Raw genomic sequence first — 57,671 nt, 5'->3', positions numbered from 1 at the left:
AGGCCAGGCCAAAGCTCGCCGTCTACTCACATATCGTGTTTGCAACGGTGAAGCCGGTGCAGGATGTTCCGGAAGAGACGCTGCGGCAGCGCACGGAAACGACCTACAAAGGTCCGTTTGTCATCGGCCGCGACCTAACGTCGTTCACGATCGACGACAAGGGCGTCACCGCAGTGCGTGGCGACGGTAGCGCGATCACGCCAAACAATGCTCAATGAGCCCAGCAAAGCACATCGGCGAAACTCAGTAGAGTCCGCCCGTTCCCGGTCGCATGAAACTGCGGTCGGTTTCCGGCGACACCGAGAGCGAACGACCATCCGCATCGGCGACACCGATCACTGAATAATTGTCCGGCGGCGCCGTACCCGGCTTGAAGGCCTCGAGGATGGTGCGGCCGCCATCGCCCGGTCCGGCACGCATGCCCGACTTGGCGTCCACGCGAATCAACTTGATGCCGGCCGGCACGCGGAACGGCACGGCCGGCTTGTCGGCGAGCGCGAGCTTCATAAAGTCCTTGGCGATCGGCGCAGCCAGCGCACCGCCGGTGGCCTTGTGGCCAAGGTTCCTAGGCTTGTCATAACCGACATAGATGCCGACCACTACGTCGGGAGAGAAGCCGATGAACCACGCATCCTTCTCGTCATTGGTCGTTCCGGTCTTGCCGGCAATCGGCTTGCCGACTTCGCGCAGCGCGGTCGCGGTGCCGCCCTGAACAACACCTTCCATCATCGAGGTGATCTGATAGGCCGTCATCGCATCGAGCACCTGCTCGCGGCGATCGACGAGCTGCGGCTCGGCCTGGTTCTTCCAGCCTTCCGGCGCGTCGCAGCCGCGGCACTCGCGCTGGTCATGCTTGAAGATGGTGTGCCCGTAACGGTCCTGAATGCGGTCGATCAGCGTCGACTTCACGCGGCGGCCGCCATTGGCGAACATCGAATAGGCCGTCACCATGCGCATAACGGTCGTTTCACCGGCACCGAGTGCGTAGGACAGATAGTTCGGCAATTCGTCATAGACGCCGAAGCGCTTGGCATATTCGCCGATCAGCGGCATGCCGACATCCTGCGCCAGTCGCACTGTCACGGTGTTCAGCGAGCGCATCAGCGCATTGCGCAGCGTCACCGGGCCGTAATATTTGCCGGTCGAATAGTTTTCCGGACGCCAGACGCCAGCGCCCTGCCCCTGATCGATTTCGATCGGCGCGTCGACCACGACGGTGGACGGCGTGTAGCCATTGTCCATCGCGGCCGAATAGACCAGCGGCTTGAAGGATGAGCCGGGCTGGCGATAGGCCTGCGTGGCGCGATTGAACTGGCTCTGGTCGAACGAGAAACCGCCAACCATGGCGAGCACACGTCCGGTCAAAGGATCCATCGCAACCATGGCGCCGGACACTTCCGGATACTGCCGCAGCCGGAACTGGCCTTCGACGACGGAACCGTCCTTGTTTGTAAGCGGATCGACATAGATCACGTCGCCCGCGGCCAAAACCTGCGACACGGCCGTCGGTGTTTTGCCCTTTGTCGGGCCGGCGGCGGGCTTGGCCCAGCGCACGCCGTCCAGCGTGAGGATACCGGTCTGGCGATCCTTGAGCACGGCACCGCCAAGTTCACGGCCCGGCTGGAAGCCGATCCGCGCCGACTGATCGCTGACATCCAGCACGACCGCAAGCTTCCACGGCGCAATGTCGGACAGCGCCTTCACCTCAGCAAGCTTCACGCCCCAGTCGCCGGAGATATCGATCTTGTTGGTCGCACCGCGCCAACCACGAATCTCGTCGAAATTGATCAGACCATTGGTCATGGTCTTGCGGGCCATCACCTGCAGCTTGGGATCGAGTGTGGTGCGGACCGAGAGACCGCCTTCATAGAGCTTCTTTTCGCCGTAACGCTCAAGAATATCGCGGCGCACTTCCTCGGCAAAATACTCGCCGGCAAAGATGTGACCTGAACTGTTGCGGCCGGTGACGCTCAGCGTCTCCTTGCGCGCCTTGTCCGCATCCGCCTGCTTGATCCAGCCGTTCTCCAGCAGACGATCAACCACGTAGTTGCGGCGTTCAATCGCGCGATCGCGATTCTTGACCGGATGCAGCGACGACGGCGCCTTCGGTAAAGCGGCAAGATATGCTGCCTCGGAGACAGTCAGCTCGTTCACCGATTTGTCGAAATAGACCAGCGACGCAGCGGCGATGCCATAGGCACCGAGGCCGAGATAGATTTCGTTGAGATACAATTCGAGGATCTTGTCCTTCGAATAGGTGCGCTCGATGCGCATCGCCAGCAAGGCTTCCTTGATCTTGCGGGTGAAGGAAACCTCGTTGGTCAGAAGGAAGTTCTTCGCAACCTGCTGCGTGATTGTTGATGCACCCTGCGGCCGGCGGTTGGAGCCGAGGTTCTGTGCATACAGCACCATCGCGCGCGCCATGCCCGAATAATCGAGGCCGCCATGCTCGTAGAAATTCTTGTCTTCGGCCGCGAGGAACGCGTTGATCACGAGCTTTGGCACGGCCTGAATCGGCAGATAGAGCCGGCGCTCCTTGGAGTATTCGCCAAGCAGTGCACCGTCCGCCGCATGGACGCGCGTCATCACCGGCGGCTCATAATCCTGAAGCTGCGAATAGTCCGGCAAATCCTTGGAATAATGCCAGATCAAGCCTGCTGCGGCTGCGACGCCCACCAGGAACACCACGGTTCCTGCAGCGAACAAGAACCCCATAAACCGCACCAGCAGACGCATTATCGACGATCCGTTTCAATCGCTGTGCCGCAATATACCATACGGCGGCCCCCATGGGCGCAAAGTCAGCAACAAGTCGCGCGGCAAAAACCAGCAGAGGCGACGGCCCGAAATGGCCATCAGTCTTGACCGATTCTGACGGCCGCACGGAAATTTTTATAGAGCGCCGGCTGTGGCCAAACTAGGGCTTTGAACTGAAAGCTAAGGCTTTGGTACTGAAAGATTTGTCATTTTCAGTTCCGGCTGTCAGTTTCCCGGGCCGGCGGAGACCATTCGCTTGGAGAAAAACCCGTCAATCGCCTTGGCAACCGCGCCGACCGTCTTGGAGCGCCAGTTCTCCGACATCAGCTGCTGGAGATCGTCCTTGTTGGACACGTAACCGAGCTCGATCAGCACCGAGGGCACGTCCGGCGCCTTGAGGACGCGGAAGCCTGCCGATTTGAGAGGATGCTTGTGCATCCGTGCTGTGGTCTTCATTTCACCGACCACAAGCCGGGCAAAGCGGTTCGAGAAGGTCCGCGTTTCACGCTGCGCCAGGTCGATCAGGATGTCGGCGACGTCGGTTGGCTCTTCCGTCAGATTGACGCCGGCAATAGCGTCCGCCTTGTTTTCCGAGTCTGCCAGCCGCTCCGCCTCGGCGTCAGAGGCCTTGTCTGACAGCGTATAGACGGTTGCGCCCTGCGCATCACCCTCGCCGCGCGGCAGCGCATCGGCGTGAATCGAGACGAACAGCGCGGCTGACTGGTTGCGGGCGACCTTCACCCGATCATCCAGGGGAATGAACGTGTCGTCGGCGCGGGTCATCACGATACGGTATTTGCCGAGCTTCTCCAGACGGTCACGCAGGGCCAGACCGAAACCCAGCACGATCCTCTTCTCGCTCTCGCCGCCCGCTTGTGTGCCATTGTCGATGCCGCCATGACCGGGATCGATCACCACCACCGGACGGGTATCCGGAGCCGCGTCCTGCACGGCACTGGCAACCACTTTGGTCACCACAGGAGATACCGAGGCAGTCGTTCCTACGGCCGGTCGCAGATCCGGGCGATTCTCGACCGCCAACGCCTGCACGAATGTGGTGCGATCGACCGATTCGAGTTCGATCACCATGCGCGCCGGCTGCCCGTTGGCGGGATCAAGCGCATAGGAACTCTTGATTTTGGCCGGCCCGGTCAGGTCAAACACCATGCGCGACCCGCCCGGCATCACCAGACCGTAACGGAACGCCTTGATCAGGCCGCGGGATACCGTCCCGGCGCCGGGATCGAGATGGAAGCTGACCTGGGGAAGATCGATGACCACCCGATAAGGATCGGCCAGCGCGAAAGCCCGCAGCGGAATCTTCCTGTCGAGATCGAGGATGAAACGGGTCTGCTTCTCGTCGCCAGCGATCCGCACGTCAGAGGCGATCGGGAACGCACCTTCCACTTCCGCGCGCGACGTCTCGCCGGCAGCCTGGCTGGAGGTCGGGCACCAAAACAGCCCAAAACCGGCACTGAAGAGCACCGTGGCCAGCCTGACGATGTGGTTTGCGCGGCTCGTCAACGAATCCACTGCCTCCGGAGCAGCCCCTCATTAACCCAATAGGATTGCAGGGTTAACCGGAGCTTAAGTCTGGGATATCGAATAAGCCCGAGTGTTGCAGCCTTGTGACGCTTCCCTTGCATGCGACCCCCATTCCTCGTATGTACGAAGAGCTGACGGTTTAACTCCCGGTTGTGTCGCGTTCAGCCTCCCGGTGCAACGCTCTTTCCCCCGACTATCTCTCGGTGGATCCAGCGTTTTCCGGCCTCCCCTCTACAACCAGCGCAGCGCGCGGTTGCCCAGGGTGGCGGTCCTAGCCCAGGCGGTGTCCGGTCCCAGGTCCTTTCTCGCTCCCGGGGCGGCTTTAGACACTTCATGACCGATTATTCCGGCCTTACGGGCGGAGTATGCGACAGCCGGTGACCGCGTTCTGCGGCGCGCCGGACGTCAGCAAAAGGCGGCGCCTTTGCCGCCAAGATGTTCAGACGGGCCGACGCTTGATGCGCCAGACTGTGATGCCGACCGAGACCCAGGTGGGAACTATGCCGATGCGAAGCAGAAGCTTCGCGCGTCGCCCCGCACTGACCTCGCGATCGGCACGGCGTTCAGGACTGTGTTTCGGCCTTCCCCTCACCCCCGAATCAGGTGGACCGTTGCGTCACCCGGCCGCGCGATACGCGCTTGCCGCCACGCGCGCCGTCCGCCTCCATGAGCCCCCAAATGCCAAACAAAATGTTGATCGATGCGACCCACCCGGAAGAGACCCGGGTTGTCGTGGTTCGCGGCAATCGCGTCGAAGAGTTTGATTTCGAGACTGCGCAGCGCAAGCAGCTCCGCGGCAACATCTACCTCGCCAAGGTCACGCGCGTCGAACCGTCGTTACAGGCCGCCTTCATCGAATACGGCGGCAACCGCCACGGCTTTCTCGCTTTCAGCGAAATCCATCCTGACTACTACCAGATCCCGGTCGCCGACCGTCAGGCGCTGATCGAGGCGGATGAACGCGCCCATCGCGAAGCTGAGGAAGAGACCGACAACCGCTCCAACCGCAAGCGCTCGCGTCATCGCAACTCCCGCCGCCGCGACCGTGGCGAACGGGTGCAGAGCGATGTCGTCGATACGACCGCGATCGATCCGTCGCAGGCCGAACAGCCGCGCGATCCGGCCTTCGAGGTCCACAGCCATCCTCATGATCACGCCCATGATGACGGGCACCACGCTACCGATCACGACCATCATGAACATGACGGTCACGAGCATAGCCATGCGCATGAGCATGCCGAAGGCGATCACGCGCACGATCATGACCGCCACGACCATGCGCCTACGTCCCTCGCGTCCGAGAGCGTCGCTGCGACGGCTCCCGAGGTCGTGGCGTCAGAAGCCGTTGCATCCGAGCCCGTGATCGAACAACCGGTTTCGGCAGGCTTCTCGCCCGCTCCGGTGGAAGCCGTTGTCGAAACGCCGGCGCCGGTCGCCGCCGTCGCGCACGACAATCATGCGCATGACGATCACACCCATGACGAACAGCTCGACGCCGCGCACGCCGAGGAAAATGCGGCGCATGCCGAAGATGTTCACCACGACGAACATCCCGAAAACGAACACACCGCTGCCGCTGACAGCGACGAACACGACGACGAGGACGACGAAGAGGACGGCGAAGAGGACGGCGAGGAAGAAGCCGAAGAGGATCAGGTCGAATCCGTCGGCGGTGACGACGTTCTCGAGGAAGTTCCCGAACGCGCCTTCCGTCCGCGTCGCCAGTACAAGATCCAGGAAGTCATCAAGCGTCGCCAGGTCATGTTGGTGCAGGTCGTCAAGGAAGAGCGCGGCAACAAGGGCGCTGCACTGACCACCTATCTGTCGCTCGCCGGTCGTTACGCCGTGTTGATGCCGAACACTGCCCGTGGCGGCGGCATCTCCCGCAAGATCACCTCGGCCCAGGATCGGTCGCGGCTCAAGGAAGTGGTGTCTGACCTCGACGTGCCGGAAGGCATGGGGATCATCCTGCGCACCGCCGGTGCTTCGCGCACCAAGCCGGAAATCAAGCGCGACTTCGAATACCTGATCCGGATGTGGGAAACCGTCCGCGACATGACGCTGAAGTCGCAGGCCCCGACCCTCGTTTATGAGGAAGGCTCCCTGATCAAGCGCTCGCTGCGCGACCTCTACAACAAGGAAATCGACGAAATCCAGGTCGCTGGCGAAGCCGGCTATCAGGAAGCACGCGACTTCATGCACATGCTGATGCCGAGCAATGTCCGCGCGGTGAAGCTGTATCGCGACGGCCAGCCGCTGTTCTCGCGCATGGGTGTCGAGAGCCAGCTTGACGCGATGTTCTCGCCGACCGTGCAGCTTCGTTCCGGTGGCTACATCGTCATCAACCAGACCGAAGCACTGGTCTCGATCGACGTGAACTCGGGCCGTTCGACCCGCGAGCACCACATCGAAGATACCGCGCTAAAGACCAATCTCGAAGCCGCCGAGGAAGTCGCGCGTCAGCTCCGCCTGCGCGATCTTGCCGGCCTGATCGTCATCGACTTCATCGACATGGACGAGAAGCGCAACAACCGCGCTGTCGAACGCAAGATGAGCGACTGCCTGCGCCAGGATCGCGCACGCATCCAGGTCGGCCGCATCTCGCATTTCGGCCTGCTCGAAATGTCGCGCCAGCGCATCCGCGCCAGCGTGCTGGAAAGCTCCACGGATATCTGCCCGCATTGCGGCGGCAGCGGTCACGTGCGTTCGGTCTCGTCGGTGGCCCTGCAGTTGCTGCGCGGCCTCGAAGAAATCCTGATGAAGGGCGCCACCCATAATCTCATCGTGCGTACCCGCACCGATGTCGCGCTCTATGTGCTCAACCACAAGCGCGGCCATCTGCGCGATCTCGAAAACAGCTTCAAGGTGACCCTCGCCGTCATCGCCGATCCGAATGTCAGCGGTCAGCAGTCCTTCGTGATCGACCGCGGCGAACAGGTCCATACGCTGGAAGCCGCCAAGGCGCTTCTGGCGGCCCAGGTCGCTGCCTTCCCGCCGCCGCTGGAAGAAGAGCCGTTCGACGATGAATATCTGTTCGAGACGGAAGCCGAAATCGAAACCGAGGAGACCGAAGGTCTCACCGATGACGAGACCTCGGGCGAAAGCGCTGCCGGCGAAGGCGATAGCGACGGCCGCAAGCGCAAGCGCCGTCGGCGCCGTCGCGGTCGTGCCGGCGAAGCCCGCGAAGGCGGCGCCCCCGCTCGCGAGAACGGCGAGTTCCAGAATGCCGCTGAAGGCGCGGTCGAGGGTAACGTCGAAACCGTTGGCGACGACAGCGAAGGTGAAGACGACGAGGCCGACGATCAGCCTCGTGAGTCCCGTCCCGATCAGCCGGCCGATGGCGAGCGACGTCCGCGTCGCCGTGGCCGTCGCGGCGGTCGTCGTCGGCGTGGTGGTAACGACGAAGGCCTGGCCGGATCGATCTCCGATGAGCTCGGACCGACGCAGACCTCGGAAGCCAGCGAGGCCGTAGCCGATCTCGAAGGTCAGGACACCCTCCACGACCCGCAGCCGCATCAGCACGCAGCTCCGGACGTAGCGACGTCCTATGCAGCGCCGCAGCCAGAGATCGAACAGAGCCGTCACGATGCCGTGCCGATGTTCGCTCCGGCAGCGCCCGAGCCGACGCCGGTTGCACCTGCCCCGGTCGCGGTTCAGGAAGCCGCCCCCCAGGACGACGACAAGGCTGCAGCCCGTCGCCGTTCGACGGTCCGCGAGAAGGTCAATTTCGGAACGACGTCGGCGGAACCACAACCCGCGGCAGCGCCTGTTGCGGCAGCACCGGAGCCGACGCCCGCTGCGGCTCCGGCCCCTGCTGCACCAGCTCCCGCAGCCGAGGCCCAGCCCCGCAAGGCTGGCTGGTGGTCGCGCGTCCTCGGCAACGACTAAGCACTTTCAACGCACCAACGAAAAAGCCGCCCGGGAAACCGGGCGGCTTTTTTACATCCGTTATGGGTCTGAAGGATCAGCCCGTGGTGATCGCCGTTTCGACATCCGACGGATCGATGGTCTTGTTGAGATTGGCATGCATCGTGTCGTGATCGAGCTCGCCTTCCCACCACGACACGAACACCGCAGCGATGCCGTTGCCGGTGATGTTGGTCAGCGCGCGAACCTCGCTCATGAACTTGTCGATCGAGAACACGATCGCCATGCCGGGCACCAGACGCGGATCAACCACCGACAGCGTGGCCGCCAGCGTGATGAAGCCGGCGCCGGTGACGCCCGAAGCGCCCTTCGAGGTCAGCATTGCCACGATCAGAATCGTGATCTGCTGGCCGAACGACAGATCCACACCGAGCGCCTGCGCAATGAACAGTGTTGCAAGCGTCATGTAGATGTTGGTGCCGTCGAGATTGAACGAGTAACCGGTCGGCACCACGAGACCGACGACCGACTTCGAGCAACCCAGACGCTGCAATTTCTCCATCAACTGCGGAAGCGCGCTTTCCGACGAGCTGGTGCCGAGCACGATCAGAAGCTCATCCTTGATATAGGCGATGAACTTGAAGATGTTGAAGCCGACGACGCGCGCAATGATGCCGAGCACGACCACAATGAACAGCGCCGCGGTCGCATAGAACAGGACGATCAGGCTCAGCAGATTGGTGAGCGCGGCCGGGCCGAACTTGCCGATGGTATAGGCCATCGCGCCGAATGCACCGACCGGGGCCGCCTTCATGACGATGGCAATCACGCCGAACACCGCATGCGAGGTGTCATCGATGATGTCACGCAGCTTGTGGCCGCGCTCGCCGAGCGCCATCACGGCAAAACCGAACAGGATCGCGAACAGCAGCACCTGCAGGATATCGCCCTTGGCGAAGGCGCCAACGACACTGTCGGGGATGATGTTGAGTACGAAGTCGACCGACTTCGTTGCTTCCGCCTGCTTGACGTAATTGGCAACAGCGCCAGCGCTGCCTTCGGTCTTGGTCACCAGACCATGTCCGACCTGGAACAGGTTGCCCATCACAAGGCCGAGGATCAGCGCAAAGGTTGAGACGATCTCGAAATAGACCAACGCCTTGATGCCGACACGGCCAACCTTCTTGGCGTCCTGGATGTGTGCAATGCCCGACACAACGGTGCAGAAGATGATCGGCGCGATCACCATCTTGATCAGCTTGATGAAGCCGTCGCCAAGCGCCTTGATCCATTCATTGGTGGCGAACTGAGGCTCCAGCCATCCGACCAGCACACCGATCACGATGGCGATCAGCACCTGAATATAGAGAACCTTGTACCAGGGCTTTTTGACGGGAGCAGCCGCTCCCGGCCCCGCCGTTATCGTTACTGCAGACATTCCGCTTCAACTCCCTGAGCGTCTTACTGCCGCGGTCATTAGTCACATGGGCGGCCTCTTGCAACCCGCCACACGGAATTACTTATGCGACTAACGAATTAATATCGCGCGTAGCGTTCAGCGATGCCGGCGATCAACCATTCCGCGAAGGACAGGTACAAGGATCGCGCCCAAGGTGTTCTTCACCAGTGCCCCCGCCAGGAACGGCATCACGCCGACCAGCCACGCTTTCTCGCCGCCGAGCTTCATGCCGTAAGCCAGCCACGCAAAGCCCATTGCCATGATCAGGATGTGGCCAATGGCCATTGCCACGAACATGCGGACCATCGAGCGATCCCATCCGCGTTCGCTGAACCAGCCGGTAATGAACGAAGCAATGACGAAGCCGGACAGGAAGCCGGCCGTGGCCCCTGTGAGCGGTTTGAGACCGCCAATGGGCCCGGCGAACACCGGCAATCCCAATGCACCGACGGCTAGATAAGCGATGACCGTCAACGCGCCGAGGCGCCAGCCATAGACGGCGCCGATCATCAGAACGACCAGCGTCTGCAGGGTCATAGGCACATAGGCCAGTGGCAGGTTGAGCTTCGCCGAAACCGCCAACAGCGCGACGCCAAACGCCGCCAGCACTACGGCGCGGCGCGCGACGGCAGAGCCTTTGCGGCGGGGCGGCCACCACACGTCGACGATCGAGACATGATGCGGGGGCTGGACGGATGAATCGGTCGACACGATCCGCTCGCTCACTTTGGGCCCCCCTGCCCGAGCCATTTGCTGATCCGCGCGACCGCCTCATGCATGTCTTCGGTCGAACTCGCATAGGAGAAGCGAATATAGGACTTGCCGTGGATCGGATCGAAGTCGCTGCCGGGCGTTGCGGCGACATGCGCCTGTTCCAGCATCTGCTTGGCGAAATCGAAGCTGTCAGTGGTGAATTTCGACACGTCTGCATAGAGATAGAAGGCGCCGTCGGCCGGCAGGAAGTCCGTGAGGCCGGCTTGCGGCAATCCTGCGGTCAGGATGCGGCGGTTCTCCTGATAGCCATGCTTGATGTCTTCCATCTGCGCATGGCCGTCGAACGCAGCTTCCGCCGCGATCTGCGACAGCGTCGGCACCGAGATCGACAAGTTCTGCTGCAGCCGCTCCATCGACCGCACCAACGGTTGCGGCACCACCATCCAGCCGACGCGCCAGCCGGTCATGCAGAAGTATTTCGAGAACGAATTGATGACGAGCGCGTTCGGCGACAGCTCGGCTGCGGTCACTGCCGGGAATGCGTAATCGAGGCCGTGATAGATCTCATCGGAGATGAAGCGGATGCCCGCGTCATCGGCCGCGTGGATCAGGCTGGTCAGCGCTTCGCGCGACATCATGGTGCCGGTGGGATTGGCCGGGCTCGCGACCAGCACGCCCTTCAGCGGTTTTTCGCGATGCGCGGCGAGCAGATCCTCGGCGGTCAGGGCATGGCGCTTGTCGGCATGGGTCTCGATCAGCACCGGCTCGCAGCCCAGCGCGGTGAGGATGTGCCGATACGGCGGATAGCCCGGCACGGTGACGGCGACGCGGTCGCCGGGCTCGAACACGGCCAGAAAGGACAGGATGAACGCGCCGGAGGAGCCGGTGGTCACCACGATCCGTTCCGGATCGACATCGCAGCCATAGACGTCGCGATAATGCCTCGAGATCCGCGCACGCAGCGACGGGGTGCCGAGCGCGGCGGTATATTCGATCCGCCCGTGCGCCAGTGCGGCCTGCGCTGCCTCAAGGGCCACCTTGGGCGCGGCCGCCGCTGGCTGCCCGACTTCCATGTGAATCACATGCCCGCCGGCCGCCTCGATCCGCGCTGCGGCGGCCATCACGTCCATCACCATGAACGCGGGAACATCGCTGCGTCCGGACGCTGCAAGAAGGCTGTGTGCCCGGGTATTGAGGATCGTATCTGACATGGAAATCTGCTATCTGCGCGGCGTCATGCACGTTACGGCATGGGAGCAACGCCGCGCTCCCGCCGCAATATTTGACTTGTTAGGGCTTATATCGAATCCGAACCTCGGCCAATGATGAAAGACCTGCAGCTGCAGCCTAAAAGGGCTGCATCTCGATTATTCTCGAAGCTAACCACGCTGCTGACCGCGGCGGCGCTGACGCTGACGCCAATGGCGGCTCATGCGCAGCAAGGCGACGCCCCGCGCCTGCTGCGCGACGCCGAGATCGAACAGCTGCTGCGTGACTATACGCGCCCGATCCTGCGTGCCGCTGGCCTCGAAAAGCAGAACATCCAGGTCGTCATCATCAACAACGCCAGCTTCAATGCCTTTGTCGCTGACGGTCGCCGCATCTTCGTCAATCACGGTGCGCTGATGCAGTCGCAGACGCCGAACCAGCTGATCGGCGTGCTCGCCCACGAAACCGGTCATCTCGCCGGCGGCCATCTGTCGAAACTGCGCGAACGCATGGCGCAGGCGCAAACCCAAATGGTTGTGGCCATGCTGCTCGGCCTCGGCGCCATGGCGGCTGGCGCGCGCGGTGGCAACTCCAATGGCGCCGCTGGAAATATCGGTGCCGCAGCGGTCGCCGCTCCGCAGGCGATGATGATGAACACCATGCTGTCCTATCAACGCCAGCAGGAAGAGAATGCCGATCGCGCCGGTGTCAAATTCCTGAACCAGACCGGCCAGTCGTCCAAGGGCATGTACGAGACGTTCCAGCGCTTCGGCGCCGACAGCCTGTTCGCAGCACGCGGAAGCGACCCGTATATGATGTCGCATCCGATGCCGCGGGAGCGCGTTGCCGCCCTCGAGGAGCTTGCGAAATCGAGTCCCTATTGGGACAAGAAGGACGATCCGGCGCTCATTCTGCGTCACGAGCTGATGCGCGCCAAGACCGCCGGCTTCATGGAGCAGCGCGACACGGTGCTACGGCGTTATCCGCCATCCGACACCAGCCTACCCGCGCAATATGCCCGCGCCATCGCCACCTATCGCCATGGCGACCTGCGCGTGGCCGTCGAGCAAATCGATGCGCTGATCAAGGCACAGCCCAACAATCCATATTTCTACGAGCTGCGCGGCCAGGCGCTGCTGGAAGGCGGCAAACCCAACGAGGCGATCGCCCCGCTGCGCCGCGCGGTGCAGCTCTCCAACAACGCACCGCTGATCGAAATGATGCTCGGCCAGGCGCTCGTTGCATCCGACAACAAAGCCTATACCGATGAGGCTATCCGCATCCTGCGCGCTGCGGTGGCACGCGAGAACGAAGCACCCGTCGGCTATATGCAGCTCGCAATGGCCTATGGCCGCAAGGGCGACTATGCGGAAGCCGACCTCGCCTCGGCCCAGGCAGCCTTCCTGCGCGGCGACAACAAGACCGCCCGCGATCTGGCGTCACGTGCGAAGGCACGCTTCGCAGTGGGCACGCCCGGCTGGGTGAAGGCGGACGATATCATTGCGGCGAAGATGCCGGGCAAGAACTAGGGCGGCGCCATCCGCGCTGTTCTGCAACAGATGGCGTCCGATCCGTAATCTTTCGAAATGGTGCTGACAATTTGTCTCCGTACGCAGTGTTCCTGACGATTTGGGGACATCTCTATGCGCGCCAACGCCATCAACTGCCGAGTTGACCGAACAACCGCCTCCCGGGCGGACCGCCAGCAGATCGGTACGGCGGCCTCGCCGAAGCCCTGCCGTCCACGGCCGATATGATCTTCATCATTTTACAACCACCCCAAGCTTCTGGCCGCCAGCAGTCAGGTTCCGTTAACGGAACTGGCTGCAGTTAATGAAAATGGATGCGCTCATCGCGTCCGGCGGGGAGACCAATGCAGTCATCGGATCACGAAACCGCCCCCGGCGTCCCACGCATGCGGAACCCGCGGCAATGAGCACGATGACCATCTTCTGGTTCACGCTCGCCAACTTCCTGTCGTCAGGTCTCGTCTGGGCCTATGTCGCGCGCTGCTATCCGAACTTCGTCCCGGCCCGCTACTGGAGCGCCGCTTCACTGAGCGCGTCGGCCGGCTCTGCCCTCGGCCTGCTGTTTCCCTATCCCGTCGGCCTGCTGTTCGCCGCACAGATGACAGTTCTCGCTTTCTGTCTGTCAGAGGTCGGTATCCGCCGCTTTTACGACAGGCCGACATCCTGGATCGCCACCGCTCTGGTGATTGCCGCGAGCCTGGCCGGCTTCCTGATCTTCAGACTGGTCGTCGACAAATATGCGATGCGCGTTGTCGTCTACTCGCTGAGCCAGGGCATTCCCGTGGCGCTGACGCTGCCACTGCTGCTGTCGCGAGATCATCGATACAGCAATCACGGCACACGCATGGCGGGCTATCTCTCGATTCTCCTGCTTGTTGCTTTCACCTGCCGCGCGATCGCCGCACTGCTTCATCTGGGCGGCGGCGAGCCGACCATGGTGACAGTCGATGCGGTACAGGCCGGCTTCATGCTGGTGGCGGCATTTCTTGCCATGACATGGAATTACGCACTGCTGATGATGGCGATCGACCGCCTGCGCGGCGACGCTGCCGCATTGGCGCTGATCGACGATCTGACCGGCGTCGGCAATCGCCGCCGCCTGTTGCAGCGGATGGATGAGGAATGTGCGATGGCACGGCGAACCGCACGGCCATACGCACTGCTGGCGATCGACCTCGACGGCTTCAAGGCGATCAATGATGGCTTCGGTCACAGCGCCGGCGATGACTGCCTGCGGCAATTCGCCCAAGCGGCGCAGGATCAGTTGCGCCCCGGCGATACGCTGGCCCGATGCGGCGGCGACGAGTTCTGCATCGTGCTACCCGATACCGACCTGCAGCAGGCCGGCGAGATCGCGCGGCGCGTGCTGGGGGCCTGCCCGCGACAATTTGGCAATGCCGGACGCACAGCGAGGACTCTATCCGCCTCCATCGGCGTCGCGCAGTGGTCCCCCGACCTCATCGCCTCCCCCGAACGATTGATGGCGGCTGCCGATCACGCGCTGTATCAGGCCAAGCACAGCGGCAAGAACCGGGTTGTACTCTATGAGCCTGCACCGCCATTGGCACCGGTCTTCGATGACGTCATCGGAGGCGCCTCACTGCCGGTACCGTATGTCCTAGCTGCAATGATCGGACCGGACCACCGTCATTCCGGCTTCTGAGACCTGCGGCACCGTGATGAATTGCACGTGATACCCTTCACAAATAACGCGTATTTCGCCCTCAAGCTGCTAAGCAGCTTCCCGAATTGACCCGTGGCTTTCTGACTCGGCCTTTTCCAAAGGATAATTTGCCCATGCCTTCGTTCCGTTTTCTCGCCTCCGCCGCTGTGGCCCTCGCGCTCTGCGGCGCGCCTGCGATTGCATCGGCGCAGACGTTCAATGACTCCCAGCGCGGCGAGATCCAGAAGATCATCAAGGACTACCTGATCACCCATCCGGAAATCCTCGAAGAGGTCTCTGCCGAACTGACCAAGCGCCAGGCGCAGGCCGAGGCCGAGAAGCATCAGGCTGCCATCGCTGCGAATGCCAACACGATCTTCAATTCGCCGCGCGGTGTCGTCATCGGCAACAAGGACGGCGACGTCACCTTCGTCGAGTTCTTCGATTACAATTGCGGATACTGCAAGCGCGCCATGGACGACATGGTCGGCATCATGAAGAACGATCCGAAGCTCAAGGTCGTGCTGAAGGAATTCCCCGTGCTCGGACCCGGCTCGGTCGAGGCCGCGCAGGTCGCGGTCGCCGTGCGCATGCAGGACCCGACCGGCAAGAAGTATCTCGACTTCCACCAGAAGCTGCTTGGCGGACGCGGTCAGGCCGACAAGGCTCGCGCCATGGCCGCCGCAAAGGAAGCCGGTCTCGATGTCGCCAAGCTGGAAAAGGACATGGCCAGCCCGGAAGTGCGCGCCACTATCGAAGAGAATTTCAAGCTCGCAGAATCCATGGGCATGAATGGCACGCCGAGCTACGTCATCGGCAAGCAGGTGATCATCGGTGCCGTCGGCGCAGACGCGCTGAAGGAGAAGATCAATCAGGCGCGCTGCGGCAAGGCTATCTGTTCGTAAGTCCTGATACAGACCAGGTCGTTTTCACATCTTTGCCTGCTTTAAGGCAACCATCTCGGAATTATGACAAACCGGCTGCATTGCAGCCGGTTTTTTATTTATCCTATCGGTAGCGATCAAAGCGGCTGGACACCATCTGTGACAGAGTAACGTATCCCCAACGGTAAAAGGATGCGGCGGATACCCGCCTAAGTTCCCAATGTTGACCGATACCAAACAGGAGCAGCGGCTCCTGAAAATTTCGATTTACGTCACGCTTCTCATTTCATTTGCAAGCATCGCCTTCGGGCTCGCCATCAGTTCGCGCGCCATCGCCTTCGATGGCTTTTACACGTTGATCGATGCAGCCATGACTGGTGTTGCATTGCTGACTGCGCGACTGATCAGCAGAGGCGAAGACGACCGCTTCCAGTATGGCTACTGGCATCTTGAACCGATCCTCGCGCTGATCAACGGCACGGTGCTCAGCTTCGCCTGCGCCTACGCTTTCATCGACGGCCTTAACGGTCTGATCACAGGCGGGCGCGCCATCGAATTCGGTCCTGGCGCCATCTTCGCCGCGGTAGCGGGCGCCATCAGCTTCGGCATGAGCATCTATATCCGCCGCTCGGCCGGCGAACACGGCTCGCAACTGCTCGACATCGATTCCCGCGCCTGGCTGATGGGCGGCGTCCTCAGTCTGGCGGTCTGCATCAGCTTCTTGCTCGGAGCAGTGATGGCGAAGACTCCAGCGACGGCCTATGCGCCGCTGGTTGATCCGCTGATCCTGCTGGTGGTTGCAATCTGCCTGCTGCCCTTTCCGCTCTCGACAATCTGGAATGCCGGCCGCGACATCCTGCAGGTCGCGCCAAGCGATCTCGACGAGGAGGTTCGCGAGCTCGCGCGATCGATCGCACACAAGCACGGCTTCAGCGACTTCAGCTCGCATGTGATGCGCTCGGGCCGCCAGCAATTCATCGAGATCGGGCTGGTGGCGCCGTCAGGCGGGATCAGCAAGACGTTCGCCGAACTCGACGCCATACGCGCCGAGATTGCCCTGGCCATGGGCGGTCTTAGCCCCGGCTATTGGCTCACGGTGGACTTCACCGCCGACAAGCGCTGGGTGTAAGTCACGCCCGCGCCTTGCGCCACGCCAGGCCTTGATCAGGCGGCCGACATTGGTGATCGCGTAAAGCGAGAGCCGCTACGGTCGTCGCCCAAATGCTCCCATCCAAGCGCAGGTCCTACCGACAAGGCCATGAGCGCCAGAGTCCCGCCAATCCAAGTCTTCATCGAAGCACAGCTCCGCGGTCACGCCCCGCCCTGTCCATGTCGAACGCATAGTAAGGAAGGAGGCCGGCTGCGTGACAGCCGACCTCCTTCACACTGGATCAATATTATAACCAGAGTTACGCGACGTCTTGGACTGTCGCCTCGCCGTGATCTGCTCGCGGATCAAAGCGCGGCAGCTTGTTTGCTGTATTTTCCGGCGCGCCAGCGACAAAATCGGACACCGAACTCATCGCATTTTCCTTATCCGACGGCGCAACGCATATGCTGCCATTTCGTTCCGGCTGCAACCTCTCCATTCCATTTCGACTGAAGTCTACAACGCGAACATCAAGCCCTGACCCGCGTGAAATATGCTCATAACAGAAGCGACGGAACTATACTTTCTCAGGAACAACCCTCCATCATTGTCGTTTGTACGGCGGGCAATGCAATGCGAGGAGAACAAGATGAACAATCGTTTATTGATGAGTGTCGCCGCTGCTGCACTGATAGCAGGCTCGGGTTTCGTTAATGCGCAAAGTCCAGGTGGCGCAGGATCTGCCGGTTCGGGCGCCGGCATGAGCCGGGAGGCGCCGGCGGGTGGTGGTGCTGCGCGTAGCGGCGCAACGAGTGCGCCCGCAGGAGGTGCATCTACCGACCGCGCTGCGCCAATGGAGCGCAACGCCCCCGTCAATAAGGACGAGGCGACTGACACGACCAACAAGTCGGAGCAAAAGCCGGCGGTGAAGTCGACGCAGTCCGACGACAAGATGCAGCGTGACGACAAGCGTGCGACCGACTCGACCCGCGGCAACGAGAGGGCCGGCAAGGACATGAAGGCCGATACCAAGGCCGTCGACTCCAAGTCTGGCGACACGAAGGCGGGTGCCGACAGCAAGTCGACATCGACCGAGACCAAGTCGAGCGCCACCACCGGTCAGGCCGGCGCCGGCGCCAAGCTCACCACCGAGCAACGCACCAAAGTCACGAGCATCATCAAGCAGCAGAACGTCCAGCCGGCGACCAATGTAAACTTCTCGATCTCGGTTGGTACCCGCGTGCCGCGCGAGGTTCGCTTCCATCCGCTCCCGGCTGAGATCGTCACCATCTATCCGGACTGGCGTGGCTACGAGTTCTTCCTGGTTCGCAACGAGATCATCGTGGTGAACCCGCGAACACTCGAGATCGTTGCGGTCCTCGATGCCTAAGGCGCATCTCATGTGACATCCGGGCGGGCTCGAAAAGGGTCCGCCCGTTTGCTATCCGGCACACTCCGTTCCTGTCGCAAACCGGCATTATTGCCGGAAATGGCGCCAGCGGCTTTAACCTTGGTTAATAAGCACTTTCCATAGGTTCCACCGGGCTTTTTATGAATTGGGTGAGGTATTTGGCTGGGGGAACCGGAGGCCTAGAGGCTTCCCCTTAGCGGTTTCGTTACCTATAACCCCCCGCAGAACGGCGCCCGCGCGCGCCCATTGCTGATATGCCCGGGATGTCCGATGGCCAACACCATCTACGTACTCAACGGCCCCAACCTGAATCTGCTCGGAACCCGCGAGCCGGAGACCTATGGCCACGCGACCCTGGCCGATGTCGAAAAGCTTTGCGCAGCCGCCGCCGCGCAATATGGCCTGACCGCAGATTGCCGGCAGTCCAACAGCGAAAGCGAGCTGATCGGCTACATCCATGAGGCCCGCGAGAAACACGTGGTCGGCATCGTGATCAATGGTGGCGCTTACTCGCACACCTCGATCGCCTTGCACGACGCTATCGTCGGCGTGCGCATTCCCACCGTGGAAGTGCATGTCAGCAACGTCTACACCCGCGAGAGCTTCCGCCACCATTCCTTCATCGCCAAGGCAGCCTTTGCCAGCCTGTGCGGTTTCGGCATCGAAGGCTATCGCCTTGCCATCAGCGGCCTCGCCGCAAAAATCGGCGCCAACGCCGTCGCGTGACGCGCCCGCTTCGCTCTTTATTCGTCTTTCACTTCAGACATTGGATTGCCCATGGCCCGCAAGCCTGACGACACACAGACCGCAACGCCAAAAGCCAGCAACGACAGCGGCATGATCCGCGAACTGGCGCTGCTGCTGGATGAAACCAATCTCACCGAGATCGAGGTAGAGCGCGCCGGTCTGCGCGTGCGCGTCGCGCGTAACATCAGCGTGGCTGCCGCCGTCCCTGCCTACGCGCCGGCGCCTGCCGCCGCCCCCGCGCCGGTCGCCGTGGCGGCTGCCGCCGCCGCACCGGCCGCCGACATGGCCAAGCACCCGGGCGCTGTGCCCTCGCCGATGGTCGGCACCGTCTATCGCGCGCCGGAGCCCGGCAAGCCGGCTTTCATCGAAGTCGGCACCAAGGTTGCTGCCGGACAGACACTGGTCATCATCGAAGCGATGAAGACGATGAATCAAATCCCTGCGCCACGTGCTGGCACAGTGACACAGATCCTGATCGAAGACGGTTCGCCGGTCGAATACGGCGAAGCGCTCGTCATCATCGAGTAATTTAGAACTTATCTCTGACTCCGGAACGCCATGTTCGAGAAAATCCTGATCGCCAACCGCGGCGAGATCGCATTGCGCATCCTGCGGGCCTGCAAGGAGCTCGGCATCGCGACCGTGGCCGTGCATTCGACCGCGGACGCCGACGCCATGCATGTGCGCCTCGCCGACGAGAGCGTCTGCATCGGCCCGCCCGCGTCGAAAGACAGCTATCTCAACGTCCCGTCACTGCTCGCTGCCTGCGAGATCACCGGCGCGGATGCGGTGCATCCCGGCTACGGCTTCCTGTCGGAGAATGCGCGCTTCGCGGAAATCCTCGCCGACCATAATCTGAAATTCATCGGCCCCAAGGCCGAGCATATCCGCCTGATGGGCGACAAGATCGAAGCCAAGAAGACCGCCAAGCGCCTCGGAATCCCCGTGGTACCCGGCTCCGACGGCGGTGTCGGCCCTGAAGACGACGCCATTGCGATCGCCAGGGAAATCGGCTTTCCGGTGCTGGTGAAAGCTGCTGCTGGCGGTGGTGGCCGCGGCATGAAGGTCGCGCAGACCGAAGCCGATCTGCTGATGGCCCTGTCCACTGCCTCGAACGAGGCCAAGGCCGCGTTCGGCGATGCCTCCGTCTATCTCGAGAAGTATCTGACCAAGCCGCGCCACATCGAAATCCAGGTGCTGGGCGATGGCCGTGGCGGTGCGCTGCATCTCGGTGAACGCGACTGCTCGCTGCAGCGCCGGCATCAAAAGGTCTGGGAAGAAGGTCCCTCGCCGATCCTGTCACCGGAAGCGCGCGCCAAGATCGGCGGCATCTGCGCCAAGGCGATGCAGGACATGCAGTATCTTGGCGTCGGCACCATCGAATTCCTCTACGAGGATGGCGAGTTCTATTTCATCGAGATGAACACCCGCATCCAGGTCGAACATCCCGTCACCGAGATGATCACCGACATCGATCTGGTGCTGGAGCAGATCCGCATTGCAGCCGGTGGCGACCTGCCGTGCACCCAGGACGAAGTGAACATCATCGGGCACTCCATCGAGTGCCGCATCAATGCCGAGAATCCGGAGACGTTCCGGCCCTCACCCGGCACCATAACCCAGTACCACCCGCCGGGCGGCCTCGGCGTCCGGATCGATTCTGCGGTCTATCAGGGCTACAAAATTCCGCCTTATTACGACTCGTTGGTCGGCAAGCTGATCGTCCACGGTAAGAATCGTCCGGAATGCCTGATGCGCCTGCGCCGGGCACTGGACGAGATCGTGGTGGAAGGCGTCGAGACGACGCTCCCGCTGTTTCGGGCGCTGGCCCGGGAAGGCGATATCATCGAGGGCGATTACCACATTCACTGGCTGGAACAGTATTTGGCCGGCAAGGCGGCCAAGGCCTGACATTACTTCGGTTCGGGCTGGAACCAATTGCCCGAACTGGCGTTTTTTCCGCTGCTGGGGACCGTCCGGCGCGGGGGCCGTGTTGAAATTCAATCTGCAAGCAATGCGAGTGTTACGTGACTGCTGACGCCGCCCGCAGGCGAGCGCTTTGGCAAATCCTGCTGCTCTTGGCGGGGTTGCTCGTCCTTGCCGCAATCAGCGCCGCCTCCGTGATCCTGGTGAACCAGGCACGCGACGATTCCAGATGGGTGGTGCACACCGTCGAAGTCCAGAACCAGATATCAAACCTGCTGCTGGAAATCCGCCGCGCCGAAAGCGCCACGCGGGCCTATCTGCTCTCCACCGGTCCGCTGTTTCTGTCCGAATACGAAACCTCGACGGCGGCCATCCTGCCGGCCGTCGACAGATTGGTGGCCCTCGCCAACGACAATCCGGCCCAGATCGCCAACACGGTCAAACTGCGTGCAGCCGTCGAGCAGCGACTGGCGGAATTCGCCAGGGGTATCGACCGCATCAAGAACAACGACATCCAGTCGAGCATCGACATCCTGCGTCGCGGCGGCGCCAATCAGGCCGTTCAGGACATCGCCAACATCACCAGCGCTATGCGCGCCGAGGAAGGCCGCCTGTTCGTCGAACGCACCCGGACGGCCGACCAGAGCCAGCAATGGGCCTCGTTAGTCACCGTGGCCGGCTCCGGCCTGGTGGTACTCCTGGCGGCGCTGTCGATCTTCCTCGTGCGTCGCTCGTCAAACGCCCGCGATGAGGCCGAGGCCCGGTTGCGCGACAGCAACATCGACCTTGAAGCCGCCGTTGAGGAGCGCACGGCCGACTTGCGCGAGGCCAACGACGAGCTGCAGCGCTTTTCCTATATCGTCAGCCACGACCTGCGCTCGCCGCTGGTCAACATCATGGGCTTCACCAGTGAACTCGAGGAGCTGCGTGGCGACATCTTCCGCCGCATTGCGACCCTGGCCAATGAAGAGCCCGTGGTGCCCGATGTGAACGGCGAATTGCCGGAGCCGGCGCTGCCCGAACAGGACAAGCAACTCTCCGCCGACTTCACCGAGGCGCTCGGCTTCATCAAGTCATCGATAGGCAAGATGGACCGTTTGATCAGCGCCATCCTCAACCTGACTCGCGAGGGCCGGCGCGAGTTCAAGCCGGTCAAGATCGAAACCCGCGAACTGATTGAAAGCATTGCCGCCACCGTGGCGCATCAGGCGGCCGAGACCGAAACGCAAATCCGGATCGAGCCATTGCCAAGCATCGAGAGTGATCGCCTTGCAATGGAACAGATCTTCGGCAACCTGATCGACAATGCGCTGAAATATCTGAAGCCCGGCGTCCCCGGCGACATTCTCGTCAAGGGCCGCACCAAGATGGGCTTTGCGATCTTCGAGATCATCGACAACGGCCGCGGTATCGATCCCAAGGATCATCAGCGCATCTTTGATCTTTTTCGCCGCGCGGGTACACAGGACAAGCCCGGCCAAGGCATCGGACTGGCCCATGTGCGCGCTTTGGTTCGACGGATGGGCGGCACCATGTCGGTGTCATCGGAACTGGGCAACGGCAGCAACTTCACCGTCACGCTGCCGGCCAGATGGACGGGGCATAACCGGGATAAACAAACATGAGTAAGCCAGTCACCATCATTATGATCGAGGACGACGAGGGGCACGCCCGTCTGATCGAGCGCAATATCAGGCGCTCGGGTGTCAATAATGAGATCATCCCGTTCACCAACGGTACAGACGCCGTCAACTATCTGTTCGGCAAGGATAGCAGTGGCCTCGATCACAAGGGTGAAGCCTTGCTGATCCTGCTCGATCTCAACCTGCCCGACATGACCGGGATCGATATTCTGAAGCGTGTCAAAGAGAACGAATTTCTCAAATGCGCGCCCGTCGTGGTCCTCACCACCACCGACGACGCGCAGGAAATCAAACGCTGCTACGAACTGGGCTGTAACGTCTACATCACCAAGCCCGTCAATTACGAGAGCTTCGCCAACGCGATCCGCCAACTCGGTCTGTTTTTCTCCGTCATTCAGGTTCCGCAAGCGTCCACATGACATCTGCCACGACGCCAACGCTGCTGTATATCGACGACGACGCAGGTCTTGCGCGGCTGGTGTCGCGCGGCCTGACGCGGCAGGGCTTTGGCGTTGAGCATTGCGATAACGGCGAAGCCGGCATTGAGCGGATCAAGCAGGGCGGCATCGACGTCATCGCGCTCGATCAATACATGCCGGGTCTCGACGGGCTGGAAACGTTGGAGCAGATTCAGATGCTGCCCTCGCCGCCGCCCGTGGTGTTCGTCACGGCGTCGCAGGACAGCAAGATCGCCGTTACTGCGCTGAAGGCGGGTGCCGCCGACTATCTGGTGAAGGATACCCAGGGCGACTTCCTGCCGCTGCTGCATGTCGCCTGCACGACCGCGATCAAGCAGGCCCTGATATCGAAGGCCCGCGACGACGCAGAAGCCGAAGTCCACGCGTCACGCGACCGCTATGCGGCACTTGCGGCCGAGCGCGAAGTGCTGCTGCGCGAAGTCAATCACCGCGTCGGCAACTCGCTCCAGATCATCGCCTCACTGCTGCATCTGCAGGCCAACTCAACCAACGAAGATCACGTCAAGGTGGCGCTGACCAATGCCATGGGCCGCGTCGCCGCCGTAGCGCAGGTCCATCGCCGGCTGTACACGTCGCATGATCTCAACAGCGTGCTGCTCAATCAGTATCTCGAAGCCCTGCTGGAAGATCTTCGCAGGTCCGCCGAAGGCAACCGGATGTCACGCCTGACGCTGAAAGCCGAGACCGTCGAGATCGATCCTGACCGCGCCGTTGCCATCGGCATCATCGTCAACGAGCTGGTGATGAACGCGGTGAAATACGCCTATCCCGATGGCGCCGGCCCGATCCACGTCGTGCTCACCGCACAAGGCAAAGACCTGGAACTGTCGATCACCGATGACGGCGTGGGTCTCAATGTTAAGGTCGATCCCCGCTCCACCGGTATGGGCCAGCGCATCGTCAACGCCATGGCCAATAAGCTCGACGCCTCCGTCGAGCGCGACCCCGACCATACCGGCACCCGCATCGTGCTACGGTTCAGTGCCGTCGCCAAACCAGCGGCCAAACCGCCTGTCAGCGCCGCGGGCTAGCCGCCTGCGCAGCGGCCGCGCCTTGGACACTCCAACCTGCACGAACGCCCCAGCTACCACGTCTTTCGCCCTGTTGCATTTGTTCGGGAGATAGTTATAGTTAGTTGCTTCCTTAGCAATAAGGCCCGTCTTTCCAGGCGGGCCGTTGCCATTTTAGGAGGCCATTGCGATGAGCCGTTCCAACCGGATCGATCATATTCGCCTGACGTCGCATCCTGCGCCGGGCGCCAAGCATAACTTCCCGATCCAGTGGGGCGCGCCCACCGCACGCGAACGCGGGCCGATCATCGGCACCGTCTCCCGCCCTCAGGACCGCAATGTCATCGGCACCCATGGCGGATCCTACTCGGTCTATCGCGCGCTTGCCGTCTCGTCCGGCGCGCTCGATCCGCTGAAACGCCCCGATCTCACAAACACCCATCCGGCAGCAACCGTCGGCCCATTCGGCCAGTGGATGGAGCCGGAGAAAATCGTATCGCTGGATCCTTGGGGCCATCTCGTTGCCGAGAGCTTTGCACCCGAAATTGCCGAAGGGATCGATATTCGCCCCAGCATCGCCATCACCAAGGCGCGCCTCGATCTGCCAGAGCTACAGGCCGCCATCGCCGGCGGGCGCCTCAGGCATGACGGCGACGTCGTTCACGCCAATGGCAGCGTCTCGGTCGTCAAGATCGCCATCGATCCGGTGTGGTACCTGCCCGGCCTCGCGAGGCGTTTTGATACGAGCGAGAACAATCTGCGCCGCCAGTTGTTCGAACAAACCGCCGGCATGTTTCCCGAACTCGTCACGCGGCCTGACCTGCAGGTGTTCCTGCCGCCGATCGGCGGGACCACCGCCTATCTGTTCGGCGATGTCAGCAGGCTGCCGGATCACACGACGAAGATCACTTGCCGCGTTCACGACGAGTGCAACGGCTCCGACGTGTTCGGCTCCGATATCTGCACCTGCCGTCCTTATCTCATTCACGGGATAGAGGAATGCGCGCGCGCCGGCCAATCCGGAGGACTTGGCATCATCATCTACAATCGCAAGGAAGGCCGTGCGCTCGGCGAAGTCACCAAGTTTCTGGTCTACAATGCGCGCAAACGTCAGGAAGGCGGCGATGCCGCTGCGCAATATTTCGAGCGCACCGAATGCGTTGCCGGCGTGCAGGATGCGCGCTTCCAGCAATTGATGCCGGACGTGGTGCACTGGCTTGGCCTCAAGCGCATCGATCGCTTCATTTCCATGAGCGACATGAAGCATGATGCGTTGACCAGCCAGGGCGTCGAGATCGTGGAACGCGTGCCGATCCCAGACGCCATGATCCCGGCCGACGCACATGTGGAAATCGCCGCCAAGAAGGCCGCCGGCTACTTCACGCCGGAGCCGGTCACGCCGCAGGATCTGATCGACTCAGTCGGCCGCGGGCTCGAGAAATATTGAGAATCAGCTGTGAATTCCCATATCCCGGAAAGTTCTACTGTCCTCTCCTTGCTGTCAGCCCACGCCGTGCGCGAACGCGCGCAGCGCATGTTGGCGCGTGGCCTCGACGACAAACTGCCGAACTTCCGCATCGATCTCACACAGATGGATGATGTGATCAATCTGGTGCTGGAGACGACGCGGGCGTCCTATCCGTCGCTCGACGTGCCGTTCCATTCGCGTTGGCGCCACTTCGTCAATGCCGGCGACGATCGCTGGGCTCATCTCGCAGATCGCACCAAATGGACCGACCGCGCCGTCCGCGGACGTGCCGAATTCGATCTCGCCATCACCAGCGTGTTCCTCGATGCGGGCGCTGGCCCGACCTGGCGCTACACCGATCCGCAAACCGGTGCGGCCATCGGACGCTCTGAAGGCCTCGGTCTCGCCAGCCTCACGATGTTTGCCGGCGGCGCATTTTCCGCCGACCCAGCAGAGCCGCTGCGCGCCGATGCCAGCAAGCTTACGCAGCTCGACGTCAGCGATCTAAAGCGCGGCATGCAGGTCTCCGAGACCAATCCGATGGTTGGCATCGATGGCCGCGCCGACCTGCTGCGCCGGCTGGGCACACTTGTGGCATCGAGGCCGGATGTGTTCGGCACCGGGGATACGCCGCGCCCGGGCGGCTTGTTCGATCGCCTGACGTCGCTCGCCGATGGCGACCGCCTACCCGCGCCCGTCATCTTGTCCGAACTGCTGCAGCAATTCGGCCCGATCTGGCCCTCACGGCTGACAGTGGGCGGCATTGCGCTTGGCGATTGCTGGAAACATCCCGCAATGACCACGGCTGACGCCACTTCCGGACTCGTGCCGCTGCACAAACTGTCGCAGTGGCTGGCCTATTCGCTGATCGAACCGCTGCAGACTGGAGGCATCCACGTCACCGACATCGACGGCCTCACGGGATTGGCTGAATATCGCAATGGCGGCCTGTTTGTCGACGGCGGCGTTTTGAAATTCCGCGATCCCGCCGACGCTGCGCGTCAACATGACGTATCCTCGCCGCTGGTGGTGGAATGGCGGGCACTGACCGTGGCACTGCTTGACCGCGTCGCCGACGGCCTGCGACAAAGACTGAAGCTCGACGCGACGTCACTTCCGCTGGCGAAAGTGCTCGAAGGCGGCACCTGGGCTGCCGGTCGGATCCTGGCGCGCGAGCGTCGCGAGGATCATTCGCCGCCAGTGAAGGTCATCAGCGACGGCACGGTTTTCTAGTTCAAAGACGTTTTTACACTCTCGCAACGGATGAGGTTCATGGACGGCGTCACGATTGTTAATCACCCGCTGGTGCAGCACAAGCTGACGCTGATCCGCGACAAGAACCGCTCGACCAAGGGCTTTCGCGAGCTCCTCAACGAAATCGGCATGCTGCTCTGCTACGAGGTGACGCGCGACCTGCCGCTCACAGATGTCGAGATAGAAACACCGATCATGAAGATGACCGGCAAGGAAATCGCCGGCAAGAAACTGGTATTCGCACCGATCCTGCGCGCCGGGCTCTCCTTCGTCGAAGGCATGATCGGCCTCGTGCCCTCCGCGCGCATCGCGCATATCGGGCTTTATCGTGATCCCGAGACTTTCGTCGCGGTGGAATACTTCTTCAAGGCACCGACCAATCTCGATGAGCGCCTCGTGATCGTGATCGATCCGATGCTGGCTACCGCGAATACGGCGGTCGCCGCCATCGACCGCATCAAGGAACGCGGCGCCAAGGACATCCGCTTCGTCTGCCTGCTGGCGGCACCGGAAGGCATCGAACGCCTGCGCGGCTATCATCCGGACGTACCGATCTGGACCGCGGCCATCGACGACCGGCTGAACGATCACGCCTATATTGTGCCAGGCCTCGGCGACGCCGGCGACCGCGCTTACGGCACCAGGTAACGAGGCGCCAGCCCACAACGGCCGATCTTACGGACGTTGTCGGCCCGCTCGGTTATCCGAGCGGGTTCAATTGATCATCAGCAGCCAGGGCATCACGACCAGCAGTAAGCCGGCGAAATAGATCAGCCCGAAGATCAGACCGAACTTCCAGAAGTCGGCCTTGCCGATATAGCCGCTACCAAAATACATCGGCGCCGGTCCGGTGGCATAGGGCGAGATCACCCCCATCAGGCCGAGCGAATAGATGCAGAGCAATGTCAGAGTCGACATCGGGATTCCGGGAATGCTCGATCCCACCGCCAGCACGACGGGCAGCATCGCGGCCGCGTGCGCCGTAATGCTCGAGAAAAAATAGTGGATCCAGAAGAAGATCGAGACGAGCAGGATCATCGCGATGGTCGGGCTGAACGTGGCGAGCGGAGCCGCCAGGCCGGCGGCGGCCCATTTGATGAAGCCGATGTCGTTGAGGCCGGATGACAGCGTCAGCAGCGATGTGAAGTAGAAAAACACCTCCCATGCTGCCTTCTCGGCAATGATGTCGGAAAACGTGATCACGCCGGTGACGAGCATCAGCGAGATCACAACGAACACCACCATCGTTGCATTAATGAAGTTCGAACCGACTCCAGGCAGCGAGATGTCGGGATTGGATCCGGTGATCCACAGGAACATCGCAAGCACGACCAGTCCGGCCATGATCCATTCGTTACGCGACAACGCGCCCATCGACGCAAGCTCACCCCCGCTCCACGCGACGATCTCCGGGCTGTTCTTCACCTCCGGCCGGCAAATCATATAGCTCAGCAACGGCACCAGCAGAATGAGCGGCACGCCGAGCGGCGCGAACCCGATGAACCACTGCGACCAGCCGACGTCCACGCTCACGATCTTCTTGGCGATGCTCAATGCAGCTGCATTGGGCGCAAGCGCAGTGAGGAACATCGAGCTCGTCACCGCGGTCGCCGCGAAGGCGGTCCACATTACGTAGGTTCCGATCCTGCCGGCTGTCGGACCCGGCTCCGACCCGTAGATCTTCGGGATGTTGCTGACAATCGGATAGACCGTGCCGCCGCTGCGCGCGGTGTTCGATGGCGTCGCCGGCGCGAGAACCAGATCGGACAGCGCAACCGCGTAACCCAGTCCCACCGTGTTGCGCCCGAGACCGCGAACCAGCAGCAATGCCAGACGCCTGCCAAGACCGCTCTTGCGATAGCCGATCGAGAATACGAAGGCGCCGACGATCAGCCACACCGTGCTTTCGGAGAATCCGCTCAGCATCCAGCGCAGCGACTTGTTGGGATCATGTTCGACATATCCCATCACGCCCGCAAAGGTCAGACCGATCAGACCGACCGCGCCAACAGGCATGGATTCCAGGATAAGGCCGGTAATCACCGCAACGAAAACAGCAAAATAATGCCACTGATTGGCGACAAGTCCTGCCGGAATAGGGATGACGTACAGCACCAGCCAGACGGCCAGAGGTGCGATCTTCTTCCAGCTCAGCGACACGGCGTCTCCTCCGGCGAACCGATCCGCCGTACCTGCGACAATACGGCTCGCAACGTAACACCAGTTGTTGCCTGGCGAGCAATCGCCAATGCAATCTGCGTAACGTGTATCACCAGATTAGAGCGCGCCCTTCTCTCCTTTCGCATCTGCAACAAGCGTCGCGCCGGCGACATCTTCGTCGCCGGTAAAGGCATAGACATCCATCCGCAGCACGCTGTGCGTCGCGCTGGCATGCAGCCGGGTCACGCGCGGTGTAGCGCCTGCCGCGCCCAGCGCCACATAGAGCGGCAACAGATGCTCTTCCGTCGGATGGTTCTTTACCGCATGGGGTGCGAGCGGACGATAGACAAGCAGATCATCAATGGCATTGCGGCGGAGCGCGTCGTCGAACCAGTCGGCAAAACCATTCACCCAATCCGGTACCGGATCGTTGACGCCCTGCCCGCGAAAGGATGACAGATCGTGGGTAAAGCTGCCGCTGCCAATCACCAGAATGTTTTGGCGTCGTAGCGCGGCTAGCGCGCGACCAAGACGCAAATGATGCGCGGGTCCGAGATGAGTCTGGATCGAGACCTGCAACACCGGGATATCCGCCTGCGGATACATCAGCAGTAGCGGCACCCACGCGCCGTGATCGAGACCGCGTTGCGGATCGACAGTGCAGGACAGACCTGCCGCTTTCAGCAGGTCAGCAACTTCGGCAGCAACAGCCGGCGCGCCAGGCGCGTCGTAGCGCAGTTCGTAGAGCTGACGCGGAAAGCCGCGAAAGTCGTGGATCGTCGTATTGACCGGTGTTGCGCTAACTTCGGGCGCCGCGGTTTCCCAATGCGCCGATGCCACCACGATCGCATCCGGTCGCGGCAATGACTGGCCGAGGCCAGCGAGAAAGGTCCGCGCTGGCGCATCGGTGAAAGGCAGCATGGGCGAACCGTGCGACAGGAAGATGCTTGGAAGGTTCCTTGGAAGTTTCTCGCGCAATGTCATGGCTCGCCTCGTCGGCTTCTATCAATTAGGCTGACAGGGATCCTTGCAGCTTCGCAGATGTCGCCGTGCTGCGCAGATTGTCGAGCGCATAGGCGCCCGTGCCGAGCAGTGCCTGTGCACCCAACGCGGCGATCCAGAGCGCCAGATATTCCCAGCCGCCCTTCGGGTTGGTGAAGAAGAAGCCTGCCGGGCCATGCACCGTGACGATAGCGCCGAGTAATACGGGGATCAGCACGACGGCGGCCACACGGGTCCACAGGCCCAGGATCAGCGCGATGGCACCGACCGTCTCCACGGCGATGGTGAGATAGGCCAGCTCCGGTGGCAGGCCGAGACTGCCAAAGAACTTCGCGGTGCCGGCGGGCGTGAAGACGAAAAATTTGAGGCCGGCATGGGCCAGAAACAGCACACCAAGGCTGAGGCGGAGCAGCAGCGCAGCAAAGGGCGCGGTTCGCGTATCGATCATGGTCATCTCCTGAATGGCTATCGACGCAATCTAATCCCCTTTATTTTCAACGATAATCTCGCTATCTCGAATATCACTTCACACCCATAGAGTGAGATAGAGCTGCATGTTGGATCGCCTGACCAGTATCGAGGTGTTCACCCGGGTCGTTGCCACCGGCAGCTTCTCGGCTGCAGGCCGTGCCCTTGGCCTGTCCCAGACCATGGTGACAAAGCACATCACCGCGCTCGAGGCCCGGTTGGGCGCGGCCCTGGTCCATCGCAGCACGCGCAAGATAGCGCTGACCGAGGCCGGCCAGCGCTATCTCGAAGCCGGTCAGCGTATCCTGGCCGACATGGAGGCTGCCGACGCAGCAATCACGGCCGACCGTATCGATCCCGTCGGATTGCTGCGGGTGAATGCACCGGTGTCGTTCGGAACGGACTACATCGCCCCCATCCTGCCATCCTTCGCGAACCTCTATCCGCATATCACCGTCGATCTCGCATTGAACGATCGCCTGGTTGATCTGGTGGAGGAAGGCTGGGATCTGGCTATCAGGATCGGAAACCTCTCCGACTCCCAACTCACCGCAAGGCGATTGGGCTCCTATCAGACGGTGGTCTGCGCTGCGCCATCCTATCTTGCGGCACATGGCACGCCGCGAACGATCGCCGAACTGACCGGACACAATTGTCTCGGCTACACGCTGTCACGTCCCTTCGGTGTGGATCGCTGGGCATTCGGCGCCAAGGGCGACATCGACGTGACCATCAGCGGAAATCTGCGCGCCAACAACGGCGATGCGTTGTGCCACGCAGCCGTCGCCGGCCAAGGCATCATCTATCAACCGACCTTCATTGTCGGCGAAGCCCTGCAGCGCGGCGCTCTGGTCGCGCTTGCACTCGACCAGCCGACCAAGGCAACCGGCGGCATCTATGGCGTTTATCCACCGGGCAGGAACCCGCCGGCCAAGGTCCGCGTGCTGCTCGATTTTCTGATCGAAAGATTTGCCGGACTGCCGTGGGAGTTTAACGCGCCGACCTGACGCGCTTCTGTTCGGTCGAGCTTGACGTCTGGGTGTCGTTGTCGACCACCGCACGCCCCTGCGTGATCAGCCGCGCGCCGCGCTGGTCGAGCGTGTGGATCCACAGCCAGTTGATCGCGACGGCAAGGCGATTGCGCAGCCCGATCAGGAAGTAGATGTGGGCGATGCCCCAGATCCACCACGCCAGCGCACCGCGTAATCTCACGCGACCGAAGTCGATCACCGCAAGTTTCTTGCCGATCTGCGCGAGACTGCCATCGTGCGAATAGCGAAACGGCACGGGCGTCTCGCCGCGCAGACGCTGCTTGATCGCTGACGCGACATAGCGCCCTTCCTGCTTTGCCGCCGGCGCGATGCCGGGCACCGGATTGCCGTCCGGCGCGGCGATAGTCACCGTATCTCCGACAGCGAAAATATCGGGGTGACCCGGCACAGCGAGATCTGGATTGACCTGCAGCCGCCCCGCCCGATCGGCGGCAACACCCAGCCACTCTGCAGCCGGCGACGCGCGCACGCCTGCCGCCCAGATGATCGTCCTGGCGCCGAGCGCCTTGTCGCCATAGACAACGCCATCGACATTGCAATCGGACACGGCATGTCCGAGTGCGACTTCGACGCCGAGCTTCTCCAGCGAGCGTTGTGCATAGGCCGACAGTTCTTCGGGGAATCCCGCAAGCACCCGTGACCCCGCTTCGATCAGCACCACGCGAGTCTCGCGCGTATCGATATTGCGGAAGTCCTCCGGCAAGGTCACGCGCGCCAGCTCGGCGATCGTACCGGCGAGTTCGACGCCAGTCGGTCCGGCGCCGATGATCACAAAGGTCAGCAATGCCGCACGCTTTACAGGGTCACTCTCGCGTTCGGCACGTTCGAACGCTGTCAGGATACGGCGACGGATGGTTGTCGCATCTTCCAGCGTCTTGAGGCCCGGCGCGTACGGTTCCCATTCATCATGGCCGAAGTAAGCGTGACCCGCCCCCGTGGCGAGCACGAGTGTGTCGTAAGGCAGTGTCTGCCCGTCATCGAGTTGCACACGGCGCGCAGCCGTATCGACACCGGTCACTGTACCAAGCAATGTCGTCACATCCTTGCGTCCGCGCAGCAGATAGCGGATCGGCCAGGCGATTTCAGATGTCGCCAGCGACGCGGTCGCAACCTGATAGAGCAGCGGCTGAAACAGGTGATGATTACGGCGATCGACAATGGTGATGCTGACATCAGCACCGGTCAGCCGATACACAGTCTCCAGCCCGCCGAAGCCGGCACCGACAACGACCACGCGATGAGGTGTTGTCGCTCTGGTCGATGCCTTGCCGTCGATTGTCACGATATTCGTCATGGTGAACAGGCTCCCTGCCTGCATCCTGATAGCTAAGCCCGTCGTCCGAGCAATCAAGCAACGATCCGGGCGCGTCAGGACGATTGTCGAGCGGTTCCAGATTTGAACAGCCCGCGTTGGCGTCAGTGTGCCCTGCGCGACCAGAGCCTATCCAATAAGTAAGCCAAATATCGGGCATAAGCATTGCTTGGTTCGTGGCCCCGATCCTCCGATGCCACCTCAATCCGCTCGGCGCCTGTTGAGCGCCAAGACCGTCGCCCGCGCGGCCTCCGCCTGCTATGCTGGCGGCATGAGTTCACGCGACTCCGCCTCCTCCGAGGTTACGCCAGAACTGCTGTTGCGCGCCTATGCCTGCGGCATCTTCCCCATGTCGGAAAGCGCCGACGATCCCGGCTTGTTCTGGGTCGAGCCCGAACGGCGCGGCATCATTCCGCTGGACGGCTTCCGTATCAGTTCGCGCCTCGCCCGCACCGTACGCTCCGACGTTTTCACCGTGACCGTCAACACCGCCTTTAAACGTGTGATGGCCGAATGTGCCGCGCCGAAGCCCGGCCGCGAAGACACCTGGATCAACACGCGCATTCGCGATCTCTATGGCGAGCTGCATGAGATGGACCATGCCCACAGCGTCGAGGTCTGGCTGGACGATACGTTGGTCGGCGGGCTCTATGGCGTCTCACTTGGTCGCGCCTTCTTCGGCGAGAGCATGTTTCATCATGCGCGCGACGCCTCGAAAGTCGCGCTGGTGCATCTCGTCGCGCGGCTGATCGCCGGCGGCTTCAAACTGCTCGATACCCAATATGTCACCGATCACCTGCTGTCGTTCGGCGCGCAGGAAGTGCCGCGTGCGCGTTACCGCAAGCTGCTCGACGCATCGCTCGACGGCGTCGCGGAGTTCGACAGACTCCCTACGGATTTCCCGCTCAAGGGCACGACGGTGCTGGACATTATCGCGGGACGGAACGACGCCTCTTAAGACGCGCCGTCGCGTTTATTGCCGGAAGGCAGGGAAGCCCGGCGGCGGCTGCAGGGGCTGCTGCTGGGCGCGCGGTTGCTGCTTCGGCTGGGCGCGTTTCTGGGCCGGCGGCGGGGGCCGCGGCGCATCGGGCTGCGTGGTTGCAACCGTCGCTTCCGGGCCTTTGCAGTCGGTCAGCCAGATATCGTAGATCGGGTGCTCGACGCCGTGCAGGCCGGGGCTGGCGGCAAACATCCAGCCGGAGAAGATTCGCTTCACTTCGCCCTGCAGCGTGATTTCGTCGACCTCAACGAAGGCGTCGGTATTGGCCGCTTCGGTGGCCGGACGCGTGTAGCAGGCGTCGGTCTTCACACGGAGCGCGCCGAATTGCACGGTCTCACCAATGTCGGCGTCGAAATTGATGATGCGGCCGGTGATCTTGTCGAGGCCCGAGAAGCTCGCTTTCTTGTTGACGATCTTCTGCGCCGGCGGCTCGGTCACCACCTCATCGCCGGGCTGCAGCGTGGCAGGGGTCGGCGGCGCCACCTTGGGCGGCTGGCGGCCGTTGGGAGCAGCAGCGGGCGCGTTGGCCACGCCGGGCTGTGGCGCGGGCTGATTGGGCGATACGCCCAAGGGTGGTGGCAGATCGGATTGCCGCGTTCCGGGCTGGTTCTGCGGAATGATGGTGGTGTTGCTCCCGGGCGGCGGCGCCAGCGGCTGCGACTGCACAGCGCCGGGCGGCGGCGCGCCCGTGCCAGGACGCGTCGGCAGCAGGCGGCCCTGCGGCAGCTCGGGCACCTCCTCCTCGTCGTCCATGGGCGGCGGTGGTTGCTGGCCACGCGGCACGCTGCCCGGCGGGCGCGGCGGCGGATCGCCGAACAGCGGACCGAACTGCGCCTGCACGGGTGCAGGCGACAGTGAGGTGGCGGCCAGGAGGGCCGCAAATCCGGCAATCGTCAGGGTTCGCAACATGCGGCGCGGCTCAATCGAGAATCAGGCTCGCGACATTGTAGGAGAATGGCCGCGTAATCGCCTCCGGTTAACACGCCGAATGCGGCGGCGAAAGGGCGCCCTGCTCCGCATACCGCCCGGCTGGTCAGGTCACCCTCCCCGTGAAATAGTCCACATCAGGCAGGCGCGTGACGCGCGACCGGCCATTAATCCGGAACAAACCGGAGCATGGGGAGAACGCTCTATATGACTGACGGAATCCGTCTGGACGGCAGAATCGCCGTCGTCACCGGCGCAGCCGGCGTGATCGGCACCGAGACCATCAAATTGCTGGCGGCGCGTGGTGCCAGGATCGTCGCCGTGGACCGCGATGCGGCCGCGCTTCAGCGCGCGGTCGCGCACCTCCCCGCCTCTGCCGAGGCATTGGCACTCACGGCAGATGTGACGAGCGAGGAAGACGTCATCGGCTATGTCGCCGCCACGGTGAAGCGTTTCGGAACCATCGATATCTTCTACAACAATGCCGGCATCGAAGGCACGATCGCGCCCATCGTGAAAGCCTCGCTCGCCGACTTTCGCAAGGTGCTCGACGTCAATGTGGTCGGCGTGTTTCTCGGCATGAAGCATGTGCTGCCGGTGATGCTGAGGGCCAACAAGGGTTCGATCATCAACACGGCGTCCATTGCCGGCATCATCGGCTCCGCAGAGATCGCAGCCTACAGCGCCAGTAAACACGCGGTAATCGGCCTTACCAAGAGCGCGGCGCAGGAATGCACCGGCACCGATGTGCGCGTGAACTGCATCTGCCCCGGCCTGATCGACAGCCGCATGCTGTCGGCCATCGTGGATGCACGGGTCGGCCGCGGCATGCCTGCGCCCGTCGAGAAGGTCGTGGACCGTGTGCCGCAGCGCCGCCTTGGTCTCGCCCGGGAAGTCGCGCCGATCGTCGCCTTCCTCGCCTCGGATGATGCGAGCTACGTCACCGGCTCCGCCTACACCGTCGATGGCGGCCGCACCTCCGCCTAAACATCCAAAAACCAAGAGCAGATCACATGCCTGTTGTTCTCGATCCCGATGCCGCCGCCGTGCTGAACGTGTTCCGCGATGCCGGCCGCCCACCCTACGAAACAATCTCGCCGCAGGAAGCGCGCGAGTGGTATTTGAAAGCGCGACCGGTCGCCAACCCCGAACCGCCGGAACTGGCGTCGGTGCAATCCATGACGGTGCCCGGCCCGGCCGGTGCCATTCCGGCGCGCGCCTACACGCCGAAAGTGCTCCGTAAAACCGACGGCTTGTCGCCGTGCCTGGTGTTCTTCCACGGAGGCGGCTGGGTGATCGGAGATCTCGACAGCCACGATGTGGTGTGTCGCATTATCGCCCATGAAGGCGAGATGATCGTGATCTCGGTCGACTATCGCCTCGCGCCGGAGAACAAGTTTCCCGCCGCCATCGACGACGCCATCGCCGCAACACGCTGGATTTCCGACAATGCCGTACAGCTCAATGTGGATGCAAAGCAGATCAGCGTCGGCGGCGACAGCGCCGGAGGTAATCTCGCCGCCATCGTCGCTATCGACGCGCGGGACAATCGCGGACCGAAACTCGCCGGCCAGTTGTTGATCTATCCTGCCACCGACTTCCGCATGACCCATCCCTCGCACAGCGAACCGGAGACGAGTTGCCTGCTGACGCACAATGTCATCCGCTGGTTCGCCGATCACTATCTCACGGGCAAGGCCGACGTCGACAACTGGCGCGCCTCGCCTGCCCGCATGGACAACCTCGCGGGCCTGCCGCCGGCCTATGTCATGACCGCCGGCGCTGATCCGCTGCGCGACGAAGGCGATGAATATGCCAAGCGCCTGTCTGACGCGAGCGTGGCCGTGGAATACAAAACCTATCCCGGCCAATTCCATGGCTTCATCACCATGGGCAAGATTTTGCCTAAAGCGAACACGGCGCTGCACGAGATGGGAGAATGGCTGAAAGGATTGGGCTAGCGCTGGCGCCATCCCGGGAGCGATCACGATGAAGAAGCCGGAGAAGATCGCACCCGGTGGTCCGGTCAGGGGCCGCTGCCTGTGCGGCACGGTCCAATTCGAAATCGATTTTCCGGCCCGCTGGGCGTGGCACGATCATTCCCGTGCCACGCGACAGGCGCATGGCGCCGCCTATGCCACCTATGTCGGCAGTTGGCGCAAACGTTTCCGCGTCATGGAAGGACAGGCGGAGATCACGCGCTTTGAAGACAAGGCATCGGGCACCACGCGAAGCTTCTGCAAACGATGCGGCACACCGCTGTTCTACGAACGCGCTCGCTCGCCGCACATGGTCAACATTGCCCGCGCGTTGTTCGTCAGCCGCACTGGCCGGCAGCCGCTTTATCATATCGGCATAGAGGAATTGCAGGAGTGGACCTACACCGGCGAGCCGCTGGTTCCGCTCAAGGGTTTTCCGGGCGTCGTCTGGGAGCGATCGCGCAAAAGGAAGAAGCGGATCGCGAACGACGAACCATTTTAGGTCCTCGGTTTTTTACGCTGGTGGGCGATTTGCTGCCGCAACGGCGCATGCGCCGGTCTCAGCCAGTCCGAATTGCTCAGGGCATGCTTCACGCAATCATGGATGTGGGTGTGCAGCAGCTTGCGTGCCTTGGCGGAATCCCGCGCCAGCGCAGCGTTCATCAGTTCGCGGTGCTCGACCGCAGCGACTTCGCCGCGAAACACCACCGCCAGCATCTGATAGCGCAGATATTTGTCGTAAGCCGCCGACAGTGCGTCGAGCAGCACCTGCGATCCGCAGGCTGCGATCAGCGCGCGGTGAAACTGCCAGTCGCACTGTTTCCAGGCCTCGGTCTTCGACTTATCGCCGGCGAGCATTGCCTTTTCCATGGCGGACAGCTTGTGATGCGCGGAAACGACCAGCGCCTCCCAGTCGAGATCGCCTAACTTGAACGACTGCTCGATGGCATGGCCCTCGAGCAGTTCGCGCAATTCCGCAATCTGCTGGAATTCCGTAGCCGAAATCGACGTCACCTCGAAACCGCGCTGGCCTTCGGCGACGACGAAGCCTTCCGAGCACAGCCGGTTCAGCGTCTCGCGCAGCGTCGAGACGCTGGTGCCATAGGCGACACTCATCTTCTCCAGCTTGAGCTTCTGGCCGGGCTCGAGATTGCCAAAAATGACGTCGTTGCGGATGCGCCGATAGGCGCTGTCGCCGACGGTCTCTCCGGCCCGGTCCGCAATGGGGATATCCAGCATGAGCAATCCTGATGGCATGATCTGGCCGGCACCTTACATCAGCCCGGCAGCTAGACACAAATCATCATAGATATTTCGAAATATCAGTTGATTTTTATTTTACCATATAAGACGGTTGCGCCCAAGAACGGAAAAATACCATTCTGGGGAGAAGCAACATGACCGTCCATTCGACATCTACCGTCTGGCTCGCCGCCGTCGCCACCACCCTCGCCGTCGCCTGCGGCCCGGCATCCGCGCAGGTGCAGGAACGCACCATTCGCTGGGGTCACCTCAACAACACCGATCATCCCGTCAGCAAGGGCGTGCAGAAGTTCACTGAACTCGTTGCCGCGAAGAGCGGTGGCAAGATGAAGGTGCGCGAATATCCCGCCAACCAACTCGGCTCAGAGATGCAGCAGCAGTCGGCACTGCGCGCCGGCACGCAGGAAATGCAGTCGCCAGCCACCACGTCGCTGGTGGGCATCGTCAAGGACTACGGGCTGATCGATTTCCCGTTCATCGTCTCAACGCCGAAGCAGGCCGACGCGCTGCTGGATGGCCCGCTTGGCTCGGCCCTGCTCGCCAAGCTCCCGGAGAAGGGTCTGATCGGTCTCGGCTACTGGGATCTCGGCTTCCGCAATGTCACCAACAGCCGGCGCCCGATCACCAAGGGCGAGGATCTCGACGGCATCAAGATCCGCGTGATCCCGAACCCGGTCTATCTGGAGACCTTCAAGGCGTTCAATGCCAACCCGGTGCCGATGAGCTTCTCCGAACTCTACACCGCGCTGGAAACCCGCACGGTCGACGGCCAGGAGAATCCGTTCTCAGTGATCCTCTCGAACAAGTTCTATGAGGTGCAAAAGTATCTCAGCGTCACCAACCACACCTATTCGACCAACATCATCCTGGTCAGCAAGGTGTTCTGGGACAAGTTGTCCAAGGACGAGCAGAAGATACTGCAGGACGCCGCTAACGAGGCCCGTGACTATCAACGCAAGGTCAGCCGCGATGCAGCAGCGGCTTCCGTCGGCGAGCTCAAGGCCAAGGGCATGGAGGTCAACGAGATCGCACCGGCCGAACTCGCCAAGATGCGCGACAAGACCAAACCGATCGCCGCCAAATTCTCCGCCGACTACGACCCGGAGATCGTCAAGCTGTTCAACAGCGAACTTGATCGCGTCCACAAGGATTGAGCTTCGCACCGCCTGATGCCGCCGCGCGACGATTACCACGCCCACTCGCGAAAGCTGCTAATGCCCGCTCCTTCTGCCTCTGCGACACACAGGATCGTCGACGCCTACTACTGGTCGCTCAAGCTCGTCATGGCCGTCCTTCTGGCGGCCATGGTGTTTCTGGTGTTCGGCAATGTCGTGCTGCGCTACGTCTTCAACTCCGGTATCGCCATCTCCGAGGAACTGTCGCGCTGGCTGTTCGTCTGGATGGTGTTTCTCGGAGCCATCGTTGGCCTCCGTGAGCACGCTCATCTCGGCGTCGACAGTTTCGTGAAGATGCTGTCGCCGATGGGGCGCAAGATCTGCTACGCGCTCAGCCATGCGTTGATGCTGTATGCTTCTGTGCTGCTCACCGAGGGCTCATGGAAACAAACGGTGCTGAACTGGGACACGACGGCGCCGGCCTCCGGCCTCTCCGTTGGTCTGTTCTATGCCGCCGGTCTCGTCTTCGGCGCCGCCTCGATCCCGATCCTGCTGCATGATCTCTATCGCCTGTTGAGCGGCCAGCTCGCCACATCGGAGCTGATCGCCATCAGCGAGTCCGAGGAACAGGTCCCCGCGACGTCCACCGCCGCCAACGGGAATGACCGCCAATGACCATCGGCATCTTCACTTTCTCGCTGCTGGGCGCCATGGCCATCGGCATGCCGATCGCATTTGCCCTGATCATCTGCGGCGTCGCGCTGATGACCTATCTGGATATCTTCGACTCCCAGATCATCGCGCAGAACGTCATCAATGGCGTTGATTCCTTCCCGCTAATGGCGGTGCCATTTTTCATCTTGGCTGGCGAGATCATGAACACCGGCGGCCTCGCTCGCCGCATCCTGAACTTCGCCATCGCCCTCGTCGGCCATCTGCGCGGCGGGCTCGGCTATGTCGCCATTCTGACGTCCTGCATTCTCGCATCACTGTCCGGGTCTGCCGTTGCCGACGCCGCCGCGCTCGGCGCGCTGCTGGTGCCGATGATGGCTGCGGCCGGGCATAACCGCGCCTCCGCAGCCGGTCTCGTCGCCGCCGGCGGAATCATCGCGCCGGTGATCCCGCCCTCGATCGGCTTCGTCATCTTCGGCGTTGCCGCCGGCGTCTCCATCTCGAAGCTGTTTCTCGCCGGCGTGGTGCCGGGTCTGATGCTCGGCGGCAGTCTGTGCTGCGCCTGGTGGTGGGTTGCGCGCAATGAGAACTCGGTGAGCCCTCCGCGACAAAGCCTGGCGCACATCTTTCGCGCGTTGATCGATGGCTTCTGGGCCTTGATGCTGCCGATGATCATCGTTTTCGGCTTGCGCTTTGGCATCTTCACGCCGACCGAAGCGGCCGTCGTCGTCGCGGTCTATTCCTTCATTGTGGCCACCTTCGTCTATCGCGAGCTGACCTTCCCGCAACTGGTCAAGATTCTGATCAGCTCCGCACAGATCACCGCCGTGGTGATGTTCCTTGTCGCCGCGGCGCTGGTGTCGTCCTGGCTGATCACGGTCGCCGAAATTTCCGGCCAGATCGTCGAGCTCGCCCGTCCCTTCATGGGCAACCAGACGCTTCTGATGATCGTGCTGATGATCATTGTGGTCATCGTCGGCACTGCACTCGACATGACGCCCACCATCCTGATCCTGACACCGGTGCTGATGCCGATCGTCCGCGAGGCCGGCATCGACCCGGTCTATTTCGGCGTGCTGTTCATCATCAACAACGCGATCGGACTGATCACGCCACCCGTCGGCGTGGTGCTCAACGTAGTGTGCGGCGTGGCGAAGGTGAGCATGGACGAGATCATGCGCGGCGTCTGGCCGTTCATGATCGCGCAACTGGTGGTGCTGGCGCTGCTGACGCTGTTCCCGTCGCTGGTGATGGTGCCGGCAAAATGGCTCGGCGGCTAGCGGAAGGAAGTAAGACAATGAAACGCGTGATGATACTGAACGGTCCCAATCTCAACCTGCTCGGCGTGCGGGAGCCGCATATTTACGGGACCACCACGCTCGATGAGATCAAGGCCAGTTGCGAAGAACAGGCCAGCAAGCTGAAACTGACGCTGTCGTTTCACCAGTCCAACCATGAAGGTGTGCTGGTCGATCTGATCCAGTCAGCCCGTCAGGATGCCGACGCGATCATCATTAATCCGGCCGGCTATTCCTTCACATCGATCGCCATGCTCGACGCCATGAAAGCCTTCGAGGGTCCGATCGTGGAGCTGCACATTTCCAACATCCACGCTCGCGACAAGTATCACCGCCACTCGGTCCTCTCGCAGGCCGCCACCGCCGTGATCTGCGGGCTTGGACCCTATGGCTACGTGGCGGCGATGCTGGCGGTTGCGCAGATGCCCGCGCGCTGATCCGCGCCTTGCCGAAGCTGGACTGCCGTCTTCACTCGCGGGTCGGCATACTTTGCGGCCGGGTCAGCACCTCGGGCTGGAGAATGGCGGCAAGGGTCTCCTGCGGCAGCAGGCCTTTTTCCAGCACCAGATCGTAGACGCTGCGGCCGGTCTCATGGGCCTCGACCGCAATGGCGGTGGCGTTGGCGTAGCCGATATAGGGGTTGAGCGCGGTGACGAGGCCGATTGAATTCTCGACATAGGCACGGAGACGTTCGCGGTTCGCTGTGATGCCCGCGACACAACGCTTCTCCAGCGTCAGGCAGGCCTCCCGCATATGGCTGACGCTCTTGAACAGGCTGTGCGCAATGATCGGCTCGAACGCGTTGAGCTGAAGCTGGCCGGCCTCGGCGGCGAAGGTCACCGTGAGATCGTTGCCGATCACCTCGAACGCGACCTGGTTTACGACCTCGGGAATGACCGGGTTCACCTTGCCCGGCATGATCGAGGAACCCGCCTGTACCGCCGGCAGATTGATCTCATTGAGACCGGCGCGCGGGCCGCTCGACAGCAGCCGGAGGTCGTTGCAGATCTTGGAAATCTTGACGGCTACCCGCTTGAGCACGCCTGAAAGCTGAACGAACGCACCGCAGTCCTGCGTGGCCTCGATCAGGTTTGCGGCCGTGACGAGCGGCATGCCGGTGATGGTAGCGAGATGCTGGCAGATCAACCGTGCATAGTCTGGATGCGACGCGATGCCGGTGCCGATGGCAGTCGCGCCCATATTGATCTCGCAGATCAGCAACGCTGCCTCGCGCAAGCGATCCTCGTCCTCGCCGATCATGACGCCGTAAGTGCTGAACTCTTGACCGAGCGTCATGGGCACCGCATCCTGCAACTGGGTGCGGCCCATCTTCAGAACATCCTTGAACTCGTCCGCCTTGCGCTCGAATCCCTTTCGCAACACGGCCATCGCGTCGATCAGGTGAAATACGCCGTGATAGGTCGCGATCTTCAACGCCGTGGGATACACGTCGTTGGTGCTCTGGCTCATATTGACCTGCTCGTTCGGATGCAGATACCCGTAGTCGCCTTTGCTATGACCGAGAATTTCCAGGGCGCGATTGGCGATCACCTCATTCGCATTCATGTTGGTAGACGTCCCGGCACCGCCCTGAATGACGTCCACGACAAATTGATCATGCAAACGGCCGGCGCGAATGTCCTCGCAGGCAGCGATGATCGCAGCCCCACGCGTCTTGTCGAGCAATCCGAGATCCATATTCGAAAGCGCCGCTGCCTGTTTGATCGCGGCAAGCGCACTGATGAGCTCGGGATAGATGGAAATCGGAATGCCGGTGATCGGAAAATTTTCGACGGCCCTGAGTGTATGAACGCCGTAATAGGCGTCGGCCGGAACATCGCGGTTGCCCAACAGGTCGTGCTCGCTGCGCGTATCGCTGATCATGTCGGATTTCCCTGAGGTTTCACCGTGAACAGGCGTCTTGGAAAGCGATGAACTCGTCTGGCGTCCTGGTCCTCTATCGTATCAGGCGTAGTTTCGACATATAGCATCTCACAATACGCATGTTGCTGGCTATATTGTATCCGCCCTCGTCTGGTTTATGGTGATCGCGCCGCGCGTATTTTAGCCCGCCCGCGCCGCCCTGCGCAGCGCCTGCGGCGGCTGGCCGAAACTGCGGATGAAGGCGCGGCGCATCCGTTCCGGATCGCGGAAGCCCGCCGACTGCGCGATCAGCTCGATCGCTTCGCTGCTGCCCTGCACGCGCTGCCTGGCAACCTCGACGCGGAGCCGCTCGATGGCCTTCGACGGTGTCGCGCCGGTCTCGGCGATGAAGGCGCGCGTAAAGTGCCGCGCGCTCATGCCGGCATGTTCGGCGAGCCGCTCCACGGTGAGCGCCTGATCGAGATGTTCGCGCGCCCAGCTAAGGAGTGGCGCGAAGCGACCGGTCGGCGCTTTCAGCTCCAGCAGCGACGAGAATTGTGACTGCCCCCCGCCGCGACGGTGGTACAGCACGAGCTGTCGCGCTGCGGCCTGCGCCACCGCTTCGCCGTGATCCTCGATGATCATCGCCAGCGCAAGATCGATACCGGCACTGATGCCTGCAGAGCTCCAGATATTGCCGTCACGCGCAAAGATCCGGTCAGGCGCGAGTTTGATCTGCGGATAGCTGGCGAGAAAATGCTGCGTGTGTCGCCAATGCGTCGTCGCGTGGCGGCCGTCGAGAATACCCGCTTCGGCCAGAACATAGGCCCCGGAACAAACGCTGGCGACGCGGCAGCCGCGTTGTCCGGCCTTGCGGACAAAGGCCAGTATGCGCGGACATGAGGCCGCTGCACGCACACCCTGTCCGCCGACCACGATCAATGTCTCAAGCCCGGCAATCGAACGCAAGCCGCGCGCCAGCAACGCCACGCCCGACGAACTTGCTATCTCGCCGGGCTCAGCCGCGATCACCTTGATCGACGCCGGCGCTCCCGCGAGGCGGCCCGCGATCTCGAAGGCTGCAATCGGCCCAGCCGCATCGAGCAATTGGAAATTCGGGAAAACCAGAATGCCGATCATCAAATCAAGCCGATGTCCGATATTGAGGGAATTATGCCATTTTGGACATGAAGCCATCATGGCAGACTGATCCCGTCAAGTCTGCACATCAGGAGATCGTCATGACCGCGCCCATCCAGATCGGCTTCGTCCTGTTTCCGAACGTCACGCAGCTCGATTTCACCGGCCCGCTGCAGGTGCTCTCGCGCGTCCCGGGCGCAAAGGTGCATCTGCTCTGGAAGTGCATCGAGCCGATCACAACCGACACCGTGCTGACCTTTCTGCCGACCACCACATTTGGCGAGTGCCCACAGCTCGATGTGATCTGCGTGCCTGGCGGCGCGGGCGCCGACGAAGCGATGCATGATGAGGAGACGCTGACATTCCTGCGCAAGCAGGCGCCTGGCGCGCACTATGTGACATCGGTCTGCACGGGTTCGCTGGTACTCGGCGCCGCCGGCCTGCTGACTGGTTACCGCGCAGCCACCCACTGGTCAGCGCGGCCTTTCCTGTCGCATTTCGGCGCCATTCCGGATGCGTCGCGCGTCTGCATCGACCGCAATCGCGTCACCGGCGGTGGCGTCACCGCGGGCATCGACTTCGCGCTAACGCTGACTTCGATCATGCTGGATCGCAAAACCGCCGAAACGATTCAACTGGCGATCGAATACAATCCGGCGCCGCCATTCAATGCGGGCTCACCCGAGACAGCATCGCCGGAGGTGGTGGCCTATCTGACCGCGAAAGCCGACGGCTGGAAACAGCGCAAAGCCAAGGTCGAGCGCGCCGCAGAGCGGCTCGCACAACCGGTCGTCCAGAACGGATGAGTCGTTACGAACCGGGCGTCCAGGCCTGGTAATCGCCGGTCGCTTTCGGGCGACGGCCGCTGGCCAGAGTCGAACCAGCCGGGCGATAGGCTGCCGGCGTACCGGTCAGGTTCGGCTGGTGCGGCTTCTGCCATTCGCGCGGTACATAATTCTCTTCGGTCGGCGGTACGTCCACGGTGTGGTGGATCCAGCCATGCCAGTCCGGCGGGATCTTGCTGGCTTCGGCATAGCCGTTGTAAATCACCCAGCGGCGCTCGAAGCCCAGCGTCGGATCGATCTTGCCGCCCTTGGTGCGGTAATATTTGTTGCCCTGCTCGTCGGTACCGACCAGTTCGCCGAATCGCGACGTCCACAGGTTCGTCCCGAAGGTCGTCCCGCTCCACCACGTGAAGAATTTCAGCAGAAACTGTTTCATATTTTGAACCGTTCGAAGGTTTTGTCGGGCTGTTGATGCCATCCGGGCCGCCAAATGTCCAGTTACCGCCGCGACTGATCGCCGCCAGCAACTGATCGTGACAGGCCTCGTATCGGCCTTCCGCGGGCCTACCTCCAGAGCACCGGCTGTCGCAGAATCGGCCCAATCCATTCATGCCGCATACAGCTCCGGACAGCCATTCTGTCATTGCGCAATAACCGCGCGGCGGCAGGGAACGGCAATCCCTTCAGGGGGTTGAACATGCATCCCATACAGGAGCAGACGATGACGAATTTGAAGATTTTGAGCGTCGCAGCAGCGGTCGCTGTCGCACTCCCCGCCTTCGCAGCGACACCGAGCTTCGCGCAAAACACCAAGGTCGTGGGCGTTGGCCCCGGCGGTCAAGCGCGGACCATCGGTACCGTCTCGGGCGGCGGTGCCCGCTTCGGTGGCGGAGGCGGCGGCTGGCATGGCGGCGGTCAGCGCTTTGCTGGTGGCGGTGGCTGGAATCACGGCGGCGGCTGGCGCGGTGGTGGCTGGCGTGGCGGCGGGTTTGGGCCGGGCTTCGCAGCCGGCGCCATTATCGGCAGCGGTCTGGCCGCCAGCAGCTATTACGGGAACTCCTACGGCTATTACGGCGGCAGCCCGTATTATGGCAGCAGCTATTACGATGACGCCCCGGATGTCGTCGAAGTCGCTCCCGACACCGGCGGCGGCGATGTCGATTACTGCATCCGCACCTACAAGTCGTACAATGTGCGCACGGGCACCTATCTCGGCTATGACGGTCTGCGCCACGCCTGCCCGTAACATGACGATTTGAGCACGACGCAAAGGACGGTGCCTCGCGGCATCGTCCTTTGTCATTTCTGGTTTGCGCCCGCCGTCTCAGGGTCTAAGAACGGGGATGCAGCGCGCGCGAGACTTTCGGGGAACTCGCGCGTAGTGTTGGTGGACTTATCGAACCGTTCGATGGGTCGACGGCGTCGGGTGTGAGCAGGTTCAGTGGACGCGTCAGACAAGCCAAAGATCGCCAGGCTCCATCCCAACGAAGCCGAGCGCCTCAAGGCGCTGCGCTCCTACGGTATTCTCGACACCGCCCTTGAGCCATCCTTCGACGACATCACCAAGATCGCCAGCTATGTCTGCCAGACCCCGATTTCGATCATCAGTCTGGTCGATGAAGACAGGCAGTGGTTCAAGTCGGAGGTCGGCCTCGGCATACGGCAGACATCCATGGACCGGTCGATCTGCGCGCACGCGATTCTGGAGCACAGTTTTCTCGAAGTCGAGGACGTCACCAAGGACACCCGCTTCGACTGTAACCCGCTGGTGACCGGCGACCCGCATGTGCGCTTCTATGCCGGCGCGCTGCTGCGCACGCCGGACGGCCTGCCGCTCGGCACGGTCTGCGTGCTCGACCACAAGCCGCGCATCCTCTCGACCGAACAGCGCGAGGTGCTCGCCGCCCTCGCCCGCCAGGTCATGTCGCAGATGGAATTCCGCCGCGCGCTGCATCTGTCCGATCGGCTCCAGCGCAATATCAGCCGATTGATGGCCGTTGCCGGTCACGACCTCAAACAGCCGCTGCAGGTCATGATCATGGCCATTGACCGCATCCGCAACAAGCTGACCGACGAGAAGGATCGCGAACGGCTCGGCTATGCCATCGATGCCGGCATGCGGATGGCGGAAGAACTCGATCGCCTCGCCGAAACATCGGTGCTGGATGCAGGTTTCGGCACGCCCAGCCTCCGCGCCTTCCCGATCTCGGACGTATTCGAGTCGATCCTGGCCAATTGGAGCCTGCACGCCGAAGCCAAGGGCCTCGAACTGGTCGTGGTGCCGAGCAAGGCCCATGTGGTCAGCGATCCCGGCATGCTCCGCGCCATCCTCGGCAATCTCGTCGGCAACGCCATCAAATACACAGATCACGGCCGCGTGCTGGTCGGCTGCCGCAAGCACGGCAATTCATTGACCATCGAGGTGCTGGATTCCGGCGCCGGCATCGCCACCGAGCAACTCACTTCGATCTTCGATGCCTTCCACCAGATCAACCCGGCCAGCGAAGGCCTCGGTCTTGGCCTGTCGATCGTAAGGCGCACAGCTGAAGCACTTGGTCACGAGATCGAGGCGAAGTCGGATCTCGCCCATGGCTCGCACTTCACCGTCAAGGTGCCGCTGGCCGCAAACCCGGGCTGACGCTCACTCGCTTGCGCTGGGCGCCTGACGCGTGGATGGCACGGCAGCCTACCCCTTTGTCGCCAGCGCAACGCCCGCGAGGGTAAAGGCCAGGGCGGCGACCTGCACGAGGCCCAGCGGTTCGTGCAGCACGATGGCTGAGCCGACCACGCCGATCACCGGCACGGCCATGGTGCCGATCGCGGCCACGGATGCGGGCAGAAGCCGGAGCGCGGCAAACCAGCAGAGATAGGTCACGCAGAACACCATCACCGCCATATAGGCCAGCAGCGACCAGCCCAGCGATGTCAGGGCGTCAAAACGCGCGCTTTCGAAGATCACGCCCAGCAACAGCACCGGCGCGCAGCCTATGCCGATCTGCCAGGCCGTCGATGTCAGCAGCGGCAGCGACAGCGGGTATTTCTTGGCGAGCACCGTCCCGAAGGCGAAGCCCAGCGCGCCGGTCAGCGCCATGATCAGGCCAGGAAGCTTGGTCGCATTGGCGGAGATGCCGCCGCCGGACATCAGGGCGGCGATCCCGGCAAAGGCCATCAGCATCGCGATGAGCCGCTGCAGCGACAATCGCTCGCCAAGCACCAGCCAGGCCAGCACGGACGCCCAGATCGGCATCGTATAGGCGATCACCGCGGCCTCGCCGGCCGGCAGCCACAACAGCGCCAGACCCATCAGCGCCATCCAGCCGAACACATTGAGCCCTGCCAGCAGTACCAGCCGCCCCCATTGCGCGCGTGGCACAACCAGACTCTCACCCCGGGCCACTGCAAGGCCAGCGAGCAGCAAGGCACCAACCACACCGGTACCACCGCGGGCCGTCAGCGGGGGCCACTCGGTGAGCAGCAATTTCATCACCGGCCAGTTCAGGCCCCAGCCGACCGAGGTGATGGCGAGAAGGAGCAGACCGAGAGGAGCGATTCGCGAGCGCGAACCGGGAGGCTTGGGGATTGTCATGGGGGAACCGAGCGAGGAATCGGTGCAACCGTGCGCGCAATTGGAGGGGCTGACCACTGCCGGTGGCGGGAACCTGTCCTGCGGTCATCTGCGCGCCCTGAGTCCGCCAAACGCAATCCCTGGATGACAAAATAAAGTTGGGCTGTGAACAGTGGGTGCAGGTCGGTTTTCAGACAGTTTGAGAAATATTTTTGGCTTTCGATTCCGTGAGGACTCACCGATACTTGGCACCAATCAAGGCGCGGCAAGCCCCCTTGGTTATCCACCCTTTCCACCATATTTAGTATTTGATTCAGGAACCCCGACTACTCCTTGACGGGTGAGATCGGTTTGGCCTAGTTTTCGAACTGTTCGGCGCGGGTCGTTTTTTGTCCCGCCGGACGCTCCCAAACGGGTTCCAGATTGACCGCTCCGTCCTCCAGTCGAGGCTACGGGATCGGGGATTTGCGTCCTGGAATCCGGCCCGGAAAGTCGGCGTTTGGAGCACTAAAAAACGGGCCGGAAACCGGCTCAAACGACGCGTAGAGGCGTTAGGATCTGGCGACCCGCAAGCGTGCGGAAGCCCGATCCAGGGAAGCATGAACCCGGCAATTCCGGGTGGCCCTCAACCGGCCAGTACATGCTCCACAGAGACAAACAGGACCGGGTTCACCCGGCCGAGCTGCGGCAAACTTAAGGCACCCATGGCGCAATCCTGGGGACAACTTGAGACCGCAAACTGAAATCGCCGGCGCCACCAGATGGGGTGTCGGGCTAAGACGGGGCACGACCACGATGCAGATCCAACGCCGCTACACCACCGAAGGACAGTCGCCCTATGCCGGGATCGACTTCCGCCACACCACGTCCGAGATCCGGAATCCGGATGGCTCGGTGGTATTCAAGCTTGAGAATGTCGAGGTCCCCGAGTCGTGGTCGCAGGTCGCCTCCGATGTGCTCGCCCAGAAATATTTCCGCAAGGCAGGAGTCGCGGCCAAGCTGAAGAAGGTCGAGGAAGAGACCGTGCCGTCGTGGCTGTGGCGCTCGGTGCCCGACACCGAAGCCCTCGCCTCGCTGCCCGAGAAAGAACGCTTCGTCTCTGAGCTCTCGTCCAAGCAGGTGTTCGACCGCCTCGCCGGCTGCTGGACCTATTGGGGCTGGAAGGGCGGCTACTTCACCTCCGAGGCCGACGCCCACGCCTTCCATGACGAGCTGCGCTTCATGCTCGCCAAGCAGATGGTCGCGCCGAATTCGCCGCAGTGGTTCAACACCGGACTTCATTGGGCCTACGGCGTCGATGGTCCCGGCCAGGGCCACTATTACGTGGACTGGAAGACCGGCAAGCTGACCAAGTCGAAATCGGCTTACGAACATCCGCAGCCGCATGCCTGCTTCATCCAGGGCGTCGAGGACGATCTGGTCAACGAAGGCGGCATCATGGACCTGTGGGTGCGTGAAGCGCGCCTGTTCAAGTATGGCTCGGGCACCGGCTCCAACTTCTCGCGCCTGCGCGGCGAAGGCGAGAAGCTGTCGGGCGGCGGACGCTCATCCGGTCTGATGTCCTTCCTGAAGATCGGCGACCGTGCCGCGGGCGCCATCAAGTCGGGCGGCACCACGCGCCGCGCGGCCAAGATGGTGGTGGTCGATGCCGACCATCCGGATATCGAGACCTATATCGACTGGAAGGTGAAGGAAGAGCAGAAGGTTGCTGCCCTCGTCACTGGTTCGAAGATGAACCAGAAGCACCTCAAGGCGATCCTCAAGGCCTGCGTGAATTGCGAAGGCTCCGGCGACGACTGCTTCGATCCCGAGAAGAACCCGGCGCTGCGCCGCGAGATCAAGCTCGCCCGCCGCTCGCTGGTCAATGACAACGTCATCAAGCGCGTCATCCAGTACGCCCGCCAGGGCTACAAGGAGATCGACTTCCCGATCTACGACACCGACTGGGATTCCGAGGCCTATCTCACCGTTGCCGGCCAGAACTCCAACAACTCCGTCTCGCTGAAGGACGATTTCCTGCGCGCCGTCGAGACCGATGGCACCTGGGACCTGATCGCCCGCCGCGACGGCAAGGTGATGAAGACCATCAAGGCCCGCGATCTCTGGGAAAAAATCGGCTACGCCGCCTGGGCGTCGGCCGATCCCGGCCTGCACTTCAACACCACCATGAACGACTGGCACACCTGCAAATCGTCGGGCGATATCCGCGCATCCAATCCGTGCTCGGAATACATGTTCCTGGACGACACGGCGTGTAACCTCGCCTCGGCCAACCTGCTGACCTTCTACGACACCACGGCCAACACCTTCGACATCCACGCCTATGAGCATCTCTGCCGTCTGTGGACTGTGGTGCTCGAAATCTCGGTGATGATGGCGCAGTTTCCGTCGAAGCCGATCGCTGAACTCTCCTACGAGTTCCGCACCCTCGGCCTCGGCTACGCCAATATCGGCGGCCTGCTGATGACCATGGGTCTGTCCTACGACAGCAAGGAAGGCCGCGCGCTGTGCGGCGCCCTCACCGCTGTCATGACCGGCGTCAGCTACGCCACCTCGGCCGAGATGGCGAAAGAACTCGGCCCGTTCCCCGGCTACAAGAAGAACGCCGCGCATATGCTACGCGTCATCCGCAACCATCGCCGTGCCGCCCATGGCGAAACCCGCGGCTATGAAGGCCTCGCCGTTGCGCCTGTGGCGCTCGACCATGCCTCCTGCCCGCAGGCCGACATTGTCGCGCGTGCCAAGGTGGCATGGGATCTCGCCCTCGAACTCGGCGAACTCCACGGCTACCGCAACGCCCAGACCACCGTCGTGGCGCCGACCGGCACCATCGGCCTGGTCATGGATTGCGACACCACCGGCATCGAGCCTGACTTTGCGCTGGTGAAATTCAAGAAGCTCGCCGGCGGCGGCTACTGGAAGATCATCAACCGCGCCGTTCCGGCAGCACTGCGCGTGCTCGGCTATCGAGAAAGCGAAATCGCCGAGATCGAGGCCTATGCCGTCGGACACGGCTCGCTTTCCAACGCGCCGGGCATCAATGCCTCCACGCTGAAAGCCAAGGGCTTCACCGACGAAGCGCTGAAGAAGGTCGAGGCAGCATTGCCGACCGCCTTCGACATCAAGTTCGCCTTCAACAAGTGGACCTTCGGCGAGGACTTCCTCCGCGACACCCTCAAGATCGAAGCAGAGGCTATTGCAGCCCCCGGCTTCGACCTGCTCGCTGCGCTCGGCTTCACCAAGCGCGAGATCGAAGCCGCCAACGTGCACATCTGCGGCGCGATGACGGTGGAAGGTGCCCCGCACCTGAAGGCCGAGCACTACAGCGTGTTCGATTGCGCCAATCCCTGTGGCAAGATCGGCAAGCGCTATCTCTCGGTGGAAAGCCACATCCGCATGATGGCGGCGTCGCAGCCCTTCATCTCGGGCGCGATCTCCAAGACTATCAACATGCCGAACGACGCCACGGTGGAGGATTGCAAATCCGCTTACCTTCTCTCGTGGAAGCTCGCGCTGAAGGCCAACGCGCTGTATCGCGACGGCTCCAAGCTCTCGCAGCCCTTGAACTCGCAGCTCATCAGCGATGAAGACGAGGACGAGGATGCGCTGGAGAACCTGATGGAGAAGCCGATGGCGGCCCGCACCGCCGCGATCTCCGAGAAGGTGGTGGAGCGTCTGGTCGAGCGCATCGTAGTGATGCGCGAGCGCGAGAAGATGCCGGATCGCCGCAAGGGCTACACCCAGAAGGCCGTCGTCGGCGGTCACAAGGTGTACCTCCGCACCGGCGAATATGACGACGGCCGGCTCGGCGAGATCTTCATCGACATGCACAAGGAAGGCGCGGCGCTGCGCTCCTTCATCAACAACTTCGCCATCGCCGTCTCGCTGGGCCTCCAGTATGGCGTGCCGCTGGAGGAATATGTCGACGCCTTCACCTTCACCCGCTTCGAACCCGCAGGCCCGGTGCAGGGCAACGACAGCATCAAGTTCGCGACCTCGATCCTCGACTATGTATTCCGCGAACTCGCGGTGTCCTACATGTCGCGCTTCGATCTCGGCCATGTGGACGTCTCCGAGTCGGGCTTCGATGCGCTCGGCAAGGGCGAGGACGAAGGCAAGGCGCCAACCGACTCGAACAAGTATGTCTCCAAGGGCCTGACCCGCTCGCGCACCGACAATCTCGTCGTCATGCGTGCGCCCGCCCCGGCCGAAAACACCGACGCCCGCGCGAGCGGCAACGTCACCTCGCTGAACGCGTCGGGCGCCACTGCCCGCCACGGCAGCGGAGATGCCGCAGTCGCCCTCAAGACCGCCGAGCCCGAGCATGCGCTCTCGCCGACCGAAAAGCTCGAGGCGCAAGCCTGGAGCAAAGCGGGCAGCGCCGCAGCCGCAGCACCGAGCAAGGCCGAACGCCGCGCCGAAGCCAAAGCCAAGGGCTATGAAGGCGACATGTGCGGTGAGTGTTCGAACTTCACGCTGGTTCGGAATGGGACCTGTATGAAGTGCGACACGTGCGGCAGCACGACGGGCTGCAGCTGATATACACATTTTAGCGAGTAGTAGAGAGGGCGGCATTCAGCCGCCCTTTCTATTATTGGAATTTACAACCTAAGAACGCATTCCCGTGATTAGACTATTAGATTTATGCTATTCAAGGACTATCGCACATGTCTATTGCAGAAGACCTAGCTAACGCCTGCGATAAAGCACTAGAAGAACAGCGCCTTCTCGGAGCATCACTCCTCACCCCATCGACAGATGGGACCGTATTTCTAACAACTGCGACCGTCCCAGGTAGCCATCAATCACTAGCCGACCTAGATTCTGAACTGACAACCATTGCGACAAGTATTCGGGCGATATCGGAACAAGACTTAACTTTCGTTCCTTTAAAGACCATGCAATCAGCTTCAAAGAAGCTCGCCCAAATCGCCGGTCACTACGCAGCAGCACGGGCCGAAATCCCAGACACCGAGACGACCCAAACCATCACCGCAGAGACGTTTACGTTCGTCGACCAGAATGGAACAGGCCACACGCTCGGACCTCACCTAAAATCGGCTTCGGACGCTACAGAAGAACTTCTCACCGACTGGCATCTTCTTCGCCTTGCAGCAAAATCGCCCCGCATAAATGACTTCGCCGCCTTCCTGCGATTAAATGCTGAGCACCGCGCGACACTAGAAAAACTTCTGCAAGAAGCGATCGCCATCAAGGAAAATGTTAAGGAAGCGGACACGTCAATCGACGCTATTCTATCCGATACAACCGAAGCCAAATCTGAAATTGCCGGACTGAAAGAAATCACAGATTCCGACAGAAAGACAATCAGCGCGATGCTCGCTGAGGCATCTACAAAAATGGAAGGTATAAAGAAAACCTCGCTAGACGCGGACGCATTGACCAATACAATTGCAGAATATCAATCCGAGTTCGATCGCTTCCAGGGACAGCTCGACGAGCGAACAAAGCGATTCACGGACGGAACGACCCAATTAACACAGTTGATCGAGCGACTAAACCACGAAGAAAGCACCATCAAGCGCCTCATTGACCAATCAGAAGGAATGCTAACTGGCGCAACAAATGCGGGTTTAGCAGGATCACTGAGTCAACGCTTGAAAGAAATCAGCAAGGAAGTAACAAGATCCCGCTGGGCGTACTATGCAGCCATTACAATCCTTATCGCTGCAACATTACCAATAGCTTTCGACATCTTACCCAAAGAATTCGCTCAGAAGATACTCAAAACATTGACGGGCGGATACTTCGACGCGAGCACATCGAATGATAAGTTACTACAGAATCCAGACCTACTTGGCCACGTAATCGCCCGCGCTCTACTTTTGATACCACCGTTGCTGCTGGTACGTTTTTCTGCTGCTAGGCATGAGCGCCTATTTCGACTTCGAGAGCACTATGCTTATAAATACTCCATAGCTTCTTCGGTTGAAGGTTTTAAGCAGCAATCGCCAGAGCAATACAGAGACTACATTGCCCTAACTGCCTTCAATGAGCTCACTTTCAATCCAGCCACGCAGATGGAATCAAAAGGTTCAGAAACAAAGCACCCCAACCCTTTAATAGATGCATTTTTGAAAAAGGCTGGGTTTGCACCTGAGCAACAAGCGTGAGAGCGCCACCAGATACGCAACCGCTTTCAACTTCACCCTCGTAGTTTTCACTCTAAGATCACCGGCCCCCGAATGAATTCGGCAACCAATGAACTCTTCGGACGATCATCTTCTTTGTTAAAAGTAATTGAAGAAATTCTACCAACCGCGCTTGAACACCGCTATCGATTTTCCACTGATGATTCTTTTGAAAAGTGGCGCAGATCTGCTGAATTCAATATCCCTCAATTGAATGTCATCACGTCGCTTGAACTGATAGACAAAGCTCATCTGTCCGCCGTGACCGCCTTAATACGGACAAAGGCTTGGGCGGATGCGACATGCGCCGCCCACACCTCTCGAAATTTCTTTAGTTGGGCAGCCTCGTCTCGGGGGCTAATTGAAAATGCCGGAGACATTGTAGATGGCCTCCTCCAGATAGCGCCAACTCTGGCCTCTAATCATAGAGCGATTTCCGCCTGTCTCACTGGGAGGATGGACACAAAGATAGCGATCTTCTCAGAGATCGAAAAACCCTTGGATCATTTTGTACTTGCTGGATGGTTGCGTACCAAGCGGGGGGAGCAGAATCCATTGAAAGCAAAGGATAACGCAGAGTATGTCAAGGTTTTGGAGCCGGTCACCCCCGATGCTCCGAATTTTTATCGCCGACTTTGTTCTATTTGCCATCCGTCCAACGCATCTATCGAATTCATGTATGACTTAGATGCATTAGATAGCGGCGGATTCAAACTTTCTCGAAACAAAGACATAGACGAAATTAAAAAAACACTCAGAGAGTTTCCAGATGTACTCGCAGGAAGTCTAATGATGTCATGCAATACTGCTCTTTTGATACTTAGAGTACTTCACAAGTTTAAGTACCACCCCAAAATTCCTTATCTAAAAACGCTCGACTGGCGTGATGTAAAGATGTGGGCTTCGATCGAATCTGACCTCGCCTCCTAGTTCACTGACAAGAAGGGCGAAGCCACGCAGCGTAATCCGCCGCAACTGTCTCTCGGCGCAGCGCGCGGTCAAACCGTGGACAGCCATGGCCGAGGCACGAGGCACTGTTCATTCATCAGAAGTCGGGCACGGCTAGGCGCTGGTGACGCAGCGCCGCGTGATGTGGGTGATGTCCAGCGCTCCCACCTGCCGCATGATCGTGATGAACTCATCGTCCAGGATCTGCAGCACCCGGTCCACGCCGGCCTCGCCGAACGACGCCAGGCCCCACACGTAAGACCGGCCAATGCCGACGGCCGCGGCGCCCAAGGCGAGCGCCTTCAGGACATCGGTGCCGCGGCGTACGCCCCCGTCGATGAGCACCGGGATGCGCCCGCCCATCGAATCCACGACCTCTGACAGCACACCGATCGTCGACTGCCCGCTCTCTTCCGCGCGCCCGCCGTGGTTGGAGACGATCAGGAAGCATAGGGCAGATTAGCGCAGCGTAATCCACCACAACTGTCTCTCGGCGCAATTCGCTTCCGCCTTCGCTCTGCGAGCTACGGCAGACCGTCCGCACTTGCGCCCCACTCATTGACGTCGGACATTGCGCCCCTTGGGAGCAGACCGCGCATCGACTTACGTCATTGACGAGTCCTGCGATGCCCTATCTAGTTGCCGCAGTGCCGCCACGCGGCAGCCCCATGACCGGAATATCAATATGCGCTTTCCAAAGACTCGCTGCCTCACTCTTCTCGCCGTCGCAACTCTGCTGTCCGCCGCACTGTCGCTGCCCGCTCACGCGGACACCGGCAAGGTCCGCTTCAAGTTCTTCAAGGCCGGATGGTTCATCGGAGCGCAGGCAGGAAGCGGAATCCTCAGCTTCCGTGGTGAGATGTATCCGTTTCGCATCGGCGGCGTGAGCGCGGGCCTGACATTTGGCGGCTCCTCGACCGATCTGGTGGGGACGGCGCAAAATATGCGTCAGGCTTCGGACATCGAAGGCATTTATACGGCGCTCGGTGCAGGTGTGGCGGTCGGTGCAGGCAGGCGCGCCATCCAGATGCGCAATGCCAAGGGCGTCGTCCTGTCGCTGGAGGGGGAGCAACTGGGCCTTCAGTTCGATCTGGACCTGAGCGGAATGAGCGTCTCCATCCAGAACCAGTAATCGGATGCACCAACGCCCGTGCGTTGGCCCTCACTGCGACATCCAGGCAGCACGCATAATCCACCAATGTTGGCATGTTGAGGCGGCGGTTTAGGATCAGCGTATCTGTGGTCACATGAGGAGGCCGCTCGGCCTTCGAAGCGATCGTTGATCCCCGCATGACGCGATTACGGCTTGCCTTGACAAAAGGCAGTCACGGCGCCGGTTGACGGCACGTTCGGCGACAGCTCAATACCGCCGTACGGATCGTACTTCCGCCTCGCGCACGATAGTGCTGCACAACAACCTCGTAGCGGCGAGGATCTCTATCGGCAGCGCATGCCGCTGCGCCATTCAACTCTCTCGGCCGTTCATGGCTCATGCGGTTTGTCAAAATCGCTTTCGAAGCGCAAATGCTTCACGCTGCGGCCTTGACGTCGCACAAGCTTGAGAGCCTCTATCCCGACCCTGATATGCGTTTCCACAAAGTTCGTCGTCACCACCAGGTCCGATGCCTCGGTCTTCACGCCTTCAGGGATCATGGGCTGATCGGATACGAGAAGCAGCGCGCCCGTGGGGATGTGGTTGGCAAATCCGGCCGCAAAGATCGTCGCCGTCTCCATGTCGATCGCCATGCTCCGCGTCCGACGCAACTGCTCCTTAAAGACCTCGTCGTGCTCCCAGACACGACGGTTGGTGGTGTAGACGGTGCCCGTCCAGTAATCGTGCCCCAAATCACGGATCATGGTTGATACCGCGCGTTGCAGTTGGAATGCGGGTAGCGCCGGGACCTCGGGCGGCAGGTAATCGTTCGAGGTGCCTTCGCCCCGAATGGCAGCAATGGGCAGAATCAAATCACCGGTCTGGTTCTTGCGTTTCAAACCGCCGCACTTGCCGAGAAATAAAACAGCCTTTGGGGAAATGGCGCTCAGTAGATCCATCACGGTTGCCGCATTCGGGCTTCCCATGCCGAAATTGATCAAGGTAATGCCATCGGCAGTCACATTGGGCATCGGCCGATCCGCGCCCCTGATCGATACATTGTGATGAGCGGCGAACCATGCGACGTAACCGCCGAAATTCGTCAAAAGAACATACTGGCCAAATTCATCGAGTGGCGTGCCTGTGTAACGCGGCAACCAGTTTTCGACGATGTCCCTTTTTTCTTTCATTTTCTTGCTCCCACATCAAATCGTATACATAT

The 57,671-nt window shown here is 61.5% G+C and carries 49 protein-coding genes (1 of these 49 only partly in view); 32 read left to right on the top strand and 17 right to left on the bottom strand.

Going from position 1 to position 57,671, the window contains the following annotated elements; translation table 11 throughout:
• Positions 1-218, top strand: the final stretch of a protein-coding gene (locus AC1RLZ_RS11825; protein ID WP_493188778.1) for an MBL fold metallo-hydrolase. It extends 769 nt beyond the left edge of the window; the window shows 218 of its 987 coding nt (coding positions 770-987); its start codon lies off the left edge, out of view; the stop codon is at positions 216-218.
• 25 nt (positions 219-243) lie between these two features.
• On the opposite strand, the gene AC1RLZ_RS11820 is transcribed toward AC1RLZ_RS11825, so the two are convergent.
• Both AC1RLZ_RS11820 and AC1RLZ_RS11815 read right to left on the bottom strand, forming a co-directional pair.
• Positions 244-2,736, bottom strand: coding sequence for a penicillin-binding protein 1A (locus AC1RLZ_RS11820; RefSeq protein ID WP_493188777.1), 2,493 nt, complete (start codon positions 2,734-2,736; stop codon positions 244-246).
• 246 nt (positions 2,737-2,982) lie between these two features.
• Positions 2,983-4,281, bottom strand: coding sequence for an N-acetylmuramoyl-L-alanine amidase (locus tag AC1RLZ_RS11815; RefSeq protein ID WP_493188776.1), 1,299 nt, complete (start codon positions 4,279-4,281; stop codon positions 2,983-2,985).
• A gap of 699 nt (positions 4,282-4,980) precedes the next feature.
• On the opposite strand from AC1RLZ_RS11815, the gene AC1RLZ_RS11810 reads away from it, so the two are divergent.
• The gene (locus AC1RLZ_RS11810) at positions 4,981-8,190 is read left to right on the top strand and encodes an Rne/Rng family ribonuclease (RefSeq protein WP_493188775.1); all 3,210 of its coding nucleotides are present in this window, start codon (positions 4,981-4,983) and stop codon (positions 8,188-8,190) included.
• 76 nt (positions 8,191-8,266) lie between these two features.
• Here the strand turns inward: AC1RLZ_RS11810 and AC1RLZ_RS11805 are convergent, their stop codons facing one another.
• From AC1RLZ_RS11805 to AC1RLZ_RS11795, 3 genes are all read right to left on the bottom strand, one after another.
• Positions 8,267-9,607, bottom strand: a complete 1,341-nt coding sequence (locus AC1RLZ_RS11805) for a dicarboxylate/amino acid:cation symporter (RefSeq protein ID WP_493188774.1) — start codon at positions 9,605-9,607, stop codon at positions 8,267-8,269.
• Positions 9,608-9,724: 117 nt separating this feature from the next.
• Positions 9,725-10,339 (bottom strand): biotin transporter BioY, encoded by a 615-nt coding sequence (locus AC1RLZ_RS11800; protein WP_493188773.1) that lies wholly within the window; start codon positions 10,337-10,339, stop codon positions 9,725-9,727.
• 11 nt (positions 10,340-10,350) lie between these two features.
• The gene (locus tag AC1RLZ_RS11795) at positions 10,351-11,553 is read right to left on the bottom strand and encodes a pyridoxal phosphate-dependent aminotransferase (RefSeq protein ID WP_493188772.1); all 1,203 of its coding nucleotides are present in this window, start codon (positions 11,551-11,553) and stop codon (positions 10,351-10,353) included.
• 111 nt (positions 11,554-11,664) lie between these two features.
• On the opposite strand from AC1RLZ_RS11795, the gene AC1RLZ_RS11790 reads away from it, so the two are divergent.
• The 14 genes from AC1RLZ_RS11790 (at position 11,665) to upp (ending at position 27,303) form a co-directional block, all read left to right on the top strand.
• Positions 11,665-13,080: a M48 family metalloprotease gene (locus tag AC1RLZ_RS11790; RefSeq protein WP_493188771.1), complete on the top strand. Its 1,416-nt coding sequence runs from the start codon at positions 11,665-11,667 to the stop codon at positions 13,078-13,080.
• A 403-nt stretch (positions 13,081-13,483) separates the two neighbouring features.
• The gene (locus tag AC1RLZ_RS11785; RefSeq protein ID WP_493188770.1) at positions 13,484-14,743 is read left to right on the top strand and encodes a GGDEF domain-containing protein; all 1,260 of its coding nucleotides are present in this window, start codon (positions 13,484-13,486) and stop codon (positions 14,741-14,743) included.
• Positions 14,744-14,877: 134 nt separating this feature from the next.
• A complete protein-coding gene (locus AC1RLZ_RS11780) occupies positions 14,878-15,648 on the top strand; it encodes a DsbA family protein (RefSeq protein WP_371421677.1) in 771 nt (256 codons plus the stop codon).
• A gap of 199 nt (positions 15,649-15,847) precedes the next feature.
• Positions 15,848-16,756 (top strand): cation diffusion facilitator family transporter, encoded by a 909-nt coding sequence (locus AC1RLZ_RS11775; protein WP_493188769.1) that lies wholly within the window; start codon positions 15,848-15,850, stop codon positions 16,754-16,756.
• Between the two features lie 610 nt (positions 16,757-17,366).
• On the top strand, positions 17,367-18,107 hold the full coding sequence (locus AC1RLZ_RS11770) for a DUF1236 domain-containing protein (RefSeq protein WP_493188768.1): 741 nt from the start codon (positions 17,367-17,369) through the stop codon (positions 18,105-18,107).
• 291 nt (positions 18,108-18,398) lie between these two features.
• Positions 18,399-18,854 carry a type II 3-dehydroquinate dehydratase gene (aroQ, locus tag AC1RLZ_RS11765; RefSeq protein WP_371421680.1) on the top strand — a complete coding sequence of 152 codons (456 nt, stop codon included), beginning with the start codon at positions 18,399-18,401 and terminating at the stop codon, positions 18,852-18,854.
• Between the two features lie 51 nt (positions 18,855-18,905).
• Complete coding sequence (gene accB, locus AC1RLZ_RS11760) at positions 18,906-19,403, top strand: acetyl-CoA carboxylase biotin carboxyl carrier protein (RefSeq protein WP_493188767.1); 498 nt, start codon at positions 18,906-18,908, stop codon at positions 19,401-19,403.
• A 30-nt stretch (positions 19,404-19,433) separates the two neighbouring features.
• Positions 19,434-20,786 carry an acetyl-CoA carboxylase biotin carboxylase subunit gene (gene accC / locus AC1RLZ_RS11755; protein WP_493188766.1) on the top strand — a complete coding sequence of 451 codons (1,353 nt, stop codon included), beginning with the start codon at positions 19,434-19,436 and terminating at the stop codon, positions 20,784-20,786.
• Between the two features lie 116 nt (positions 20,787-20,902).
• Entirely contained in the window at positions 20,903-22,426 is a 1,524-nt protein-coding gene (locus AC1RLZ_RS11750) for a sensor histidine kinase (protein ID WP_493188765.1), read from the top strand.
• Positions 22,423-22,863 carry a response regulator gene (locus tag AC1RLZ_RS11745; RefSeq protein WP_371421684.1) on the top strand — a complete coding sequence of 147 codons (441 nt, stop codon included), beginning with the start codon at positions 22,423-22,425 and terminating at the stop codon, positions 22,861-22,863. Before AC1RLZ_RS11750 ends, AC1RLZ_RS11745 begins: the two co-directional genes overlap by 4 nt.
• The gene (locus AC1RLZ_RS11740; protein ID WP_371421685.1) at positions 22,860-23,954 is read left to right on the top strand and encodes a response regulator; all 1,095 of its coding nucleotides are present in this window, start codon (positions 22,860-22,862) and stop codon (positions 23,952-23,954) included. The genes AC1RLZ_RS11745 and AC1RLZ_RS11740 overlap by 4 nt, the downstream gene beginning before the upstream one ends.
• A gap of 169 nt (positions 23,955-24,123) precedes the next feature.
• Entirely contained in the window at positions 24,124-25,380 is a 1,257-nt protein-coding gene (locus tag AC1RLZ_RS11735) for a GTP cyclohydrolase II (RefSeq protein ID WP_493188764.1), read from the top strand.
• A 9-nt stretch (positions 25,381-25,389) separates the two neighbouring features.
• Entirely contained in the window at positions 25,390-26,634 is a 1,245-nt protein-coding gene (locus AC1RLZ_RS11730; protein ID WP_493188763.1) for a URC4/urg3 family protein, read from the top strand.
• Positions 26,635-26,673: 39 nt separating this feature from the next.
• A complete protein-coding gene (gene upp / locus AC1RLZ_RS11725) occupies positions 26,674-27,303 on the top strand; it encodes a uracil phosphoribosyltransferase (protein WP_371421687.1) in 630 nt (209 codons plus the stop codon).
• 66 nt (positions 27,304-27,369) lie between these two features.
• Here the strand turns inward: upp and AC1RLZ_RS11720 are convergent, their stop codons facing one another.
• From AC1RLZ_RS11720 to AC1RLZ_RS11710, 3 genes are all read right to left on the bottom strand, one after another.
• On the bottom strand, positions 27,370-28,815 hold the full coding sequence (locus AC1RLZ_RS11720; protein ID WP_493188762.1) for a DASS family sodium-coupled anion symporter: 1,446 nt from the start codon (positions 28,813-28,815) through the stop codon (positions 27,370-27,372).
• A gap of 117 nt (positions 28,816-28,932) precedes the next feature.
• Complete coding sequence (locus AC1RLZ_RS11715; RefSeq protein ID WP_493188761.1) at positions 28,933-29,799, bottom strand: DODA-type extradiol aromatic ring-opening family dioxygenase; 867 nt, start codon at positions 29,797-29,799, stop codon at positions 28,933-28,935.
• A gap of 25 nt (positions 29,800-29,824) precedes the next feature.
• A complete protein-coding gene (locus AC1RLZ_RS11710) occupies positions 29,825-30,265 on the bottom strand; it encodes a DoxX family protein (protein WP_493188760.1) in 441 nt (146 codons plus the stop codon).
• Between the two features lie 106 nt (positions 30,266-30,371).
• On the opposite strand from AC1RLZ_RS11710, the gene AC1RLZ_RS11705 reads away from it, so the two are divergent.
• On the top strand, positions 30,372-31,292 hold the full coding sequence (locus AC1RLZ_RS11705; RefSeq protein ID WP_493188759.1) for a LysR family transcriptional regulator: 921 nt from the start codon (positions 30,372-30,374) through the stop codon (positions 31,290-31,292).
• Here the strand turns inward: AC1RLZ_RS11705 and AC1RLZ_RS11700 are convergent.
• Positions 31,276-32,631 (bottom strand): NAD(P)/FAD-dependent oxidoreductase, encoded by a 1,356-nt coding sequence (locus AC1RLZ_RS11700; RefSeq protein WP_493188758.1) that lies wholly within the window; start codon positions 32,629-32,631, stop codon positions 31,276-31,278. The two genes, AC1RLZ_RS11705 and AC1RLZ_RS11700, sit on opposite strands and share 17 nt — an antisense overlap.
• 289 nt (positions 32,632-32,920) lie before the next feature.
• Here AC1RLZ_RS11700 and aat point away from each other — a divergent pair, with 289 nt between their 5' ends.
• On the top strand, positions 32,921-33,607 hold the full coding sequence (gene aat, locus AC1RLZ_RS11695) for a leucyl/phenylalanyl-tRNA--protein transferase (RefSeq protein WP_493188932.1): 687 nt from the start codon (positions 32,921-32,923) through the stop codon (positions 33,605-33,607).
• A gap of 15 nt (positions 33,608-33,622) precedes the next feature.
• Here the strand turns inward: aat and AC1RLZ_RS11690 are convergent, their stop codons facing one another.
• Positions 33,623-34,558 (bottom strand): DUF2155 domain-containing protein, encoded by a 936-nt coding sequence (locus AC1RLZ_RS11690; protein ID WP_493188757.1) that lies wholly within the window; start codon positions 34,556-34,558, stop codon positions 33,623-33,625.
• Between the two features lie 225 nt (positions 34,559-34,783).
• Here AC1RLZ_RS11690 and AC1RLZ_RS11685 point away from each other — a divergent pair, with 225 nt between their 5' ends.
• Genes AC1RLZ_RS11685 through AC1RLZ_RS11675 form a run of 3 tightly spaced genes read left to right on the top strand, consistent with a single transcriptional unit; the run spans position 34,784 to position 37,057 of the window.
• Positions 34,784-35,563 (top strand): SDR family NAD(P)-dependent oxidoreductase, encoded by a 780-nt coding sequence (locus AC1RLZ_RS11685; protein WP_493188756.1) that lies wholly within the window; start codon positions 34,784-34,786, stop codon positions 35,561-35,563.
• Between the two features lie 26 nt (positions 35,564-35,589).
• Entirely contained in the window at positions 35,590-36,537 is a 948-nt protein-coding gene (gene lipP1 / locus AC1RLZ_RS11680) for a LipP1 family hormone-sensitive lipase (RefSeq protein ID WP_493188755.1), read from the top strand.
• Between the two features lie 28 nt (positions 36,538-36,565).
• A complete protein-coding gene (locus AC1RLZ_RS11675) occupies positions 36,566-37,057 on the top strand; it encodes a GFA family protein (RefSeq protein WP_493188754.1) in 492 nt (163 codons plus the stop codon).
• On the opposite strand, the gene AC1RLZ_RS11670 is transcribed toward AC1RLZ_RS11675, so the two are convergent.
• Complete coding sequence (locus AC1RLZ_RS11670) at positions 37,054-37,794, bottom strand: GntR family transcriptional regulator (RefSeq protein WP_493188753.1); 741 nt, start codon at positions 37,792-37,794, stop codon at positions 37,054-37,056. The two genes, AC1RLZ_RS11675 and AC1RLZ_RS11670, sit on opposite strands and share 4 nt — an antisense overlap.
• Before the next feature lie 158 nt (positions 37,795-37,952).
• Between AC1RLZ_RS11670 and AC1RLZ_RS11665 the strand changes: the two genes are divergently transcribed.
• The 4 genes from AC1RLZ_RS11665 to aroQ (AC1RLZ_RS11650) are packed head-to-tail and all read left to right on the top strand — an operon-like array spanning position 37,953 to position 41,340.
• Positions 37,953-38,972, top strand: a complete 1,020-nt coding sequence (locus AC1RLZ_RS11665; protein WP_493188752.1) for a TRAP transporter substrate-binding protein — start codon at positions 37,953-37,955, stop codon at positions 38,970-38,972.
• A gap of 60 nt (positions 38,973-39,032) precedes the next feature.
• A complete protein-coding gene (locus tag AC1RLZ_RS11660; protein ID WP_493188751.1) occupies positions 39,033-39,608 on the top strand; it encodes a TRAP transporter small permease in 576 nt (191 codons plus the stop codon).
• Positions 39,605-40,885: a TRAP transporter large permease subunit gene (locus AC1RLZ_RS11655; RefSeq protein ID WP_493188750.1), complete on the top strand. Its 1,281-nt coding sequence runs from the start codon at positions 39,605-39,607 to the stop codon at positions 40,883-40,885. The genes AC1RLZ_RS11660 and AC1RLZ_RS11655 overlap by 4 nt, the downstream gene beginning before the upstream one ends.
• 17 nt (positions 40,886-40,902) lie before the next feature.
• On the top strand, positions 40,903-41,340 hold the full coding sequence (aroQ, locus tag AC1RLZ_RS11650; RefSeq protein ID WP_493188749.1) for a type II 3-dehydroquinate dehydratase: 438 nt from the start codon (positions 40,903-40,905) through the stop codon (positions 41,338-41,340).
• Positions 41,341-41,371: 31 nt separating this feature from the next.
• Here the strand turns inward: aroQ (AC1RLZ_RS11650) and aspA are convergent, their stop codons facing one another.
• Complete coding sequence (gene aspA / locus AC1RLZ_RS11645) at positions 41,372-42,787, bottom strand: aspartate ammonia-lyase (protein ID WP_493188748.1); 1,416 nt, start codon at positions 42,785-42,787, stop codon at positions 41,372-41,374.
• Positions 42,788-42,967: 180 nt separating this feature from the next.
• The gene (locus tag AC1RLZ_RS11640) at positions 42,968-43,906 is read right to left on the bottom strand and encodes a GlxA family transcriptional regulator (RefSeq protein WP_493188747.1); all 939 of its coding nucleotides are present in this window, start codon (positions 43,904-43,906) and stop codon (positions 42,968-42,970) included.
• 101 nt (positions 43,907-44,007) lie between these two features.
• On the opposite strand from AC1RLZ_RS11640, the gene AC1RLZ_RS11635 reads away from it, so the two are divergent.
• Positions 44,008-44,712 carry a DJ-1/PfpI family protein gene (locus tag AC1RLZ_RS11635; RefSeq protein WP_493188746.1) on the top strand — a complete coding sequence of 235 codons (705 nt, stop codon included), beginning with the start codon at positions 44,008-44,010 and terminating at the stop codon, positions 44,710-44,712.
• 4 nt (positions 44,713-44,716) lie between these two features.
• Here AC1RLZ_RS11635 and AC1RLZ_RS11630 read toward each other — a convergent pair whose 3' ends face one another.
• Positions 44,717-45,127, bottom strand: coding sequence for an NADH:ubiquinone oxidoreductase subunit NDUFA12 (locus AC1RLZ_RS11630; protein ID WP_493188745.1), 411 nt, complete (start codon positions 45,125-45,127; stop codon positions 44,717-44,719).
• A gap of 285 nt (positions 45,128-45,412) precedes the next feature.
• Between AC1RLZ_RS11630 and AC1RLZ_RS11625 the strand changes: the two genes are divergently transcribed.
• Both AC1RLZ_RS11625 and AC1RLZ_RS11620 read left to right on the top strand, forming a co-directional pair.
• On the top strand, positions 45,413-45,937 hold the full coding sequence (locus AC1RLZ_RS11625; RefSeq protein WP_493188744.1) for a BA14K family protein: 525 nt from the start codon (positions 45,413-45,415) through the stop codon (positions 45,935-45,937).
• A gap of 195 nt (positions 45,938-46,132) precedes the next feature.
• A complete protein-coding gene (locus tag AC1RLZ_RS11620; protein ID WP_493188743.1) occupies positions 46,133-47,329 on the top strand; it encodes a GAF domain-containing sensor histidine kinase in 1,197 nt (398 codons plus the stop codon).
• A 48-nt stretch (positions 47,330-47,377) separates the two neighbouring features.
• On the opposite strand, the gene AC1RLZ_RS11615 is transcribed toward AC1RLZ_RS11620, so the two are convergent.
• Positions 47,378-48,277, bottom strand: a complete 900-nt coding sequence (locus AC1RLZ_RS11615; protein WP_493188742.1) for a DMT family transporter — start codon at positions 48,275-48,277, stop codon at positions 47,378-47,380.
• Positions 48,278-49,051: 774 nt separating this feature from the next.
• Here AC1RLZ_RS11615 and AC1RLZ_RS11610 point away from each other — a divergent pair.
• From AC1RLZ_RS11610 to AC1RLZ_RS11600, 3 genes are all read left to right on the top strand, one after another.
• Positions 49,052-52,795, top strand: coding sequence for a vitamin B12-dependent ribonucleotide reductase (locus AC1RLZ_RS11610; protein WP_493188741.1), 3,744 nt, complete (start codon positions 49,052-49,054; stop codon positions 52,793-52,795).
• A gap of 128 nt (positions 52,796-52,923) precedes the next feature.
• Entirely contained in the window at positions 52,924-54,390 is a 1,467-nt protein-coding gene (locus AC1RLZ_RS11605) for a hypothetical protein (RefSeq protein WP_139212552.1), read from the top strand.
• Between the two features lie 72 nt (positions 54,391-54,462).
• The gene (locus tag AC1RLZ_RS11600; RefSeq protein WP_139212553.1) at positions 54,463-55,338 is read left to right on the top strand and encodes a hypothetical protein; all 876 of its coding nucleotides are present in this window, start codon (positions 54,463-54,465) and stop codon (positions 55,336-55,338) included.
• A 132-nt stretch (positions 55,339-55,470) separates the two neighbouring features.
• Here the strand turns inward: AC1RLZ_RS11600 and AC1RLZ_RS11595 are convergent, their stop codons facing one another.
• Entirely contained in the window at positions 55,471-55,797 is a 327-nt protein-coding gene (locus AC1RLZ_RS11595) for an alpha-hydroxy-acid oxidizing protein (protein ID WP_493188931.1), read from the bottom strand.
• 244 nt (positions 55,798-56,041) lie between these two features.
• Between AC1RLZ_RS11595 and AC1RLZ_RS11590 the strand changes: the two genes are divergently transcribed.
• Positions 56,042-56,488 (top strand): lipid-binding SYLF domain-containing protein, encoded by a 447-nt coding sequence (locus tag AC1RLZ_RS11590; RefSeq protein ID WP_493188740.1) that lies wholly within the window; start codon positions 56,042-56,044, stop codon positions 56,486-56,488.
• A gap of 350 nt (positions 56,489-56,838) precedes the next feature.
• On the opposite strand, the gene AC1RLZ_RS11585 is transcribed toward AC1RLZ_RS11590, so the two are convergent.
• A complete protein-coding gene (locus tag AC1RLZ_RS11585) occupies positions 56,839-57,639 on the bottom strand; it encodes an AMP nucleosidase (protein ID WP_371424435.1) in 801 nt (266 codons plus the stop codon).
• Positions 57,640-57,671 lie beyond the last annotated feature (32 nt).

The sequence above is a fragment of the Tardiphaga sp. GW822-FHT04G09 genome (assembly GCF_058800725.1).
Note: the sequence above shows the minus strand (reverse complement) of the source record. Positions and strands in the feature narration are given on the sequence as shown.

Bases quoted from the DNA above. Each gene is read 5' to 3' on its own strand.
- AC1RLZ_RS11735 (WP_493188764.1), top strand. From the start codon at position 24,124: ATGAGCCGTTCCAACCGGATCGATCATATTCGCCTGACGTCGCATCCT.
- AC1RLZ_RS11805 (WP_493188774.1), bottom strand. From the start codon at position 9,607: ATGTCTGCAGTAACGATAACGGCGGGGCCGGGAGCGGCTGCTCCCGTC.
- upp (WP_371421687.1), top strand. From the start codon at position 26,674: ATGGACGGCGTCACGATTGTTAATCACCCGCTGGTGCAGCACAAGCTG.
- AC1RLZ_RS11790 (WP_493188771.1), top strand. From the start codon at position 11,665: ATGATGAAAGACCTGCAGCTGCAGCCTAAAAGGGCTGCATCTCGATTA.
- AC1RLZ_RS11715 (WP_493188761.1), bottom strand. From the start codon at position 29,799: ATGACATTGCGCGAGAAACTTCCAAGGAACCTTCCAAGCATCTTCCTG.
- AC1RLZ_RS11685 (WP_493188756.1), top strand. From the start codon at position 34,784: ATGACTGACGGAATCCGTCTGGACGGCAGAATCGCCGTCGTCACCGGC.
- accB (WP_493188767.1), top strand. From the start codon at position 18,906: ATGGCCCGCAAGCCTGACGACACACAGACCGCAACGCCAAAAGCCAGC.
- aroQ (WP_493188749.1), top strand. From the start codon at position 40,903: ATGAAACGCGTGATGATACTGAACGGTCCCAATCTCAACCTGCTCGGC.
- AC1RLZ_RS11615 (WP_493188742.1), bottom strand. From the start codon at position 48,277: ATGACAATCCCCAAGCCTCCCGGTTCGCGCTCGCGAATCGCTCCTCTC.
- AC1RLZ_RS11675 (WP_493188754.1), top strand. From the start codon at position 36,566: ATGAAGAAGCCGGAGAAGATCGCACCCGGTGGTCCGGTCAGGGGCCGC.
- AC1RLZ_RS11785 (WP_493188770.1), top strand. From the start codon at position 13,484: ATGAGCACGATGACCATCTTCTGGTTCACGCTCGCCAACTTCCTGTCG.
- AC1RLZ_RS11640 (WP_493188747.1), bottom strand. From the start codon at position 43,906: ATGATCGGCATTCTGGTTTTCCCGAATTTCCAATTGCTCGATGCGGCT.
- AC1RLZ_RS11585 (WP_371424435.1), bottom strand. From the start codon at position 57,639: ATGAAAGAAAAAAGGGACATCGTCGAAAACTGGTTGCCGCGTTACACA.
- AC1RLZ_RS11635 (WP_493188746.1), top strand. From the start codon at position 44,008: ATGACCGCGCCCATCCAGATCGGCTTCGTCCTGTTTCCGAACGTCACG.
- AC1RLZ_RS11780 (WP_371421677.1), top strand. From the start codon at position 14,878: ATGCCTTCGTTCCGTTTTCTCGCCTCCGCCGCTGTGGCCCTCGCGCTC.
- AC1RLZ_RS11630 (WP_493188745.1), bottom strand. From the start codon at position 45,127: ATGAAACAGTTTCTGCTGAAATTCTTCACGTGGTGGAGCGGGACGACC.
- AC1RLZ_RS11770 (WP_493188768.1), top strand. From the start codon at position 17,367: ATGAACAATCGTTTATTGATGAGTGTCGCCGCTGCTGCACTGATAGCA.
- AC1RLZ_RS11665 (WP_493188752.1), top strand. From the start codon at position 37,953: ATGACCGTCCATTCGACATCTACCGTCTGGCTCGCCGCCGTCGCCACC.
- AC1RLZ_RS11605 (WP_139212552.1), top strand. From the start codon at position 52,924: ATGTCTATTGCAGAAGACCTAGCTAACGCCTGCGATAAAGCACTAGAA.
- AC1RLZ_RS11710 (WP_493188760.1), bottom strand. From the start codon at position 30,265: ATGATCGATACGCGAACCGCGCCCTTTGCTGCGCTGCTGCTCCGCCTC.
- AC1RLZ_RS11775 (WP_493188769.1), top strand. From the start codon at position 15,848: ATGTTGACCGATACCAAACAGGAGCAGCGGCTCCTGAAAATTTCGATT.
- lipP1 (WP_493188755.1), top strand. From the start codon at position 35,590: ATGCCTGTTGTTCTCGATCCCGATGCCGCCGCCGTGCTGAACGTGTTC.
- AC1RLZ_RS11820 (WP_493188777.1), bottom strand. From the start codon at position 2,736: ATGCGTCTGCTGGTGCGGTTTATGGGGTTCTTGTTCGCTGCAGGAACC.
- AC1RLZ_RS11810 (WP_493188775.1), top strand. From the start codon at position 4,981: ATGCCAAACAAAATGTTGATCGATGCGACCCACCCGGAAGAGACCCGG.
- AC1RLZ_RS11745 (WP_371421684.1), top strand. From the start codon at position 22,423: ATGAGTAAGCCAGTCACCATCATTATGATCGAGGACGACGAGGGGCAC.
- AC1RLZ_RS11655 (WP_493188750.1), top strand. From the start codon at position 39,605: ATGACCATCGGCATCTTCACTTTCTCGCTGCTGGGCGCCATGGCCATC.
- aspA (WP_493188748.1), bottom strand. From the start codon at position 42,787: ATGATCAGCGATACGCGCAGCGAGCACGACCTGTTGGGCAACCGCGAT.
- AC1RLZ_RS11690 (WP_493188757.1), bottom strand. From the start codon at position 34,558: ATGTTGCGAACCCTGACGATTGCCGGATTTGCGGCCCTCCTGGCCGCC.
- AC1RLZ_RS11705 (WP_493188759.1), top strand. From the start codon at position 30,372: ATGTTGGATCGCCTGACCAGTATCGAGGTGTTCACCCGGGTCGTTGCC.
- AC1RLZ_RS11660 (WP_493188751.1), top strand. From the start codon at position 39,033: ATGCCCGCTCCTTCTGCCTCTGCGACACACAGGATCGTCGACGCCTAC.
- AC1RLZ_RS11625 (WP_493188744.1), top strand. From the start codon at position 45,413: ATGACGAATTTGAAGATTTTGAGCGTCGCAGCAGCGGTCGCTGTCGCA.
- AC1RLZ_RS11670 (WP_493188753.1), bottom strand. From the start codon at position 37,794: ATGCTGGATATCCCCATTGCGGACCGGGCCGGAGAGACCGTCGGCGAC.
- AC1RLZ_RS11590 (WP_493188740.1), top strand. From the start codon at position 56,042: ATGCGCTTTCCAAAGACTCGCTGCCTCACTCTTCTCGCCGTCGCAACT.
- AC1RLZ_RS11795 (WP_493188772.1), bottom strand. From the start codon at position 11,553: ATGTCAGATACGATCCTCAATACCCGGGCACACAGCCTTCTTGCAGCG.
- accC (WP_493188766.1), top strand. From the start codon at position 19,434: ATGTTCGAGAAAATCCTGATCGCCAACCGCGGCGAGATCGCATTGCGC.
- AC1RLZ_RS11740 (WP_371421685.1), top strand. From the start codon at position 22,860: ATGACATCTGCCACGACGCCAACGCTGCTGTATATCGACGACGACGCA.
- AC1RLZ_RS11700 (WP_493188758.1), bottom strand. From the start codon at position 32,631: ATGACGAATATCGTGACAATCGACGGCAAGGCATCGACCAGAGCGACA.
- AC1RLZ_RS11610 (WP_493188741.1), top strand. From the start codon at position 49,052: ATGCAGATCCAACGCCGCTACACCACCGAAGGACAGTCGCCCTATGCC.
- aat (WP_493188932.1), top strand. From the start codon at position 32,921: ATGAGTTCACGCGACTCCGCCTCCTCCGAGGTTACGCCAGAACTGCTG.
- AC1RLZ_RS11600 (WP_139212553.1), top strand. From the start codon at position 54,463: ATGAATTCGGCAACCAATGAACTCTTCGGACGATCATCTTCTTTGTTA.
- aroQ (WP_371421680.1), top strand. From the start codon at position 18,399: ATGGCCAACACCATCTACGTACTCAACGGCCCCAACCTGAATCTGCTC.